The sequence below is a fragment of the Methanobacterium subterraneum genome (assembly GCF_002813695.1).
Taxonomy (GTDB): Archaea; Methanobacteriota; Methanobacteria; order Methanobacteriales; family Methanobacteriaceae; genus Methanobacterium; species Methanobacterium subterraneum.
Map to the genome: position 1 here is coordinate 1,850,172 of NZ_CP017768.1, position 57,671 is coordinate 1,907,842.

The 57,671-nt window shown below is 41.7% G+C and carries 50 protein-coding genes (1 of these 50 only partly in view); 24 read left to right on the forward strand and 26 right to left on the reverse strand.

All coding sequences use genetic code 11. The annotated features are described in order from the left end of the window. From mmp11 to BK009_RS09100, 7 genes are all read right to left on the reverse strand, one after another. On the reverse strand, nt 1–933 hold the full coding sequence (gene mmp11, locus BK009_RS09070) for a methanogenesis marker protein 11 (protein WP_100907173.1): 933 nt from the start codon (nt 931–933) through the stop codon (nt 1–3). A gap of 91 nt (nt 934–1,024) precedes the next feature. Continuing rightward, entirely contained in the window at nt 1,025–1,435 is a 411-nt protein-coding gene (ribH, locus tag BK009_RS09075) for a 6,7-dimethyl-8-ribityllumazine synthase (protein ID WP_100905336.1), read from the reverse strand. 318 nt (nt 1,436–1,753) lie between these two features. Continuing rightward, entirely contained in the window at nt 1,754–2,023 is a 270-nt protein-coding gene (locus tag BK009_RS12510) for a hypothetical protein (RefSeq protein WP_169923164.1), read from the reverse strand. A 363-nt stretch (nt 2,024–2,386) separates the two neighbouring features. After that, nucleotides 2,387–3,379, reverse strand: coding sequence for an isocitrate/isopropylmalate family dehydrogenase (locus BK009_RS09085; RefSeq protein ID WP_100905334.1), 993 nt, complete (start codon nt 3,377–3,379; stop codon nt 2,387–2,389). A gap of 101 nt (nt 3,380–3,480) precedes the next feature. Next, nucleotides 3,481–3,990, reverse strand: a complete 510-nt coding sequence (locus BK009_RS09090) for a 3-isopropylmalate dehydratase small subunit (RefSeq protein WP_100905333.1) — start codon at nt 3,988–3,990, stop codon at nt 3,481–3,483. Between the two features lie 82 nt (nt 3,991–4,072). Beyond that, nucleotides 4,073–5,326, reverse strand: coding sequence for a homoaconitase large subunit (gene hacA / locus BK009_RS09095; RefSeq protein ID WP_100909427.1), 1,254 nt, complete (start codon nt 5,324–5,326; stop codon nt 4,073–4,075). 137 nt (nt 5,327–5,463) lie between these two features. Further along, nucleotides 5,464–5,889 (reverse strand): MarR family winged helix-turn-helix transcriptional regulator, encoded by a 426-nt coding sequence (locus BK009_RS09100; RefSeq protein ID WP_100905331.1) that lies wholly within the window; start codon nt 5,887–5,889, stop codon nt 5,464–5,466. Nucleotides 5,890–6,164: 275 nt separating this feature from the next. Here BK009_RS09100 and BK009_RS09105 point away from each other — a divergent pair, with 275 nt between their 5' ends. From BK009_RS09105 to BK009_RS09140, 8 genes are all read left to right on the forward strand, one after another. Beyond that, a complete protein-coding gene (locus BK009_RS09105) occupies nt 6,165–8,540 on the forward strand; it encodes an OB-fold nucleic acid binding domain-containing protein (RefSeq protein ID WP_100905330.1) in 2,376 nt (791 codons plus the stop codon). Nucleotides 8,541–8,644: 104 nt separating this feature from the next. Beyond that, nucleotides 8,645–9,580 (forward strand): DNA repair and recombination protein RadA, encoded by a 936-nt coding sequence (gene radA / locus BK009_RS09110; protein ID WP_100905329.1) that lies wholly within the window; start codon nt 8,645–8,647, stop codon nt 9,578–9,580. Between the two features lie 217 nt (nt 9,581–9,797). Further along, complete coding sequence (locus tag BK009_RS09115) at nt 9,798–11,774, forward strand: CoB--CoM heterodisulfide reductase iron-sulfur subunit A family protein (protein WP_100909428.1); 1,977 nt, start codon at nt 9,798–9,800, stop codon at nt 11,772–11,774. Between the two features lie 218 nt (nt 11,775–11,992). After that, nucleotides 11,993–12,700, forward strand: a complete 708-nt coding sequence (locus tag BK009_RS09120; protein WP_100909429.1) for a DUF169 domain-containing protein — start codon at nt 11,993–11,995, stop codon at nt 12,698–12,700. Nucleotides 12,701–12,831: 131 nt separating this feature from the next. Next, the gene (gene glyA, locus BK009_RS09125) at nt 12,832–14,100 is read left to right on the forward strand and encodes a serine hydroxymethyltransferase (RefSeq protein ID WP_100909430.1); all 1,269 of its coding nucleotides are present in this window, start codon (nt 12,832–12,834) and stop codon (nt 14,098–14,100) included. A gap of 117 nt (nt 14,101–14,217) precedes the next feature. Beyond that, complete coding sequence (locus BK009_RS09130) at nt 14,218–14,910, forward strand: dihydromethanopterin reductase (acceptor) (protein WP_100909431.1); 693 nt, start codon at nt 14,218–14,220, stop codon at nt 14,908–14,910. Nucleotides 14,911–15,155: 245 nt separating this feature from the next. After that, nucleotides 15,156–15,548 carry a HEAT repeat domain-containing protein gene (locus BK009_RS09135; protein ID WP_100909432.1) on the forward strand — a complete coding sequence of 131 codons (393 nt, stop codon included), beginning with the start codon at nt 15,156–15,158 and terminating at the stop codon, nt 15,546–15,548. Between the two features lie 38 nt (nt 15,549–15,586). Beyond that, nucleotides 15,587–16,018 carry a nuclear transport factor 2 family protein gene (locus BK009_RS09140; protein ID WP_100909433.1) on the forward strand — a complete coding sequence of 144 codons (432 nt, stop codon included), beginning with the start codon at nt 15,587–15,589 and terminating at the stop codon, nt 16,016–16,018. Between the two features lie 56 nt (nt 16,019–16,074). On the opposite strand, the gene BK009_RS09145 is transcribed toward BK009_RS09140, so the two are convergent. Further along, a complete protein-coding gene (locus BK009_RS09145) occupies nt 16,075–16,362 on the reverse strand; it encodes a DUF5750 family protein (RefSeq protein WP_100909743.1) in 288 nt (95 codons plus the stop codon). Nucleotides 16,363–16,462: 100 nt separating this feature from the next. Next, complete coding sequence (locus BK009_RS09150) at nt 16,463–16,858, reverse strand: DUF192 domain-containing protein (RefSeq protein ID WP_335645295.1); 396 nt, start codon at nt 16,856–16,858, stop codon at nt 16,463–16,465. A gap of 35 nt (nt 16,859–16,893) precedes the next feature. Between BK009_RS09150 and BK009_RS09155 the strand changes: the two genes are divergently transcribed. From BK009_RS09155 to BK009_RS09170, 4 genes are all read left to right on the forward strand, one after another. Continuing rightward, nucleotides 16,894–18,099 (forward strand): methionine adenosyltransferase, encoded by a 1,206-nt coding sequence (locus BK009_RS09155; protein WP_100909435.1) that lies wholly within the window; start codon nt 16,894–16,896, stop codon nt 18,097–18,099. Nucleotides 18,100–18,371: 272 nt separating this feature from the next. Next, entirely contained in the window at nt 18,372–21,551 is a 3,180-nt protein-coding gene (ileS, locus tag BK009_RS09160) for an isoleucine--tRNA ligase (protein WP_100909436.1), read from the forward strand. Nucleotides 21,552–21,632: 81 nt separating this feature from the next. Continuing rightward, entirely contained in the window at nt 21,633–23,798 is a 2,166-nt protein-coding gene (gene purL, locus BK009_RS09165) for a phosphoribosylformylglycinamidine synthase subunit PurL (RefSeq protein WP_257790632.1), read from the forward strand. Between the two features lie 92 nt (nt 23,799–23,890). Further along, complete coding sequence (locus tag BK009_RS09170; RefSeq protein ID WP_100909438.1) at nt 23,891–24,454, forward strand: diacylglycerol/polyprenol kinase family protein; 564 nt, start codon at nt 23,891–23,893, stop codon at nt 24,452–24,454. Nucleotides 24,455–24,570: 116 nt separating this feature from the next. Here BK009_RS09170 and BK009_RS09175 read toward each other — a convergent pair whose 3' ends face one another. From BK009_RS09175 to BK009_RS09185, 3 genes are read right to left on the reverse strand one after another with little or no spacing between them, the layout of a single operon-like run. After that, on the reverse strand, nt 24,571–25,725 hold the full coding sequence (locus tag BK009_RS09175) for an ABC transporter permease (protein ID WP_100909439.1): 1,155 nt from the start codon (nt 25,723–25,725) through the stop codon (nt 24,571–24,573). Nucleotides 25,726–25,770: 45 nt separating this feature from the next. After that, entirely contained in the window at nt 25,771–26,424 is a 654-nt protein-coding gene (locus BK009_RS09180; RefSeq protein WP_100905316.1) for an ABC transporter ATP-binding protein, read from the reverse strand. Further along, on the reverse strand, nt 26,417–27,508 hold the full coding sequence (locus BK009_RS09185) for an ABC transporter permease (protein ID WP_232728083.1): 1,092 nt from the start codon (nt 27,506–27,508) through the stop codon (nt 26,417–26,419). The genes BK009_RS09180 and BK009_RS09185 overlap by 8 nt, the downstream gene beginning before the upstream one ends. 199 nt (nt 27,509–27,707) lie before the next feature. On the opposite strand from BK009_RS09185, the gene BK009_RS09190 reads away from it, so the two are divergent. From BK009_RS09190 to BK009_RS09205, 5 genes are all read left to right on the forward strand, one after another. Continuing rightward, nucleotides 27,708–28,148 carry a MarR family winged helix-turn-helix transcriptional regulator gene (locus BK009_RS09190; protein ID WP_100909440.1) on the forward strand — a complete coding sequence of 147 codons (441 nt, stop codon included), beginning with the start codon at nt 27,708–27,710 and terminating at the stop codon, nt 28,146–28,148. Between the two features lie 126 nt (nt 28,149–28,274). Continuing rightward, complete coding sequence (locus BK009_RS12820) at nt 28,275–28,400, forward strand: hypothetical protein (protein WP_255553807.1); 126 nt, start codon at nt 28,275–28,277, stop codon at nt 28,398–28,400. A gap of 64 nt (nt 28,401–28,464) precedes the next feature. Further along, complete coding sequence (locus BK009_RS09195) at nt 28,465–29,805, forward strand: radical SAM/SPASM domain-containing protein (protein WP_100909441.1); 1,341 nt, start codon at nt 28,465–28,467, stop codon at nt 29,803–29,805. After that, nucleotides 29,798–30,721 (forward strand): ABC transporter ATP-binding protein, encoded by a 924-nt coding sequence (locus tag BK009_RS09200; RefSeq protein WP_100905313.1) that lies wholly within the window; start codon nt 29,798–29,800, stop codon nt 30,719–30,721. Before BK009_RS09195 ends, BK009_RS09200 begins: the two co-directional genes overlap by 8 nt. Beyond that, a complete protein-coding gene (locus tag BK009_RS09205) occupies nt 30,718–31,440 on the forward strand; it encodes a hypothetical protein (RefSeq protein ID WP_100905312.1) in 723 nt (240 codons plus the stop codon). Before BK009_RS09200 ends, BK009_RS09205 begins: the two co-directional genes overlap by 4 nt. A gap of 13 nt (nt 31,441–31,453) precedes the next feature. Here the strand turns inward: BK009_RS09205 and BK009_RS09210 are convergent, their stop codons facing one another. The 3 genes from BK009_RS09210 to BK009_RS09220 all read right to left on the reverse strand — a co-directional run bounded on the left by BK009_RS09210 (nt 31,454) and on the right by BK009_RS09220 (nt 34,371). Beyond that, complete coding sequence (locus tag BK009_RS09210) at nt 31,454–32,635, reverse strand: ABC transporter permease (protein ID WP_232728084.1); 1,182 nt, start codon at nt 32,633–32,635, stop codon at nt 31,454–31,456. A 121-nt stretch (nt 32,636–32,756) separates the two neighbouring features. Continuing rightward, a complete protein-coding gene (locus BK009_RS09215) occupies nt 32,757–33,674 on the reverse strand; it encodes an ABC transporter ATP-binding protein (RefSeq protein WP_394340071.1) in 918 nt (305 codons plus the stop codon). 115 nt (nt 33,675–33,789) lie between these two features. Then, complete coding sequence (locus BK009_RS09220) at nt 33,790–34,371, reverse strand: cadmium resistance transporter (protein WP_100909442.1); 582 nt, start codon at nt 34,369–34,371, stop codon at nt 33,790–33,792. Between the two features lie 260 nt (nt 34,372–34,631). Between BK009_RS09220 and BK009_RS09225 the strand changes: the two genes are divergently transcribed. Both BK009_RS09225 and BK009_RS09230 read left to right on the forward strand, forming a co-directional pair. Then, complete coding sequence (locus BK009_RS09225; RefSeq protein WP_100909443.1) at nt 34,632–35,846, forward strand: molybdopterin molybdotransferase MoeA; 1,215 nt, start codon at nt 34,632–34,634, stop codon at nt 35,844–35,846. Nucleotides 35,847–35,885: 39 nt separating this feature from the next. Then, entirely contained in the window at nt 35,886–37,046 is a 1,161-nt protein-coding gene (locus tag BK009_RS09230; RefSeq protein ID WP_100909444.1) for a site-2 protease family protein, read from the forward strand. A 125-nt stretch (nt 37,047–37,171) separates the two neighbouring features. Here BK009_RS09230 and BK009_RS09235 read toward each other — a convergent pair whose 3' ends face one another. Then, nucleotides 37,172–37,360 carry a hypothetical protein gene (locus BK009_RS09235; RefSeq protein WP_100905307.1) on the reverse strand — a complete coding sequence of 63 codons (189 nt, stop codon included), beginning with the start codon at nt 37,358–37,360 and terminating at the stop codon, nt 37,172–37,174. A 190-nt stretch (nt 37,361–37,550) separates the two neighbouring features. On the opposite strand from BK009_RS09235, the gene BK009_RS09240 reads away from it, so the two are divergent. Further along, the gene (locus BK009_RS09240) at nt 37,551–38,903 is read left to right on the forward strand and encodes an NAD(P)/FAD-dependent oxidoreductase (RefSeq protein ID WP_100909445.1); all 1,353 of its coding nucleotides are present in this window, start codon (nt 37,551–37,553) and stop codon (nt 38,901–38,903) included. A gap of 178 nt (nt 38,904–39,081) precedes the next feature. Here BK009_RS09240 and BK009_RS09245 read toward each other — a convergent pair whose 3' ends face one another. Then, entirely contained in the window at nt 39,082–39,498 is a 417-nt protein-coding gene (locus BK009_RS09245; RefSeq protein ID WP_100905305.1) for a ferritin-like domain-containing protein, read from the reverse strand. 100 nt (nt 39,499–39,598) lie between these two features. Next, nucleotides 39,599–40,822, reverse strand: coding sequence for an FprA family A-type flavoprotein (locus BK009_RS09250; RefSeq protein ID WP_100909446.1), 1,224 nt, complete (start codon nt 40,820–40,822; stop codon nt 39,599–39,601). 331 nt (nt 40,823–41,153) lie between these two features. Here BK009_RS09250 and BK009_RS09255 point away from each other — a divergent pair, with 331 nt between their 5' ends. Next, a complete protein-coding gene (locus BK009_RS09255) occupies nt 41,154–41,924 on the forward strand; it encodes a V4R domain-containing protein (protein WP_100905303.1) in 771 nt (256 codons plus the stop codon). Nucleotides 41,925–42,101: 177 nt separating this feature from the next. Here BK009_RS09255 and BK009_RS09260 read toward each other — a convergent pair whose 3' ends face one another. Both BK009_RS09260 and cobI read right to left on the reverse strand, forming a co-directional pair. Continuing rightward, a complete protein-coding gene (locus BK009_RS09260) occupies nt 42,102–43,076 on the reverse strand; it encodes an alpha/beta fold hydrolase (protein WP_100909447.1) in 975 nt (324 codons plus the stop codon). Nucleotides 43,077–43,207: 131 nt separating this feature from the next. Next, on the reverse strand, nt 43,208–43,921 hold the full coding sequence (gene cobI / locus BK009_RS09265) for a precorrin-2 C(20)-methyltransferase (RefSeq protein WP_100905302.1): 714 nt from the start codon (nt 43,919–43,921) through the stop codon (nt 43,208–43,210). A gap of 363 nt (nt 43,922–44,284) precedes the next feature. Between cobI and BK009_RS09270 the strand changes: the two genes are divergently transcribed. Both BK009_RS09270 and BK009_RS09275 read left to right on the forward strand, forming a co-directional pair. Then, nucleotides 44,285–46,033 (forward strand): helicase C-terminal domain-containing protein, encoded by a 1,749-nt coding sequence (locus BK009_RS09270; protein ID WP_100909448.1) that lies wholly within the window; start codon nt 44,285–44,287, stop codon nt 46,031–46,033. Nucleotides 46,034–46,154: 121 nt separating this feature from the next. Further along, the gene (locus BK009_RS09275; protein WP_100909744.1) at nt 46,155–51,410 is read left to right on the forward strand and encodes a DUF3320 domain-containing protein; all 5,256 of its coding nucleotides are present in this window, start codon (nt 46,155–46,157) and stop codon (nt 51,408–51,410) included. A gap of 37 nt (nt 51,411–51,447) precedes the next feature. On the opposite strand, the gene BK009_RS09280 is transcribed toward BK009_RS09275, so the two are convergent. The 6 genes from BK009_RS09280 to BK009_RS09305 form a co-directional block, all read right to left on the reverse strand. Continuing rightward, nucleotides 51,448–51,813, reverse strand: coding sequence for a rhodanese-like domain-containing protein (locus BK009_RS09280; protein WP_100909449.1), 366 nt, complete (start codon nt 51,811–51,813; stop codon nt 51,448–51,450). A 127-nt stretch (nt 51,814–51,940) separates the two neighbouring features. Beyond that, nucleotides 51,941–52,699: an ABC transporter ATP-binding protein gene (locus BK009_RS09285; protein ID WP_100905299.1), complete on the reverse strand. Its 759-nt coding sequence runs from the start codon at nt 52,697–52,699 to the stop codon at nt 51,941–51,943. A 2-nt stretch (nt 52,700–52,701) separates the two neighbouring features. Further along, nucleotides 52,702–53,760: a FecCD family ABC transporter permease gene (locus BK009_RS09290; RefSeq protein WP_198517204.1), complete on the reverse strand. Its 1,059-nt coding sequence runs from the start codon at nt 53,758–53,760 to the stop codon at nt 52,702–52,704. Further along, nucleotides 53,761–54,810: a methyltransferase family protein gene (locus tag BK009_RS09295; RefSeq protein WP_100905298.1), complete on the reverse strand. Its 1,050-nt coding sequence runs from the start codon at nt 54,808–54,810 to the stop codon at nt 53,761–53,763. A 40-nt stretch (nt 54,811–54,850) separates the two neighbouring features. Next, a complete protein-coding gene (locus tag BK009_RS09300) occupies nt 54,851–55,906 on the reverse strand; it encodes an iron ABC transporter substrate-binding protein (RefSeq protein ID WP_157809448.1) in 1,056 nt (351 codons plus the stop codon). Between the two features lie 333 nt (nt 55,907–56,239). Continuing rightward, complete coding sequence (locus BK009_RS09305; protein WP_100905296.1) at nt 56,240–56,851, reverse strand: FmdE family protein; 612 nt, start codon at nt 56,849–56,851, stop codon at nt 56,240–56,242. 413 nt (nt 56,852–57,264) lie between these two features. Here BK009_RS09305 and BK009_RS09310 point away from each other — a divergent pair, with 413 nt between their 5' ends. After that, a protein-coding gene (locus tag BK009_RS09310) for a carboxymuconolactone decarboxylase family protein (RefSeq protein WP_100909450.1) crosses the window boundary here: on the forward strand, nt 57,265–57,671 show its 5' portion. The gene runs 34 nt beyond the window's last position; only the first 407 of its 441 coding nucleotides appear in the window; its start codon is at nt 57,265–57,267; its stop codon lies beyond the right edge, outside the window.

Genomic DNA, 57,671 nt, shown 5'->3' on the forward strand with positions numbered 1-57,671 from the left:
TCAATAATAAACCTTCACTGCCTCTTCAATATCATTGTACATACCCAGTGCAGCTAAAGCACCTATTTTCCCCTGGGAACCGGTAACTTCCACTAGTTCTACACCCACTTCTTCCGCCACTTTTTCTGCTTCTTCCACCGTTAACATGGATTTTTTGGCAGCTTCCCCATAAGATCTGAGCTTTTCAGGGACATTAATACCTTCAAGAACAGCAATTGCGGTTTTATCAGATAATGTTCCTTTTTTAAGAAGTTCAACTACCTTCTGAATCACTTCATCTTTTTCTCCTGGTTTCACTGCGAATACCAGGGCGATGCCCACACAGTTCTGGGTTTTGTTGGGATTGTGAGGATATAACTGGACGGTGATATGATCCAGATACTCATATCCCTGTCTGGCCAGTTCCGCACCTACATTATGAGCCAGTGTCCAGGTGGCTCCTTCGTCTTTGGTGTCAGTGTCATCAATACCTATAACCAATTTCTCCATTCGTGGAGTGACCACTGTAGCTCTTCCCACTTTGGATCCTCCACCTACATCGTGAAGTTCTACTCTTTTGACTCCTTCAGCCATTCCCCTACACATGGCTGCGCCTACACCTGCTCCAGCCAGTCCAGCGTGGACTACTTTAACTTCATCATCACCAACAGAGACTTCTTCTATCCCTGCAGCGTGCAGGCTGGGTTTGAGACTTAAATTGGATTTTTCGGCCTTAACCAGAAAGGTATGTCGGTTGCCGTCTCTTTTAGCCCCCAGTACTATGTCACTGCTGTTCTGGTACTGGTAGATCATCCACTGGGATCCACTGATGCAAGGGTGGTATTCCACGATCTCCACCAGGTCGTTATCCACCATGGTGAGGACCTTCTGGTATGGTGCAACCCATGGGTCCTGGAATTTATCCTTTAAGTCACGAGGGGTGAGTATTTCCATGAAGTCTCTCCAAAATATTTGATCCTTTATTTATTACTTCAATTAGTACATGAAAAATAATAGATAATAATTGGATATAACTTTAATCCAACTATTTGAGCCGTTCGGTCATTTTAACTACGGCTTCAACGGCACGTTTAGCATATTCAACCCTCTGATGGGCTTCCAAACGGGTCATGCCAGGGCCAGTGATTCCCAGTCCCACTGGTTTATCGTATTCCAGTGCCAGGTCTGCAATTTTACGGGAGGCATGCTGGACCACGATTTCATCATGGGATGTGGCTCCTTCAATTACCGCTCCCAGGGTTACCACTGCATCAATATCATCCTGTTCTAAGAGTTTTTTGATGGCCAATGGCATGTCAAAGACTCCTGGGACAGTTATTACTTCTGTTATTTCTGATTCTAGAAATTTAGCGTGTTCTTTAGCTAATTCTAACATCATATGGGTGATGTCGTAATTAAATTCTGCTACTACGGCTCCAATTCGAACTTTTACCATATTATTACCTTCCAAAATCTGTTAGGTCATGTATTTTATTAGTTAACTATTCTACAAAGTTAATTATTATTTTTTTTATGAATTGGATAAACATTAATTCAAATCATCAGGAAAAATCCGGCCACTGAACTTAAAGCCATGATAAAGATGATGAAAATAACTACCCATTGAGTTTTGGTCATTCTTTTATCTCCATTATTAGTCATATCAGGAATTTAGAAACTTCTTTTAGAATTTCAACCAATATATCTATTTTTCCTACGTATTGTAGTATTGATGCTCTAACGGTTCCACATAAGTCATAAGCTCCCATATGATTCATTGATAGTATTGCAGAGTGAAAACCGCTCCTGACACAGATGGATCAAGTTTCTTGAAGTACCTTGGCCAGGTCATGGGTTTTATATTATTTATATTGAAGGAAACAATGCCATAAATATTTTCTGGACTGCCATAGATTGTGACTTTTCCAGGCCCTGAATCTCCAGGTACATGTCCGGGTAAGTTTCTTACTATGTCTTTGTATATTGGGCATTCCAATTCTTTTTTAGATAATCTATGGCTGCTCCCAGCGTATGAATCCGGCAATCTTTTTAATTCTCCTTTCAAAGAAGGCTGGAGCTTCAGTGAGGTTGAAATCATCATCAGTGCCATCGTCCACAGTGCCACCACCAAGTTAAGGGATTTCAGTTCTTCCTGTGCATTTCTGCACCGAAGAGGAGACCCAGTAATCCATGTATATCACCTCTTCCACTAGGGGAATGTCCCTCCTAACTTGGGCTGTTTTCATGATATAACCTAATATCTCCTTTAAATTTAGTTATAATTATGATCGGATAGTATATAAAAATTTTAAAAAATAATAAATGATAAACTCAATTTTCCAGTGTGATTAAAGAGAAAATGAAATTAAGAAATATGGGTTGAGTGTGAAAAGGTTCACACTTGGAGTTAGTTATACTCTTCCAGTTTACTTCTGACTTCTGCAGCCATTTCCATGGTGGATGAGCTGCCACCCAGATCTCCAGTAACCACTTTGCCTTCTGCCAGGACTTCCACCAGAGCATTCTCCAGTTTACGGGCTGCATTATTTTCATCCAGGTAATCCAGCATCATAACTGCAGATAGGATCATTGCAGAGGGATTTGCAACTCCTTTACCTGCTAGTCTTGGGGCTGAACCATGAACTGGCTCGAATAATCCCTGATTTTCTCCAATATTGGCTGATGGGATCAATCCTAAGCCTCCCACTAATCCTGCTCCTTCATCAGATAGGATGTCTCCGAAGAGGTTGGTGGTTACAATTACATCGAACATTTCTGGTTTGGTGATGAAAAACATGGCAGTGGCGTCCACGTAACGGTCATCCAGTTCCATGTCCGGATAGTCTTCAGCTACCTTGTAAAATGTTTCTTTAAAGAGGCCGTCGGTTTTTTTAAGTACATTAGCCTTGTGAACTGCAGTAACTTTCTTCCTACCTGTTTTTTTAGTGTATTCAAAGGCGAATTTGCATATTCTCTCGGAAGCTTTTCTGGTGACCACTCTGGTGGCAGTGGCTCCTTCTTCAGTTTCTTCTTCCAGGCCTATGTATAGTCCTTCAGTGTTTTCACGGACTATGACAAAATCCAGGTTGTCAAAGATGCATTTGGTTCCGGGATATGATTTCACTGGTCGTAGGTTCACGTACAGGTCCAGTTCCTGCCTCATTTTAACGATCACATCTGCTGCTGATTCTCCTGCCGCCCCGAATAAACAGGCTTGTGATGCTTTAACTATGTCCACTGTTTCCCGTGGTAGGGCCACCCCTGTTTTTTCCATGTACTCATCTCCTGCATCAGCGAATGTGTAATCAAAAACTACATCTATTGCCTCTAAAACATGCAGGGTTGCTTCCATAACTTCTTTTCCAATCCCGTCTCCGGGTATAACTGCTATTTTATACATATTAACACCTATACTCTTTTTATTGATTTAATCCTAATCGAAAAGATTGAATCAATGACCTTGATAATTCACATTGATTCCAATCTGATTCATATGACTTTTTAATCCTTTATCTCAGCCAGATGGTTTTTCAGGTAGCTAATTAGCCCTCCTTCGTTCATGATTCCCATCATGAATTCAGGGAGAGGTTTTATTTCAAATTCTTTAGACCTGTTCACATCTTTTATAACACCTAGGTCAATGTCTATCTCTATTTCATCCCCTTCCCCTATGTGTTTGGAGATTCCTTTGGCTTCTATGAGGAGTAAACCGATGTTTATAGAGTTCCGGTAGAATATTCTGGCGAATGATTCTGCTACCACAGCCGATATTCCTGCTCCTTTTATAGCTATTGGTGCATGTTCCCGGGATGACCCGCAACCGAAGTTTTTCCCGGCCACAATGATGTCACCTTTTCCTACTTTTTTAGCAAAATCAGGATCATGGCCTTCCATAACACAAGCTGCAAGTTCTTCTTCTCCAGTTAAAACCAGATATCGGCCAGGGACGATCATATCCGTGTCCACGTCATCAGGGAACTTCCAAACTTTTCCTTTGAGTACTTTATCCATAATTACCACCTTTAAAATATTTTTTTTTAAGTGATTAAATTTGTTTAATTGCTTTTTAACTTTCTACATGGGTAAGAGTATTTTACTCCCTTGGATCTGTTATTTTACCCTTGATTGCTGATGCAGCGGCCACCGCAGCTGAACTAAGGTAGACTTCGGCTTCGGGACTTCCCTGTCTGCCCTTGAAGTTTCGGTTGGAGGTGGAGAGACTCGTTTCTCCAGGTCCCAGAAGTCCTACATGGCCACCCAGGCAGGGCCCGCAACAGGGGTTGCATACCAGTGCCCCGGCATCTACGAATATGCTCATGAGCCCCTCATCCAGTGCCTGACGGTAGATTTCACGGGAGGCGGGTATTACCAGCATCCTTACATCATGGGAGACTTGTTTTCCCTTCAGGATTTCTGCTGCTACCTGCAGGTCATCCAGGCGTCCGTTGGTACATGATCCCAGGAATACTTGGTCTATTGGTGTTCCATCCACCTCGGTGACTGGTTTTACATTGTCCACGTTGTGGGGGCAGGCAATCTGCGGTTCCAGATCATTTACATCCACGTACATGGTGGTGAGTGAGTCTGCATCTTCATCAGTTTTGAAAGCATCATAAGATTTGGTTGTGCGTCCTTTGAGGTAATTTTTGGTTTTTTCATCCACTTCCACCATTCCAGTTTTACCACCCATTTCTATGGCCATGTTACACAGAGCCATACGCTGGGATATTGACATGTTACTGGTGGTTTGGCCTCCAAATTCACAGGCCTGGTAGGTTGCACCGTCGGCCCCTATCTGTCCGATGATGTTGAGGACCACATCCTTGGAGTATACATGTTGTCCTAATTTGCCTTCTATTTCAAATTTTATGGTTTCAGGCACTTTGAACCATAGTTTTCCGGTTGCAAATACCATTGCCATGTCGGTTGAGCCAATTCCAGTTGCAAATGCACCTAATGACCCGTGAGTGCAGGTGTGAGAGTCTGTTCCCACAATTACTTCTCCTGGAATTACGTGTCCTTTTTCAGGGAGTACCTGGTGACATACTCCTTCTCTAACATCGTAGAAATTGGCTATTTCCTGTTTTTCCACGAATTCTCTCATAAACATATGGTTTTGTGCGGCTTCCAGGGAATCTGCTGGTACCTGGTGGTCAAAAAGAACCACGATCTTCTCTGGATCCCATACCTTTTCCACCCCGATCTTCTGGAATGATTTCACTGATAATGGCCCGGTTAGATCATGGGTCATGGCCACGTCGATATTAGCCATAACAATTTTTCCTGCACTTGTTTCCTCTAGTCCTGCTGATTTTGCCAGTATTTTTTCTGCCATGGTCATTGACATGTGCTTTTCCTCCATTTAATATAATAACATCCATTGAACTTATTTACCAAGAAAATTGTTTCCATCCAATGGTTTTAACTACAATTATGATTTTATTCGGATAATAATCTGTTAACGTGTGATTAATCCCTTTAGAGCTATAATTTGGAAACTGTGATTTTATTTACAATTTTCACGAAATTTTCTACTTCTTCCGGGTTTAATATCTTTAGAACCTTTTTTATCGTATTTTTATGGACTTGTTTGTGCATTTCCATTATTTGGTTACCTTTAGGGGTTAATTGCAGGGAATAGAAACGTTTGTCCTCGTTGGATTGGATTTTGTTTATAATCCCCAGATCAATCAGCTGGTTGATGGCTATAGATACCGTTGATTTTTTCACTTCCAGTTTCTTGGCCAGTTCCGAAACGCTTATTCCCTGGTTTTTATCGATTAATTCTATGTAGTAAAGTTGTCTAAGAGTGTATTCTTTTAAATCTCCACTTCGAAGTTGTGTTTGGAATTTTCTCATTAGATCGCTAAGTTTATCCATTGATTCTACCAGTTCAAGCTCCTTATTCATAGGTGATCACCTGTCAAGTAAATAGTTTTATCTAACTAACTATTATTTATAGTATTCCCCCATAACTTTTCATAACCAAGGAAATAACACTCCAGAATCAGCACTATTACTTCTCAAAAGCTCGGACTAAACACATCATATATATTTACATACTATCAATAGAAGGAAGAAATTAAGTAATAAAATATATATATAATGTAATACTAACTTGTATATTGAATATGATAGATGATTTAATAATATGACCGGAGAGAGATATTGGTGAGGGAAATAAAATGAGGGAAATGAGCCAAGAGATAAAGGATGAATATGAGAAAATTAAGGATAAAATCTCATACGAAGAATTCTTAAAAAAGATGGAAGAATATAAGAAAGAAAACGCTGATGTAAGCTTTATTGACGATATTAGCATAGCCCATATGGTAGTAGGGGACTATATTACTGAAAAAAATGAACCCACAGAAGAAGTGAAAGATTTCTGGAAAATAAAAGATTTGGAAAGTGGTACCCAGCACATAAATCTTGTGGGGCGGGTAATGAGTATTTCCAATGTTAAGAAATTCACCAGTAAAAAAGGTAGAGAGGGAAAACTAGCAAATCTGATTCTCGCAGATGAAACTGGCAGAATAAGGGTTGTTTTTTGGACTGAAAATATCAAACTAATGGATAAATTCCAGGAAGGCGATGTGGTTCGGATCAATGATGTTGAAGTGAAACAGGGTTTCCGGGAGGATGAAACCCACCTGAACATCCAATCATCCTTGGAAAAATTGGATCCTAAGGATTACCCTAATTTACCCCCATATAACGATAAAATAACTCCTTTAAGTGAGGTTAAAGGAGATGCGGAGGTAAATGTTATTGCCCGTATCATCCGGATCCCCCGAGTAAGATCCTTCGATCGTAATGGGAGAGATGGTAAAGTAGTCTCCCTGGAACTGCAGGACAAGAGTGGTAGCATGCAGTTCACCCTCTGGAACAAAGACACCAACCTCATTGATGATCTGGATCTAAAGGAAGGAGATGCCATCCAGATAATGGGAGCCCAAAGCAGAGTCCGCAATGGAGAAATATCCCTAAGTCACTCCTGGATTGGGAGAATAATAAAAGGAAACTTTGACGTTCCAGAATACCATGAAGATATTCTCAAAATCGGAGACGCCCATGAAATGCGAAATGTTACCCTCGTCGGCCTGGTTAGTAAGGTCTACGATACCATAACCTTCGAACGAGACGATGGAAGCACTGGTAAAGTGAAATCAATGGAATTAGAGGATGAAACTGGAGCCATTAGGGTTACCCTGTGGAACGAGGACACTGAAATCGATGTTAAAAAGGGAGATATCCTGAAAATCATTGGAGGTAACATTGAATTCGATGATTATTCCGGCACCAACTATAGGTTAAACACCAACTGGAACACTAAATTCATCATCAACCCAGTAATAGACCAGGAAATGAAAGATGCACTGAAAGAGGTTGGCAAATATCTTAAACCAATGAAAATCGGTGATCTTAATAAGATTGAGGATGATGGTGAAGAAGTGGATATCATTGGACGTGTGGTTAACCTCTACGAGCCTAACGAATTTCAGCGTGACGATGGCACCGCTGGTCAGGTGAGAACTGCAGAAATTGCCGATGACTCGGGAATGGTGAGGGTTTCCCTATGGGACACTAAAGCCGAACATCCACTTAAAGAGGGAGATGCCCTGAAAATTGAGAACGCACGCACCCGTCTGGGAGATTACCAGGTGGATCTCAGTGTTGGTAGAACTTCCCGACTAATTGAACCCACTGAAGATGAGATAAAAGACTTACCCTCCCTAAAAGATGTGGAATCAATGATCTACCAGAGTAAAAAGATCACCGAGTTGGCAGAAGGAGACAGGGATGTTAGCATTTTCGGCCGAATTCTAAGTATGGGAGAACCAACCCAGTTCACCAAAAGTGACGGCAGCTCCGGCGTGGTTCGTTCCATGGAGATTGCCGACGACACTGGAGTGGTAAGAGCTTCCCTCTGGGATGATCAGGCCAATACAGCCTTTAAAGAAGGTGAAGCTGTTAAAATCGAAAACCCCCGAGTTAGTCTGAGAAATGACCGTATAGAACTCAGTGTAGGTAGAACCACCCTCATTAGTAAACCCAATGAAGAAGAAGCATCTGTTCCCAGTTTGGACGCGATAGAAGGAAAACTCTACCCTCCCAAAAATATTGGAGACATTGAGGAGGGAGATCAGAGCATCAAGGTGACTGGAGAAGTGGTGGATATCCGGGGTAACAAGATACTCTTTGAAATGTGCCCCAACTGTAACAAAAGAGTTAACTGGGTTGACGATGCTTATATCTGCGATATTTGTGGTGAAGAAATCAAAAAACCAAATATGCTGATGATCATCAGTCTCATGTTAGAGGATGACACCGGAACCATAAGTATCACCTTCTTCCGTAAAGCCGCCGAGGAAGTTCTGGGCATCACCACTGCCCAAGCTGAGGAAATCATAGCTGCAACAGGCGATGAAGGATCCCTGGAAGAAAAAGTTGGTGATCTGGTTGGTAGGCAGATCACGGTGATCGCCGATGCCAGCTTCGACGAATACAATGAGGAAGTGCGTTTAAACACCAGGAAAATGGTGGATGTTAAACTTTAATTACTGGTAATAGCAAAATTAGAGTATTAAACCTGGTTTAAGAGCATCCATTATGAAAAATATAATCCAAATAATTAATTTAAACAATTCAAAGGGAGATTAAGATGGTGGAACTGGAAGATTTACCTAATGTAGGAGAAAAAACCGCTCAAAAATTAAGAGATGCTGGTTTTGCAGATATGATGCGACTGGCCACCGCCACCGCCAAGGAACTCAGTGTTAAAGCTGAAATTGGTGAAGGAGTTGCGGAAAAGGTCATCGAAGCTGCTCGGAAGGCAGAGCAGATCGACTTTGAAACAGCCCTAGATGTGATGGAACGCAGGAAAGATGTGGGCCACATCATCACCGGGAGTACTGGTTTAGACGAGTTGATTGGTGGAGGAATAGAAACTCAGGCCATAACCGAGGTTTTCGGAGAATTCGGATCCGGTAAAAGTCAAATATCCCATGAAATCGCAGTTACGGTTCAGTTACCCCCTGAAAAGGGAGGTTTATGTGGAGAATGCGTTTTCATTGACACTGAAAACACCTTCCGGCCCGAAAGGATAAAACAAATAGCAGAAGGATTCACCTTGGATGTAGAGGAAGTTCTGGGCAAGATTCACATTGCCCGGGCATTTAACTCCAGCCACCAGATACTAATGGCTGATAAAGTCAACGAACTCATACAAAAAGGAGTGAATATTCGTCTGGTGATTGTTGATTCCCTTACTTCTCATTTCCGTGCAGAATATGTGGGAAGGGAATCCCTGGCTACACGGCAACAAAAACTGAATCAACACTTGCACACCCTGCAGAACATAGCTAACACTTACAATGTGGCTGTTTTTGTAACCAATCAGGTGCAAGCCCGCCCGGATGCCTTTTTCGGAAGTCCAACCAAGGCTATTGGAGGGCACGTGCTGGGACACGCATCTACATACAGAATATGGCTTAAAAAAGGACTTGCAGGTAAACGTATCGCCCGTTTAGTGGACAGCCCTCACTTACCCGAAGGTGAATCTGTATTCAAAGTAGTTACTGAAGGGATTGTTGATTAATCAAACTCAGGAGACTTTTCCTTCTTTTTCTCATTTTTTTTATTTTAGATAATTTTTCAGTATGTTGATTTGATAATTACGGAACCCATACAAAATTGTTCTGGTATATAAACCTTGTTTAAAAAATTTAATAGAAAACTTTATATTTAGATCTGATTACACCCTAATTCATAAGATTAGATTAATAATCACATTGATGGAAAAATAGGTGATCTAATTGGCAGATGAAAATAAGCAAGAAACAACTGAAGAACCAAAAATCGGAGTCTACACATGTCACTGTGGTATCAACATCGGTGGTGTCGTTGATATCGATGCAGTAAAAGAATATGCAGCAACCCTGCCCAACGTAGTAATATCCGAAGAATACAAATACTTCTGTTCAGACCCTGGACAGGACATGATCCAGAAGGACATTAAAGAAAAAGGCATTAACCGAGTAGTAGTGGCAGCATGTTCACCTCGACTTCACGAACCAACCTTCCGAAGATGTGTTCAGGAAGCAGGACTAAACCAGTTCCTATTCGAATTTGCAAACCTGAGAGAACACGATTCATGGGTTCACATGGGCGAACCTGAAAAAGCAACTGAAAAAGCCAAAGACTTAGTCAGAATGGCTGTTGCCAAAGCCAGGCTATTAGAACCCCTGGAAGCATCCGTTGTTTCCGTGGACAAAAGATCCCTGGTTATAGGTGGAGGAGTAGCTGGTATCCAGTCCGCACTCGACCTGGCTGACATGGGATTCAAAACCTACCTGGTAGAAAAACAACCAACCATAGGTGGACGAATGGCCCAGCTGGACAAAACATTCCCTACCCTGGACTGTTCCATGTGTATTCTAGCTCCAAAAACTGTGGACGCTGCAAAACACGAAAACATCGAACTCATCTCCTTTGCTGAAGTTAAAGAAGTTCACGGTTACATTGGTAACTTCCAAGTAGTAATTGAGAAGAAACCCCGATATGTTAAAGAAGAGGAGTGTACCGGTTGCGGAAGCTGCTCCGAAGTATGTCCAATTGAAATGCCCAACTACTTCGACGAAGGAATGGGTATGGTCAAAGCAGTGTACATCCCATTCCCACAAGCAGTACCACTATGTGCAACCATAGACAAAGATTACTGTATTGATTGTAAACTCTGTGACCAGATCTGTGAACGTGGAGCAATTGACCACGACCAGAAAGCAGAACGTATCGAAATCGATGTGGGTACCATCATCGTAGCCACTGGTTACGACCCATACGACCCAACCGAGAAGAAAGAATGGAGCTATGCTGACGCTGAAAACGTTATCACTGGTATGGAACTGGAAAGACTGATCAACGCATCCGGTCCTACCATGGGTAAAGTTCTAAAACCATCCGACGGTGAAAAACCTAAGAGCGTGGCCTTCATCCAGTGTGTGGGTAGTAGGGATGCTCAAATCGACAAACCATACTGTTCCCGTGTTTGCTGTATGTACGCCATGAAAAACGCACAACTCATCAAGGACAAAATGCCTGACACCGATGTGGCCATCTACTACATGGATATCCGAGCATTCGGTAAAGGATTTGAAGAGTTCTACCAGAGATCCCAGGAAAAATACGGAATCAAATTCATCCGCGGACGACCAGCCAATGTCCTGGTTAACCCAGACGACACCCTGTCCATCCGTGCAGAAGACAGCTTACTGGGTAAAGTCACTGAATACGATTACGACATGGTTGTTCTCTCTGTGGGTCTACAGCCTCCAGAAGGAGCTGAAGAACTCCGACAGACCATCGGTCTATCCAAATCTGCTGACGGATTCCTCATGGAAGCTCACCCCAAACTCCGACCTGTGGACACCCTCACTGACGGTGTTTACCTTGCTGGTGTATCTCAGGGTCCTAAGGATATTCCTGACGCTGTGGCCCAGGCTTCTGGTGCCGCTGCCCGAGCAGCAATACCAATGGTCAAAGGTGAAGTGGAAATCGAACCAATCGTTGCAGTGGTTAACTCCGATGTTTGTGGTGGATGCGAAGTGTGTCTAGAACTATGTCCATTCGGAGCCATTGAAAGGAAGGACGAAAAAGCAACCATCAATGTTGCACTGTGTAAAGGATGCGGAACCTGTGTAGGTGCCTGCCCATCCGGTGCAATGGACCAGCAGCACTTCCGAACTGGCCAGATATTCGCCCAGATCGAAGCTGCCCTGGATTCAGGTAAATAAGGGCAAACACCCTTTTTAACCTTTTTTTATTTAAATCCTTTTTTTTTAAATTAGATTTTTTTTGAGATTATATTTTACCACAACCTAATTATCCGAATTATTACCATTAGGCTATTTTAACTTGACAAAAACTCATGGAATCCACAATATTAATTATGCGAAATCAACCCATACCTTAAATGTGGAATTAATTTTTTAAAAAAAGAGAGGGATGGGTAATGAAGTACCAGGAACTGGGTAAAAAATTCAAAAACATTCTTAAACTGGAAAGGGAACCCGTGGCTATGAAATGGGTTTCCCACGAACCGCGAAATATTCCCAAAGAAGAAGAAAAATCAAGATTCTGCACCAAACTGGACAAATCCATGAAGGGGGAGATTTTCTATTCAACTGCAGAAGAAGAAGAGTGTATGGGCGGTCTTAAATACACTGGAATGAAAGATCCAAAAGAATTTCCTAAAAACATGCGCAGTGGTTCATTTTTAGTCCCAGCAGGAGTTTATAAGAGCATACCCGCAGTGCAACGATCCTGGAAGGATAACCTGGCTATTGAACCCCATATATTCAGTGCCATAATCTTCGCACCACTTATAGAGGCCGATTTTGAACCAGATGTGATATTCGTAGTGGCCAATGCCCGCCAGGGAATGGAAATCCTCCACGCCAACGCCTACGACTCCGGATCACATGGATTAGGGGCTGATTCAGGCCCTATCTGCAGTTCAATGGCTTCTATACCTTACCTTACCAGTAAAGTCACCTATGGTTTTGGTGATATTGGATCCCGAAACCATATGGATCTCCATGATGAGGAGATTATGGTCAGCATTCCGGCCTCTGATCTGGAAAGGATAATCCAAAACTTGGAAGAAATGAAAACAAAAACTTTCTTCCGGAGGGATGAAACCAAAACAAATGGAGACTAGAATTTCTTAAAAAATACGCTTCCAACCAGTTTAACTGATAAGTTGGAAAGTATTTATATTCCCTTAATTTTATAGTTCCCTATACCAAACCCGCTAATACAATGATATCATGATTTGGCCGGAGGAAAATAATGTCAGATAATGAAAAATACGCTCAGGAAATAAAGGATATTACCAAAAAGCATCATGAATGGATGAAAAACAGTGTGAATCTCATTGCCAGTGAGAACATCACCAGTATCAGTGTCAGAGAGGCACTGGCCACTGATCTGTCCCACCGGTATGCAGAAGGACTGCCCTGTCACCGACTGTACGAGGGATGCCAGTACATCGATGAGATTGAGAACATCACCATTGACCTATCCAAAAAACTCTATAATGCTGAACACGCTAATGTACAACCCATATCCGGAGTAGTTGCCAATATGGGATCATTCTTTGCTTTGGCCAACCATGGAGATGGAATGATGGCCCTGGAAGTTCCCGTAGGCGGCCATATTAGCCATGCCAATGTGAGTGCTGCTGGTATCAGGGGTCTAAAAGTATCACCCCACCCTTTCGATGAAGAAAAAATGAACATCGACGCTGACGCCATGAAAAAGGAAATACTCACCCTTAAACCAAAAATAGTCCTTTTAGGGGGTAGTTTATTCCTCTTCCCCCACCCAGTGGAGGAAGCCCGAGAAGCAGCTGATGAAGTGGGTGCCAAGGTAATGTATGATGGTGCACACGTTCTGGGACTCATTGCCGGAGGACAGTTCCAGGATCCACTACGGGAAGGAGCAGATTTACTGGTAGGAAGTACCCACAAAACATTCCCCGGCCCCCAGGGCGGTATTATCCTCTGTAAAGGAGAATTAAAACAAAAAATTGATGATGCAGTGTTTCCTGGTGTGGTTAGTAACCATCATCTCCACCATCTGGCAGCCCTGGGCATAGCCACTGCAGAAATGGCTGAATTTGGAGAAGCCTACGCCAAACAGATCATTGCCAATGCCCAGGCACTGGCACAGAATTTCCATGAACTGGGTTTCAAAGTACTGTGTGAAGATATGGGCTTCACTGAATCCCACCAGGTGGCCATGGACATGTCCAACATCGGAAAAGCATCCAAGATGGCCAAAGACCTGGAAGCCAATAACATCATTCTCAACAAGAACCTCCTCCCATGGGATGATGTTAACCGCTCTGATGATCCATCAGGTATACGAGTGGGAACTCAGGAGCTAACTCGCCGCGGACTGAAGGAATCACACATGGCAGAAGTGGCCGAACTCATAAAAAAGGTAGTTGTTGACGGTAAAACAGTTAAAGATGAAGCATCTGAATTCATATCCTCATTTGATACTGTACACTACGCTTTCCGTGAGGACCGGGCCTACGACTACATAGAATTTTAAATGAATAGTGGGATTTATCCCAGTAATGGAATCATCAATTTGCTGCTGCCAATAAATCCTATTTAGTTAGAGCGGGATTCATATTTAGTTAATAGATGGTAAAAACGAGGATGGTTTATGAAAATTGCCTGGGCCTTCACCGGAGCAGGTCATCTGCTCAGAGAAAGCGTGGAAACACTGGAAAAACTTGCAACAGAACATAAGGTAACTGTACTGCTTTCTGGTGCTGGTGAAGAAGTTTTAAAAATGTACGGACTCTTCGACCGTGTTAAATCAGTTACCGGAGGATATTATCAGGAGCTGATTTTGGAAAAGGACCAAATGTGGAGTTATCCCATATCTGGTCGTTTTTCCCTGGGGAGATACGATTTATTAATTGTTTCCCCCACCACCTCCAACACCATTGCCAAACTGGTTCATGGAATTGCTGACAGCCTGGTGACCAATGCCGTGGCCCAATCCGGTAAAGGGAAAGTAAAAACCCTGCTGGTCCCAGTTGACCTTGAATCTGGAGATTTAGATACGGTTCTCCCCTCTAAACTCGAACTGGACCTATGCCAGAACTGTACTACTTGTGAGGCTGCAGCAGTATGCCCTCCCGATGCCATCACCCCTGGAGTGGAGATCAACCTCCTTAAATGCCAGGGATGTGCTGCCTGCCAAACGGCATGCCCCTACGGTGCAGTGAGCGGAGGTAGCATTATCACCATCCACATGCGGGAAATTGACATTAAAAACAGCAGGAAACTTCATCATCTGGAGGGAGTGGAAGTTTTAAAGGACCCATTAGAAATATTAAGCCATCTATAAATCCAATTATTATTATTCTTAATAATTTAACCTTTATTTACTTTTAATTCTACCTTTGAGTCTAATCCTGAGTATTTCAAAAACATATAATGATAATGATATATTAAATTAAATTTAAGAAATTTCTTATTTTTTCCAATCATTTGAATAATATTTAATTAAGGATTACCAACAGATCATATCAATGAATTCACTCCGTATGGAAGTACAGATTAAGGTCATAACCAGATGAGGGGGTATTAGATTTGGCTGAAGAACATAAAAGAATAGGTTTCCTTCTGGAAGAACTTAAAAGTAATGATTGGAAGGTTCGTGAAGATGCTGCCGAACTTTTAGGAGAAGTTGGGGAGCCGAACGCAGTTGAACATTTAATAGAAGCCCTTGAAGATAATGATTGGCATGTCAGGGAGGCTGCCGCCCTTTCACTGGCAATATTTGAAGATGAAAGAACTATTGAACCTTTGATAAGGCTCATGGATGATAAAAAAGCCAATGTAAGATACGGAGCAGCCATAGGTTTATCCATGGTAGGAGACCAGCGTGCAGTGGATGTGCTGGAGAAGGCCACTGCTGATGAAAATTCTGTGGTTCGTAAAGTGGCCAAATTGGCCCTCAAAGAGGTTAAAAACCGGTTATAATCGTTTTTATATACTAATGTTTAGTCAGAGGTGGGAAAATGGTAGATGATAAAATACAAAAAGCAGTACACCGCCTTTTAGAAGAATATTCCCAAGCATACCAAAACAAAGACGTTGAAGGGATATTGGAACTATTCGTAGACAGTGATGACCTGGTAGTGATTGGTACTGGGGATGACGAGTGGGTTAATGGTATAAATGAGCTTAAATCCGGATTTGAAAGGGATATGGGCCAGGCAGATACTATAAATGTTAAGTTCAGAGATATTTCCATCTCCTCTTCAAGTAATGTGGCCTGGTTATCCAGCCACATGAACATGGAAGCCACAGTAGAGGGTCAAGAAATATACCTTCCGGGTCGTTTAACTGCAGTTGTTCTGGAAAAAAATGGAAAATGGCTTTTTGCCAACCTTCACTATTCTTTACCTAGTGATCTCCAGGAAGAAGGTAAAGCCTGGCCAGAGATATAAAAATAGTTTAAAAAAGATTCGTATATTAAAAAGATTCAATAAGAGCAATAAAACTATCAATGGTCTTGCAGGAGAGCCAGGAGGTATGCAGTCATCTCTATCTCCTCCCTGGCCTGATAGTCTTCCAATCGGGTTTTAGAATCCTCAGTGCCAAAGGGATAATATTCCTTCTCAAAATAAACATTTAGATATAATTCATCATCCTTAACCGTGACCGGATCCTCCAAAAGAACCTCCAACTGACTTAATTCTTCCCCATTAAGTCCAGTTATCCTGTAAGTTACGTAGTAACTTTTCAAACTATCTGAAAACCCGTAATCAATGATCTTCACATTTAACTGCAACTTATCATCCCCCCAGTTGGTTTGTGGATTCATATTTTTTTAAAATATATTGTTTATAGCCCCCGAATCCCTAATTTTCCATATATGCCCCATAAACTATTCATGCACTCTCACAGGCGAAGTCCAGTTCATCACCAATTTCCGTGTTCGATTCGGCGATTTTACCTATTTCCAGTTCAATAACATATCGGGCTGGTGCTACTGGCGTGTAGGTGGTCCAGGGATCAAGGGTGACTGTGTCCACCACTTTTTTATCAGAATCTGCGAATACCACATCGAGGGGTATGCGCATGAAGAACATATGAATACCCGAAGCTCTTCGACTCCTATCAGAAGGTAATTTTAAGATAAGTCCCATCTCTAATTTTTTTACCATCATTAACCCCTTGAAACGGGAGAAAAAACTGTTGGCAACATCGGCATTTCCCAGGTTGGTGCCCTTAGTTTTATTTACTATAAACACATAACTCATAAAGATAGTTTTTAACCTAATCATTATAATAGGTTTTTATAAGGTTTGAGGGATCTTGTATGAGAAATATTATTGTTGAAGAGCTAATTCAAAAACCCATTGAGGAACAAGAGATAGAAATCGTTGAAAGGAAAGGTATCGGGCATCCGGACAGTATAAGTGACGGAATAGCTGAATCAGTTAGCCGTGGCCTATGCAATGCTTATCTTGATCATTTTGGTGGTGTATTGCACCATAACACTGATGAAGTCCAGATAACTGCAGGGGAATCCTACCCTGAATTCGGGGGAGGAGATATAATAAAACCCATGGATATCCTCCTCACTGGAAGGGGAGTTCCAGAATACGAAGGAAGGAAAATTGGTATCGACAGGATAGCAATCAAAGCAGCCAAAAATTACCTTAAAGAAACCCTGATCAACCTGGATGTGGAAACCTGTACCGTGGTTGAGTGCAAAATCGGGCATGGTTCCGGAGACCTGGTGGATGTTTTCGGAAGAGAAGGAACCCCTAAATCCAACGATACATCATTCGGAGTTGGTTTCGCACCATTCTCAGAAACGGAAAGGATGGTTATGGCCATTGAAGAACTTTTGAATTCAAAAGAGTTCAAAAAGAAATATCCACAAGTAGGAGAGGATATTAAGGTAATGGGACTCCGTGATCATGATCAAATCACCCTTACCGTGGCTGTGGCCATGATATCCAAGTATGTGGACGGTGTGGAAACTTACTTGGACACCAAGGAAGAGCTTAATGAGATCATCACCAACCTGGCCAAGGAACACACCGCCCGAGATGTAACCACCTTCATAAACACTGCAGACAATCCTAACTGCGAATCTGAGGAAGGTTACTACCTAACTGTAACCGGTACCTCCGCGGAGATGGGAGACGATGGTTCCGTAGGTCGGGGAAACCGTGCCAACGGACTTATAACTCCCAACCGGCCAATGTCCATGGAAGCCACCTCTGGTAAAAACCCCATAAATCATGTGGGTAAAATATACAATCTTCTATCGAACCAAATGGCCAATGACATCGTGAAAGAAGTGGAGGGAGTTAACCAAGCCTATATGATGATTCTAAGCCAGATTGGATCCCATATTGACCAGCCTAGAGCTGCCAGTGCCCAGCTCATCCTGGAGAAAGGTTACCAAATGAGTGAAGTTCGCAGCGAAGTTCAGGGAGTTATGGACACCTGGCTGGCAGAAATCAACAAAATAACTGAGATGTTAATAAAGGGAAAACTTCGAACCTTCTAAAAACCTCTTATTCCCTTTATTTTCCCCAAATTTTTTCCAATTATTATTTTATTTTGAATCCCCTTTTTTACCGGCCATTACAATGCTGATTTCAATGATCAACGCCCATGTTACAATTATATAAAAGGATATAAAAGGCCGGTAACAAAGTTTGTTATGAGTAGATGATCATGATTGAATGATCACCATGTTTGAATAAAGGAATTTAAGTAGATTTAACCAGTTAAGAGTAGATTTATCAATATAATGAGCAATTTAAGGAGAATATTCAGATGGCAATCAAGGAAGCCCCACGATCATACCAGTCCAGCACCATAGAGGAGAAGGTACAGAAATTCTGGGATGATAAACAAATATACCAACATACTAAGGATTTAAGGAAGGATCAGCCTAATTTTTCATTTTTAGATGGACCACCATACTGCAGTGGCAGGATACACCTTGGAACCGCCTGGAATAAAACTATAAAAGATAGTTTCCTCCGCTTCAAATCCATGTCCGGGTTCAATGTACGCAGGCAGGCCGGATGGGACACCCATGGACTGCCCATTGAACATAAAGTGGAAGGACTCCTGGGACTCAAGAGTAAAAAGGAAATTGAAAGCAGGATCGGTATTGAAAACTTTGTGAATAAGTGTAAGGAGTTTGCGGTGGAAAACCAGGGCTTGATGACCAAACAGTTCGAAAAAATGGGTGTTTGGATGGATTGGGATAATCCTTACGTGACATATGATACCCAATACATGGAAAGCTGCTGGTGGACCCTTAAAAAAGCCCATGAAAAGGAACTTCTGGTTAACGATCTGCGGGTTATCACCTGGTGCCCCCGCTGTGAAACTGCACTGGCCCTGGCTGAGATCGACTATGAAAACAAGGAAGACCCCTCCATCTACGTTAAATTCCCCCTAAAAGAAGAGGAAAATACCTACGTCCTGGTGTGGACCACCACACCCTGGACCCTACCTGCTAACCTGGCAGTTTGTGTGCATCCAGATTATGATTATGCCTACGTAAAGGTTGAAAATGAAGGCAGAGACGAAGTTTATCTGATGGCCGAAGCCCTGGTGGAAGCCACCTTCCCAGAACAGGATTATGAAATAATTAAAGTGGTTAAAGGAAGCGATCTAGAAGGAATTGAATATTTACACCCACTTACAGGTTTAATAACTCCAAATTATGCCCAAACCACCATTTCGAGTGATTCAAATGCGAAAATTGATTTCAATTATCGCATCCTCCCCGGAAACCATGTTACCCTCACCGAAGGAACCGGTTGTGTGCACACTGCCCCAGGACACGGTCCTGATGATTTTGAAATTGGAAAAGAATTCGGATTGCCCATATTCTGTCCAGTGGATGAGGCAGGATTATTCACCCCAGATGCAGGTAAATACGAAGGTCAGTTCGTTAAAGATGCTGATCCTTACATAATCGCCGATCTGGATGCCCATAACCTTTTATTCAAAGAAGGGATCATAGATCACCGTTACGGGTTCTGCTGGAGGTGTAAAACTCCCATCATCTACCTGGCCACCAAACAGTGGTTTTTGAAGATCACCGCAGTGAAGGATCAGATGCTCCATGAACTGGACAAGGTGGAATGGGTGCCGTCCTGGGCTGGTGAAAGCAGGTTCCGGAACTGGGTTGAGAATGCCAGGGACTGGACCATATCCCGGCAGCGTTACTGGGGTATACCCATACCCATATGGCTCTGTGAGGACTGTGGGAAGATGGAAGTGGTAGGATCCATCAGTGAACTTAGGGAAAAAATTGTGGAAGGAGAATTAGAGGGAGATTTCATCCACCGACCACACGTGGATGAGATCAAACTGGGCTGTTCCTGTGGTGGGAAAATGCAACGCACACCGGATGTTCTGGATGTTTGGATCGATTCCGGAGTAGCAGGATGGGCTGCTCTCCACTACCCCCAGGAGAAGGAGATGTTTGAGGAATGGTATCCTTACCAATTCATCACTGAAGGCCATGACCAGACCAGAGGATGGTTTTACTCCCAGATGGGGTGTGGAGTAATCGCCCTGGACACAGTACCATATCAGAAGGTATTAATGCATGGTTTCACCCTTGACGAGGAGGGGAAAAAGATGAGCAAGTCCCTGGGGAACGTGGTGGAACCTGATGAAGTTATTGAAAAGTACGGGGCAGATGTTCTTCGTTTCTACCTACTGTGGGGTAACAAACCATGGGATGACTTGAAGTTCAACTGGGATGAACTGGGAACTGTGAACAAGATGTTCAACATTCTCTGGAATGTTTACGTCTTCAGCACCACCTACATGGCCCTGGACGAATTCAACCCCACCCTCCATAGCAAGGATGATCTGATATTCCGTGATGAGGACCGCTGGATCACCTCAAGGGTGCATTCGGTGGCTCTTGAGGTTACCGAAGCCATGGACAGCTTGCACCTTCACAAGGCCACCCGTAGCCTCAACCATTTCATACTGGAGGATCTGAGCCGCTGGTACGTTCGCCTCATCAGGGGAAGGACTTGGGTGGAAAAAGAAGATCCTGATAAACTGGGAGCCTACTACACCCTTTACCATGTGCTTAAAGATATGATAACCATCATGGCACCCCTAGCACCACACATCACCGAAGAGATTTACCAGAACCTGGTGCGCAGCGTGGAAGAGGATGCACCGGAAAGTGTTCATATGCGGGACTGGTGTCTTAACGAGGAACTCATTGACCAAAAACTGGAAAACAATATGGATATATTGCGGGAGATTATAGAGGCCTGTGCCCGTGCCCGTGATGTGGCCCGTTACAAACTACGCTGGCCCGTAAGGGAGATCATGATCGTCACTGAAGATGAGAAGGTCGTCCAGGCTGCAGAGGCCCTCTCGGATGTGCTCACCGAACAGGCCAACACCAAAAGCGTGCAGACTTCAGAGGAGTTTGAAGGTCTTAAAGTCCTGGCCACTCCCAACATGAAAACATTAGGACCTAAACTCCGTGGAGATGTTCCAAAAGTAGCTGCCAAACTGGCTTCAGCCGATGGTGCGGAGATTGTCAATGCCCTCGAGTCCAGTGGGGAGTACCTGGTGGAACTGGAGGATAAGACCATCACCCTGGAGAACGGGGATGTGGTCTTTGAAACTGAACTCCCGGATAACGTGGTTAGTGCTGAATTTACTGGCGGAAGTGTTTTTGTGGACACTAAACTCACCCCGGAGATATTATCGGAGGCCATGTCCCGCGAACTTATCAGAAGAGTGCAGGATATGCGTAAAGATCTGGATCTGGATGTGGAAGCCAATATCAGTGTAAGCGTAAACTGCAGTCTAAAGTTCCAGGAACTGGTGGAACCGCACCTTGACTTCATCTCCCATGAAGTGAGAGCAAAAAGTCTTGTGTTCGGATCTGATAAGGGAGATTACACTAAGAAATGGAATATTGAAGAGCACGAATTAGTTATAAGCATTAAATAGTCAGGATAAAAGATTTAATTAATTTAAATCCTGATGAAATGTTTTAAATGTGAATGAAGTCCTGAGGCAAAAAAAAGAGGGATAAACATGACTTTAACCAATGATGAAATGGAATACATCAAAGAGGAACTGGGAAGGGAACCCAACCCCCTGGAATACGGTATGCTGGACATAATGTTCTCTGAACATTGTTCCTACAAAAGCAGCCGCCCCATACTGAAATTGTTCCCCACCGAGGGGGAAAAGGTCATAATGGGTCCGGGGGACGATGCTGGAATTGTGGAGTTGACCGATGACTTGGCCCTGGTTATGGGTATGGAAAGCCACAACCACCCCTCAGCAGTGGAACCCTACGGAGGAGCAGGAACCGGTATTGGTGGAATAATTCGGGATATCATCTCTATGGGTGCCATGCCAGTGGCCCTCCTGGATTCTCTGCGCTTTGGACCAATGAACGACCAGCGCTCACGTTACATCTTCGAATACGTGGTTAAAGGAATTTCAGACTATGGTAACCGGGTAGGAATACCCACCGTTGGCGGAGAAGTGGAATTTGAGGATAACTTCAAATTCAACCCTCTGGTAAATGTGGTCTGCGCAGGTATTGTGCGTAAAGATGAAATTGTAAAAGGAATTGCTCCCAATGTGGGTGATGTTTTCGTGCTGATGGGTGGTCGCACTGGAAGGGATGGTATACACGGTGTTACCTTTGCATCTGAAGAACTCACATCCTCCTCTGAACTGGAAAGTAGGCCGGCAGTGCAGGTAGGTGATCCCTTCACTAAGAAACAGGTTATGGAAGCTACATTTGAAGCCCTGGAGAAAGTTAACGTTCAGGGATTGAAGGATCTGGGTGGTGGAGGCCTCACTTGCTGTATTTCTGAGATGGCTGATAAAAGTGGTAACGGTGCTCTGATGGAGTTGACCAAGGTACCACTAAGGGAGGAAGGAATGACTCCCTATGAAATTATGCTCTCCGAGTCCCAGGAAAGGATGGTCTTTGTGGTACACCGTCAGGATGTGGATGGCTTGCTGCAAGTATTCAACAAGCATGAACTGCCCTATGCAGTGATTGGCCAGGTAACCAGCACCGGGCGCATGGTGGTAACCCAGGAAGGAGAAGTAGTGGCCGATCTACCAACCGAATTACTGGCTGACCCACCCCTAGTGGAACGTGAAGCCATAAAACCCGAGAAAGACGAGAAATATGTGGAAGTAGAAGATGGACCCATAGATGAGGCTCTTTTGAACCTGCTTTCCAGTCCCAACTTAGCCAGTAAAAAGTGGGTGTACCGGCAGTACGATCACGAGGTGCAGATCCGTACCGTGGTTAAACCTGGAGATGATGCCGCCGTTTTAAGGGTGGATGATGAGAAGGCCTTCACCCTAACCAGTGACTGTAACAGCATCCACTGCTATCTGGACCCGTATCATGGCGGATCCGGAGCAGTGGCTGAGGCCATACGTAACGTGGTGGCCATGGGATCAAAACCATTATGTATGGTGGACTGTCTTAACTTCGGGAATCCCGAAAAGCCAGAAGTGTTCTGGCAATTTAAGGAGTGTGTGCAGGGAATGTCTGACCTGGCCAACCGATTCCAGTTACCAGTCACCAGTGGAAACGTGAGCTTCTACAATGAAACCGAAGGAGTCACAGTTAACCCCTCACCAGTGGTGAGCGTAGCGGGAGTTATGAACCTTAAGGACATTCGAACCATGGAATTCAAAAACAAAGGAGATAAAATCCTGATTATCGGAACCACCCGTCCAGAAATGGATGGATCTGAATATCATAAGACTATCCATGGGTTGGTGCAGGGTGAAGCTCCACAGGTCAATATGGAATATGAATACGCATCGGCACAGGCCATTCTGGAATTAATCCAAAATGATGAAAATGGACATGTCACTGCAGTTCACGACCTATCTGCAGGAGGATTGGGTGTTGCTCTGGCAGAAATGATAATCAAGGGAGATATGGGTGCCAGTGTAGACCTATCCCGTGTTCCTGGAACTGAAGGACTATCTGTTCCTGAAATATTGTTCTCAGAATCCCATGCTCGTTACCTGGTCACTGTGACTGAGGAGGCCCCAGATAATGTTACCAGCACCCTAAAAGAAATGAACGTACCGTTTGCAATTATCGGTACTGTTGGTGGAGATTCTCTCCAGATAGATAATACCAATATCAACGTGGCTGAGCTTAAAAATGCTTACCAGGGAGTTATAGAAAATTTTATGGCCTGATGAATAAGTTAAGAAAATCAACAATAAAGCCATTGATAGAAATGAGGTAACCAGTCCGGTTACCAAATAAAAAAAGATAAAAGTCTGATCCCATGAAGAAAGAACTCTGGAGGCAACTGATACATGCTTCCGGAGTCTTCATTGTTGTCTTGAGCTATTTCATACCCCCACAACTCCTGATTTTCCTCTGTGTGGCCATCCTGATCTTTGTGGTTATGGTATTCCGATTGGACCATAACCATAACATACCATTGTTTTCCACAATTTTAAGGGTTGCCAAGCGGGACCATGATGAAAGGGGATTTGTTTACTTTTTTATAGGAATTATCATCACCCTTTACTTCTTCCAGTTTAATATGGGCATTGCCAATGCTGCTATTCTAATCCTGCTTTTTGGAGACTCAGCATCCACCCTCATTGGTAAAAGATTTGGAAAAATAAAACTACCATTCCAGTCACATAAAACCATGGAAGGGAGTTTAGCATTCTTAGTAGTAGGTTTTCTGGTTTCCATCACCCAAGTATCAATTTTGACTGCATTTATCGGGACCCTGGCCGGGACTCTTACTGAGGCCTACAGTCCCATTGATGATAATGTACCCATACCACTGGTTTCGGCACTGTTTATGAGTATAGTGGTATATTTAATCGGCTAAAAAAAAGAATGCCCCTTAACACTAAAAATATTGGATTATCACTGACCTATCCAATTCAACAATCCAAAGATATTATTCTCATTTTTTATTCCCTAAACATGCATTTAAAAATGTTTTTATAACCGGATAGCCCTTTCATGACGGAAGGATCTTACAGTACCCACAAATATCAGGAATGATAGGATCAATGTGGGCAGTAGGTATAGCATGATTTCTGGTTGAATTCTTGGAGACACTGCTAGTTTCACCATTAACACCGTGGGTATGAAGTTGAAACCCCCCTGGAATATTTCCGATTTCACAAAGAGGGGTATGAATAGTATGAAGGTTGCAAATACCAGTACCAGTGTTATTGCTGAGTTAGCCTCCTTGGTACTGTCCACCAGCATGGATATGAGTATTCCCACCCCAATAAAAGCCAATCCCATGAAAAACAACACCACAATTAAAAGAACAGGATTGTATATGGGCACCCTTAATAGATTGAGCACTAGAATCCAAGCCAAACTCTGAATAAGGGAAAATAATAGGATAGGGATTATTTTACCAATTATCACCATGTAACTGGATAATGGAGTCATGAGCAGTACTTCAAAGGTTTTTCTCTCCTTCTCCCCTACCACGCTATCGGTTACTATATTGCTGGCCAAAAAGAAGGGTAAAAGGAGGATGAATGGGACTATAAATCCGTAGATCACTTCCACAAAGTAGGGACTGTCCAGGGCTAAAGGCACCTGTTTATCCTGATTAACTTTAACTATTTCAAAGTTAACCGGGTTTAAAATGGTGTTTACCTGGGTTTCATTTAGTCCAGCATCCTTAAGGGATTTGTTGTTATTGTATTTGTCCGCTGCCTCGTTGATCTTGGTGGAAACCACTGAATAGAAAACATTGGAGGTATCCACGTTCAATAGCACATCCCCAGTGGGAGAAAGATCAACTACCGCCACTAACTTCTCCCCAAGCTCAGTTTTAGCCTGATCAGTGCTGTTGTAATAGTTTAAAGTTAGTTTTTGTTCTTCCAAATACTGGGAGAGACTGGATCCATTCAAACTCTGCGGTAAACCTATATTAATAGCCGAGGTCACCCCAATCTCATCCAGAAGGGCAGGGTCACTGGCCACGGAGGCTACTGCTACCAGACCCACCGCCCCCATTATTATGAAGACCTGGACTAAGACTACCAGTATGTATATCCTGTTCTGGAGGATGTCCCTGGATTCTTTCCTGGCCAGGGCCAGTATTTTACGGATGGTGGTGGGGATTTTCATATTTCCTGTTTTTATTTTTTAGATTAGGGAGTATCTAATCAAATATCACCCATATATATTTCCATCCCTCATTTCAACAGTTTTATGTGCGTATTCCGCAGCCATAGGGTCGTGGGTGACTATGATAATACTCATCCCATCCTGGTTAAGATTGGTTAGAAGATCCATGATCATCCTACTATTGGCAGTGTCCAGTTCCCCGGTGGGCTCGTCTGCCAGAATTAACAGGGGATCGTTGGCCAGGGCGCGTGCTATGGCCACTCTTTGCTCTTCACCACCGGATAACTGAGTTGGTAGGCGGTCGTATTTACCTTCCAATCCAACACGATCCAGGATCTTGCGTGCCTTCTCTTTATCCGGTTTGATCATGGGTAACATTACATTTTCTTCTGCAGTTAGCTGGGAGAGGAGGTTGAAGCGCTGGAAAACAAAACCAATCTTGGTTCTCCTGAGTTTGGCCTGTTCTTTCCCGGATAGTTCTTTTACATTTTTGCCCTGGAGAACCACTTCCCCCCGGGTGGGAAGATCCAGTATGCCTGCCATGTGGAGTAGGGTGGATTTACCTGAGCCAGAGGGACCCATAACTGCCAGGAATGACTTTTCTTCCAGTTTGAAGTTTACACCCTGCAGGGCGTTTATTTCCTCAGCACCCATTTTATATGTTTTCCATGCTTCTTTTATTTCAATTATATCAGTCATAGCGCAACGCCTCCACAACATTGAGTCTGGATGCCCTCCAGGCAGGGTAAAACCCTGCTAGAATACTTAGTAAGGTGGCGCCACCAACTACTGCCAGAACCAGCCATATAGGCAGCATCTGAGCAAGGGTAGCATCTTCCATCCCTAATACTGGGCCTAAAAATATTATGGCCAGTTGCAGGAGAATTGCTGCCAGTATAAGGCCGATTAATGCTCCGATAAATCCCAGTAGTCCTGCTTCCATGAGTATACTGCCCAGAACTTCCTGGTTTGTGAATCCTATTGCCTTTAAAACTCCTATTTCACGGGTTCTTTCGGTGACATTCACCAGCATGATGTTCACAATACTTATAACTCCTACAATGAGGCCTATGCTGGCAATAGCCCCTATGAAGAGCATTATTCCGTTCATCATTTCATCGATCTGTTTGGTAAAATCAGACTGAGTCATGGCCATGGTTCCCGGTACTTCACTTTCCACATCTTTTTTAGCAGATTCAGGGTCTCCCCGGGCACTGGCAGTTAAACTGGAAACTTTATTCTCGTTTAGGGGCAGGGCTTTGTCCACATCTAAAAACACGATTCCCATTCCCATCCCTGTGCTCTGCTGAGTTATTCCAGTTACAGTGAAGTCCTGATCTTTGATGGTGATTTTACTACCTATTTTATAACCAAATTTATCAACCAGGGACTGGTCAATTACCACACCAGGAGTGCCGTTTAGCTTCACCTGATCCCAGTTGGATATTCCCAGTACAAATAGTGGAGTCCTGTTCATGTCGGTGGTGAACTGGGTTTCCTCTTTCACGTCGTAGATCTGGGACATGTTTTTAATTTTGGACACAGTTTCCGGGTTTAGATATGAATCACCACTGGATCCCATGAATGCTCCTCCTGAGCTGTTGTAGATTGACAGGTCCCCCATCATGGTTTCGGTCTGTTCTTTCATGTACGATGTCATCCCGGTACCAGCACCCATTAAAAGCACCAGAGTGGCCACACCAATTATTATACCCAACATGGTCAGCGCACTTCTGAGCTTTCTTCTTTTAAGGTTTTTAAAGGAAAGTTTGTAAATACTCATGTTCTTTACTCCATTTAATCTTTAACAATTCCTCCATATGAGTTATTGCATTGCAAAATAATAGATTTGCAAAGATTAGTAATATATTTTTTGCATGAGGTAACAACTGACCAATATACAAGTACGATTTTATTACAATAGAATATTATTAATATGAGTTTTTAAAATAAATTCCACAGTATAGTGGAGGAGTGGAAATATGGATGATGCAAAATTGATTGAACTTATTGATGCAATTTTTCTGTTTCATTATCCACATTTAGTGAAAAAACTTTTTGATAATCCAATTATAACAACCGAAATACCATTTTCTCATTGTCAAACATTAATACTTTTAAGAAAATTTGAGATTTTATCTATTTCTGAAATAAGGAATGCAATGAATATAAAAAAACAAAATATGACCTATATAATTAATCAATTGGAAAAAAAAGGCTTAATTCAGAGATTACCCGATATAAAAGATCGTAGATTAGTTAAAATAAAAATTACAAATGAAGGTGAAGAGTATATCAATCGATGGCAAATAGAAGCAATCAATAATATTAAAAAAAATTTATCAACATTGTGTAAAGAAGATTTAGAACTACTATTACAATCCATTAAAACAATAAAACTCGTTCTCCTTAAATTATCTTAAGATATTTTCTTTTAAATTATACCCTAATTAGTCCAAAAATTCAATAATAAAATTTTAATACTAAAGAAATATTTATTAATAAATTATTAAATATCCATTAGCACCGGAATAAAGGAGGTGAATTCCATGAATCCTGCGACATTAGGTGGAACTCCAGTATGTGGTGGCTGTTTAGCTTGTATAGGGTGCGCTACTACACCTTTGTTAGCCTTTATAGGAGCTCTTTCAGCACTTGCCAAAAGCCAATATTAATAAGTTGAAATAAGGGTGCCCAGGGAACAAAATCCCTGGGTGATTTTTATAAGGTGGTGGTTAATTGTCTAACAAAATATTTCCCGCGTTAAAAAAAGGTTATAATTTACATAAAGGTCCCAAATATGGTTATGTTTATCCATTTTCTTTAGGAAGTAATGATACTGGCCATGTTGTAAATAAAGATGCTGCTAGAATTCTAGATAAATGCGATGGTAAAACAAGTTTAGAAGACATCACCCGAAGACTTGCTATTCAAAATCAAGAAGATTATAATACTTTATTAAAGATTATAAAAACTTATCTGGAAAAATCTAAAACATTTATTGAAATATTTGATAAGAAAATGGACTTAAATTCTCAAAGTACTGGAAATTGGGATTTTCAAACTCCAACTCATGCATCTATAGAACTCACATATAAATGTAATTTTTCGTGCAGGCATTGTTATATTAACAGCAGTCCCCAAAATGATGATTTTTGGAACAAAAATAAATTATTTGAAATATTATGTGATTTAAAAAAAATTGGAATTCTAATAGTCGAATTAACAGGAGGTGAACCTTTAGTTCATCCCGATTTTCCGCAGATTATTGAGCGTTGTTTGCAACTATTTCCTGTAATTGGGGTTGATACTAATGGTTATTTGCTTAAAAAACCTCTTCTAAAACTTATGAACAAATATAACAATAGAGTTTTTTTCCAAGTGGATATGCACGGTGATAATCCCAAATACGTTGATTGGTTTTGTAACCATGAAGGAGCATTTGAAAATGCTAAAAATGCAATAAAGATGTTAAGTAAAGAAAATTTTATAGTTCGAGCCGCAATGACACTAACACCAATGAACATTGACCAGATCTTTTCCACAATATCATTAGTAAAAAATCTAGGCGCTACAAATATGATACTATCGACAGTAGTTCCAACAGGCCGAGGTGTCTCTTCAGAACTTATTTTTTCCCCTGCAGATATGAAAGAGGTAATGAAGCAAGTGGAAAAGGCAAAAAAAAGATTTGGAGACTTTTTATTTGAAGATCCTGAATACATACCAATTACAGAAAAAATGAAAAATAATAATCTCAACTGTGGAGCTGCAAGTAGATCTATATCTTTTACTCCCCATGGAGAAATAAAAATGTGCCCAATGTCTAATCCAAATGAGTTTTCTTTAGGAAATGTTTATAATGAAAATCTTCATACCATATTATCAAAAAATATATCTTCATTACTGATTGAATTAAAGGATCCTAGATTAGAAATATGTGGTGAATGTGACCATTTATGGTATTGTCAAGGCTGTATAGCTCGCGGGATGCAGAAATATCATGAAAATAAGGAATGCGTTTGGGGAAGAACCCCTCAATTATTATCAATTTTAGAGGAGGTTAAGAAATTTGGCTGAAGTATTAATTGATCTTAAAGAAATTCATCGCTTTTACGGAGATTTTGAAGCACTGAAAGGGATTTCTTTAAAAGTAGAAAAAGGGCAAATATTTGGATTTTTAGGACCTAATGGCTCAGGAAAGACTACTACCATAAAATTAATACTGGGACTAATCAAACCATCATTTGGAACCGTTAGAGTAAGTGGAGGAGATCCTTACCCTAATAACCACCGGAATGTGCGGAAAAATATAGGTTCCATGTTGGAGCTTGATGGTTTATATGAAAAACTAACTGGGTTAGAGAATGTTATTTTTTGGGCTGAATTATTTGGCATAAATGGATTAAAGGCCGTTAAACGGGCTAAAAAGGTTATTAAATTAGTCGAAATGTCAGAATGGGACAATATCCTAGTTTCCAAATATTCCTTTGGAATGCGTAAGCGATTGGCTCTTGCCAGAGCGCTGATTTCTGATCCAGATATAATCATACTAGATGAACCCACAGTAGGTGTTGACCCTGAAACGAGATACATCATCCGGAAAATGATGAAAAACTTAGCATCTCAAGGAAAAACCGTTTTTTTCTCTTCACATGATCTCGAAGAAATACAGAAAACCTGTACACATGTTGCGATTATAAAAAAAGGAAAAATAATTTCTAATGGTGCTTTAAATGATGTTTTAGCTCAATTTGGAAAGCCTAAACTATTCATTCGCTTTGAATCAGATTTTGACACAGATTCTCTTGGCAAAAAATTGGAAAAAATGGGCTACCAAATTCACGTAGAAGGACCATTAATTTCCTTGTATCCGAAAAATGATTTAAATATTGATGATTTCTCTAAATATGGAATTATAGATAGTTGGAAAGTTGAATCTTCACTTGAAGAGGTTTATCTCAATTTGGTTACGGATAAAAAGGCGAAAACATGAATAATCCAATTACTGCAGTTGTGTCAAAAGAGGTTAAAGAGGTATGGTTACGTAAAGATTATCTATTAACGCTCCTTTTAAACACGGTTATTTTTTTAGGAGTGGGTTATATTTTTATCACCCAACCAACCCAAAATGAAACCATAAAAAAATTATTTATGGAACTAACTTTCGTGATCATCCCACCATTTGCCATGTGGATACTTAGCTTTCCGTTTATTCAAGAAAAATTTGGGGATGAAAAACTTCTACGAAGATTTGAATCTTTATTAACCACCCCAATTTCTCTTCCAAAATTATGGGGTGGTAAGATAATTTCCGTATTCTTTTTAAGTTATCCCATAATCATCCTCGTTGTTATGGTATTTTCATTTATTTGGTATTTTTTAGCTGGTTTAAACCCACTTGTTATTTTATCAATTCCAGTCTGGATAATGGCATTGATAATAACCCCGATGATCCCTATGATCTATGCCGCATTTTCATCATGGTCCATTTTAAGATTTAGTCACCCTCGATTAATGGAAGCCCTGAATTTCTTTGCAATTGGCCTTAGTGTGTTGGTATTCCTATCTTCTGGGAAAATTGTGGAATCTATTGCAAGTGGACATATTGTAAACTGGTTAATCATAATTTACAGCATCATAGGGATTTTTTTGGCCGCATCTCTAGTTCTATTACTAATATACAAATTAGATAAAGAAAATGTGACATTATAAAGATTCCCCAAAATTATCTTTTTTTAATACGAAGTAGTTGAAGTGTAAGTTTTAAGGGCCCAGGCCTTGGCCCGAACATTACATCATCCCTACCAAATAACCAGGCCGCAACTGTGAAGAATAATATGCTCAAAATAACCACACCACTTATGGATATGAGAATTTCGGGTATGGTGATGGTTTCACCGGCAAATAACCGCATGGCTGTGGTCATAGGGGAAATGTTGGCTGAATAACTTTTCCGGGAGATATATGCCAGAGCAGGGACTATCAGAAATCCTACCACCACTATATATGCGAAGGTGATTCCGATTCCTGCTTCTTTGTAGTTCTTAGCGTAGGCGGCAATGATGGAAGTCAGGCCCACAATGGGCACCGCGGTGAGCACCACCAATAGGTAAACCAGTATCGCATTTTGTATGGTAAACCCTGCAGCAATAAGCACTACCATCCACATAAGCACTTGTAATGCCGATATAATCACCACAGCCAAGCCCTTACCCAGGAGTATCTCCCAGGGGCGGATGGGCATGGCCACCAGAATTTCCCCGGTTTTGCGTTCCTTTTCACCCACCACACTATCAATGAGTATATTGCCAAACAGGAAGAGGGGTAGGAACAGGAGTACCACCAGCATCACCTTCCTGATAATCTGCATGGGAAGTGATTCCCCGGTTTTTTCTTCCTTTAATCCAGTTTGAGATGTGTTTTGAGGATTCGCATCCCTTAGGTAGGATTGGGTTAAAGCTGTGGAAACTGATTTGGTGGTGGTGTTGATCTCATCCTTGATCACACTCCGCCGGGGATCAGCATAATCCAGATAGAGTACGGTGTCCACAATTTCCCCCTTCTGTATTCGTTCAATCGAATCAGGTGAAACTGTGTAAAAACCGTTGGTTTCACCAGTTCCAATTCGACCGAGGGAACTGTTGCCATTAGTGGGGTGTATTTTTATTATCTCCGGGTTTATGCCCTTTTTAAACAATCCTCCCGGGTCATCCACGTCCAGGGTGGCAAAGTCAACCAGAGAAGGAGTTATGGAGAGCCCCTCTTCTGATTCTATGTTGGCGGCAAATGAGTTGAACATGAAGATCATCATGGCCAGGACTGATAACTGCATGAAGAAGATTAAAATGAATTTCTTACTCTTGAGGGTGTTTTTAAGCTCCCATCGAGTGATTACGCCGAAATTCATGTTGAGTCTCATATTATTCCCTTTCTCATATAGACATATCCCCTATTGAGGAATACTCCGTATAATCCATATTTATTATAGTAATCATCGAATTCGGGGTTATTTAGGCATCTGGATAAATTCACTGGGTGGTCTGAATGAAAACATCTTCCAGAGTGGGTTCCTTGGTGTTCACCGAAATAGCCTCTGCACCGAAAAGATCGATTATGTGTGAAATATCCTCCCGGGAACGCAGGGATATCAGGAACTGGTTACCCTCAAGATTCACACTCTCAACTGAATTAACAGCCATTAACTGGCCATCATCAATCTTTTGAGGATCATGAACCCTGACTTGGAGTATTATATCTCCGTGTATCTTTTCCTTCAAATATTCAGGGGTGCCCATGTCGTGGATCTTCCCCTGATTCAGGATGGCCACCCGGTCACATAAGAGATCAGCCTCATCCATGTAGTGGGTGCAGAGAATAACTGTTTTATCTCCTTTAAGCTCCTTGATGAAGTTGCGTATGGCTCTGGAAGTGGTAGGGTCCAGTCCCATGGTTGGTTCGTCAAATATGATAACCTCCGGGTCATGGATCAACGCCCGGGCAATTCCAATTCTCTGGCGTAGACCCTTGGAGAAGGTGTTAATACGGTCATCTGCACGGTGGCTCATTCCCACCAGTTCCAGGAGCTCATCTATCCTCCCATCAATACTGTTTTTTGGAACTCCGTAGAGTTCTCCAAAGTATTTTAGAAGATCTCGTGCCTTGAACCGTTCGTAAAGATTGGGTTCCTCTGGTAAGTATCCAATCATGGATTTGATTTTGATCTGATCGTGGTGGATGCTGTATCCCCCCACAGTCACTTCTCCAGAGTTTGGTTGTAGTATGCAACAGATGATCCTGATGGCAGTGGTTTTACCTGCACCGTTGGGCCCAATGAGCCCCAGTAGTTCTCCTTTTTTTATCTCCAGATTGAGATTTTCCAGTGCCCTGATGCGTCCAAAAGACTTGTTTAAAGAGTCTATTTTAATCATTACATTGTCTGAGTTCAAGTCCACATCTCCACGCGGGATTTTAAAATAATAATTCCTTATTATTTACTTGTATTCCATCTTCTTTATTTATTTAACCAAAACCCAAGATTTGGCCTCTTTTACTAGGATAATTTTAAACCCATCCCTTCAAAATAATCACCAACCCAATGATTATCATCACAAATGGAAGAATTTGATGACCATAATCTTTAATTTTACCCCCTAACACTTGGTTGTTTACCAGTTTAAACCCGAATAAGCACCATGCACCTACCATGATCAAAAAGATGCTGGCAGTTAAAAAAAGACCCATTGAATTCATGCTAGCAAAAAGGGGCATGTAAACTCCTAAATTATCCCCACCATTGGCAATGGTAACCAAAGCCACCACCAATATCCTCTGACCATCCTTATAATAACCGAATTCTCCTTTTTCCCCATCTGATGTCCCTGAATTAAGGTTTATTAGACCTCTGACCCCAATCATGATGGGAATAACACCCAGAAGGCTAATCCATTGAGATGGAACGATGAACTGTAGAAAATAAGTCAGAGAACTGAGAATTAAAAGGATAATGAATCCCAGATACTGACCTAACAATACATCTTTCGCCTTGAATTCCGGATTTGCAAAGAAAGCAGCCAGAAGAAAGAGATCATCCAGGTTGGTGGATATAAAAGCAGATACAGCAGTTATTATTATTGCAGTTTCCATTTAAATCCTTAGACCTTTAGGGGATAATATTTTTAAGAACTATGGAATGGTAAACCCTTTGAATTGAATCGATCATTTAACATTCAACATATATAAAGAAGTATATATCAATCTTTAAATACATCTAATGTTCCTTAACTAACTTGGAAAAACTTCCATACTTCAAGGATCACTATAAAAAGCAACTAAAAAAATAACGATTACTAAAAAAATTTTATCATAAACTCTATTCACCATAATAAATAACCCGGATGATGAAAATGTTTCTATCCCAGTTTACAACCCCGGATGATGCTAAGAAGATCATCACTGATTCCCTTAAAACCAGTGCAGTGGAAGAAATTCCATTAGAAAAAGCTTACCAAAGAGTTATAGCCCAAGAAGTAATCAGTACTTTAAATTCACCCCCATTCGACCGTTCTGCCATGGACGGGTATGCCATACTAGCTGAAGATAGTTTCAGTCACTCGGAAACCAATCCATTCCATTTAAAAGTTGTAGATCGTATTGGGGCCGGTGAAAAGTCAAATTTAAAACTGAAATCTGGCGAAGCAATTAAAATTGCCACTGGAGCCCCAATCCCAGCTGGTGCCAATGCAGTGGTCATGGAAGAATACACCCATGAAGAAGATGACACCCTAGAGGTGTTAACCTCAGTGGTGCCGGGTGAGAATGTTTCACCCGCAGGAGAAGACTTTAATAAGGGGGACCTTGTTCTAAAGAAGGGAAAACTCCTGGGACCGGCAGAACTGGCCATCATAGCCTCAGCAGGCTTCAGCAAGGTGAAAATATTTAAAAAGCCCAAAATAGCCGTTCTTATCACCGGTAGTGAACTGGTGATGCCTAAAAATATCCTTGAAGGGGCAGAAGTTATAAATTCCAACCATTTCACCATTAAATCCATGGTGGAAAGTTGTCTGGCCATTCCAAAAATGTTACACTCCATTGACAGCGCAGAACTGGTGGAAGAAATCTTTGAAAAACTTTTAGACGAGTATGATGCATTGATAACCACGGGTGGTACTGCCATCAGCAAAGGAGATGTGGTGGTGGATGTGGCTGAAAAACTGGGAGACGTCCCCATCCATGGGGTGTCTTTAAGGCCAGGAAAACCATTTGGTTTTGCACAAATCCATGGTAAACCTGTTTTTATGTTGTCTGGTTTTCCAGTGGCAGCCATGGTTCAGTTCGATGTTTTCGTAAGGCAAGCTCTCTTTAAAATGCAGGGTCTAACTTTTAAACCGCTTTTAGTGCAAAAAAAGGCAACAAGAAAGATACCCTCCACACTGGGTAGAACTGATTATATACGGGCCAAAATAGAAGGACAAATGGTTCGTCCTCTTAAGATCAAAGGTTCGGGTATCATAAAATCAATGGTGGAATCTGATTCTTACATTATAATCCCGGAAAACCTGGAAGGAATTGAAAAAGGGGCTGAATGTGAAGTTCTTCCTTATCATTCTCTAAAAGCTTAAAGCATGGGAGTAACTTAGTAATTATAAAGGTGATCTGGTTTGGAAGTTTTATTGTACTACGCTATTTTCTTTGTTTCCATATACATACTAGCTATTGTATTTAGAGATAAATTGAAAGTAGATGTTTATGGACCCCTTCTCATGAGAAGAACTAAAAAAATGAGGGGATGGATAGATTACATTGCTAATCTAAGTCCCAAATTCTGGCGATGGAGCATGAACATTGGTATTCCCATCGCGGTCTTCGGTATGGCTTTCATGGTATATACTATAATAATATCCCTGGAAGTCATGTTTCAGAAACCCACTACTGCTCTGCTTTTACCCGGAGTGGATATACCTGGATCTCCCATATTCGTCCCTATTTTCGCCGGAATCATAGCATTGATCCTGTTGATGGTGGTCCACGAATTTGGGCACGGAATCCTAGCCCGGGCCCAGGGAGTGGGAATCAAATCAATTGGTGTTATTTTATTGGCCATACTACCCGGGGCATTCGTGGAACTAGAGGAAGAAGATGTTGAAAAAGCCAAAAGAGCAGTAAAACTCCGAATATATGCTGCAGGATCCATGTTCAACCTGGGATTGGCCGCAATTGCATGGGTGGTGGTAATTGTACTTACATCATCATTTATACCCTATGCATTCCAGTCTGACGGACTGAAAATCATCAGCGTGACCCCCAACGGCCCTTCTGAAGGAATCCTTCAGGAAGGCATGGTTGTATCCAGTATTAACGGGTATCCGGTTAATAATCGAACTTCTTACACTGAATTAATCGTGAATAAAACAAAACCCGGGGATCAAATGACCTATGTCACTGATAAGGGCACATATACAATCACGGCAACTGGTCAACCTTCCAATCAATCAATAGCTTATCCAGGGACGCGCAGCGAAACGCATCTCGTGGTTAAACCAGATGTGGCCCAAACCTATGGTGAAATAATTCCCTGGTTCCTGTATGACCTAGCTGATGTCTGTTACTGGATTTACGCCTTGAACCTAATGGTGGGACTGTTTAACCTTCTGCCCATGAAGCCCCTTGATGGAGGGTATATATTTGAGGAACTGCTCCGATACAAAGTACCGGAAAACATTACTGGAAGAATAGTTTCCAGTGTTTCTTGGGTCATGATCGCGATCGTGGCACTCTTAATTATCTATGGAACTGTTCCAGGCATATTGCAGATGTTTTAACCCAATTTATCATTTTTTTGATAATATAATATTTTTTTTTATTGCCGAATAAAAGCCTAACTATATAGTTATCCAATTTAAAATTAGCCTGAAGAATTCATGCCAAAATGGCTATTAAAAAAACTTTATCGTCTGCTTCGGCAGTTTAAACAGATATCAGAATCTTTATGTTCATCATCACGATTGGTGGTGAAAAACATCCCACATTTTTTACACTGCACCTTCCGGAGACGTGAGGGTGGGCGGGCCACTGCGGGGTCCTTACACTGGCATTTAACCCCTACCTTTATTTTGCTCTTCCTTTTATCAGACATAATACCTCACTTAATCTAAATTCTCTTGTATCCGGAGCCCATGACAAAAAACATTTCCTTTAAATTGAAATTTCATTCCAGATCTAATCAAAAACTGATATCCAAACAAACATTATTCATGGATAAATTATAAATTTATTACTGTAAATTTTTTAGTGTAAAATTTAGTGTAGAAAGGTGAACAAGTTAAATGAAAATCGTCATCATTGGGGGAGGGGCCGGTGGACTGTCCACTGCCTCCAACATAAGAAAACTCGATAAAGAAGCTAAAATAACCGTTATTACACGGGATGAGAACATAGCCTACTCTCCCTGTGCCATTCCCTACGTTCTCTCTGGTCAGGTGGACCAGTTCCAGGACATCATCATGCATCAACCTGAAGATTACTTGGAAAGGGATATCAAGATCATAACCCGTGCAGAGGTATTTGAAGTTTCCAATACTGAAAATACCTTGAAATACAGATTATTAGAATCTGATTCTGACTCTTCCCAGGAGTTAGACTATGATTATCTGGTTATAGCTACTGGTGGGGCACCATTTACTCCACCCATAGAAGGAACCGGTTTAGAGGGAGTTTTCAAGATCAGGACCATTGGTGACGGTGAAACCATTAAGAAATGGGCCAAGAGAAGTCAGAAAGTGGTGGTGGTTGGAGCCGGGCTCATTGGATTAGAAATGGCCTATGGTCTTAAAAAAATGGGTTTAGATGTGACTGTGAATGAAATGTTACCCCAAATCGTTCCCAGATCCCTGGACCCCAGCATGGCTCGTATTGTTCAGAAGTATCTGGAATCCCTTGGAATAAAGGTGATCCTGGGAAGGGCCATGGAAAAGATCACCGGCCAAACACAGGTTGAAGGGGTTGTCTACGAAGATGAAGTTCTCTCTGCCAATATGATCATCATGGCCACAGGTGTTCGACCTGAAACCAAACTGGCTAAAATGGCCGGCTGTGAACTTGGAAGGTGGGCAGTTAAGGTCAATGAACAAATGCAAACCTCAGTTCCCAACATATATGCAGTTGGGGATTGTGTGGAAGTAACCGATGCAATCACTGGCCAACCCACCCAGTCACCCCTTGGTTCTACTGCAGTGCGACAGGCTAAGATTGCCGCCAGAAATATTGTGGGCAAGACTTCAAATTTTAAACCAGTTTTAAATGCCATGGTATCTAAGATTGGTGAGCTTGAATTCGGTTCAGTGGGATTAACCGAATCCACAGCAGTTCACAATGGATTGGAAGTTATATGTGGTAAAAGCCGGGCTTTAACCAAGGCACGTTACTATCCGGGGGCTAAACGGATAGACGTTCTGATGGTGTGTGATCTCAAAGGCCGAATTGTCGGTTGTCAGATAATTGCCAAAGAAAGGGTAGCCGAACGTGTTGACACCATGGCACTGGCCATTGCCAAGAATGTTACCTGTCAGGAGTTGGCCAGCACGGAATTTTCCTATGCACCACCAGTTTCCATGGTAATTGACCCCATAATCCTGGCTGCAGAAAATGCCTGTGAAAAATTAAAGAATTCCCAGCACTAAAAACATTTCCCTGACCTGAATTTTTTTTTAAATTGTAAATGGATGACATGAAACAGGACAACATAGCTAAAAAAAGTATAGCTAAAAGAGTGAAGAATAGTTTAAAGGGTAAGGAGGATGGGCGGCTCCATCCCCCTTGAGGCGGTAAAATTAAATTGAAAAAAGAGTTTGGAGAGGTTTAGAAGTACCTCTCCAGTAGTCCTTTTAACATTCGGGCGTGGCGGGCCTCATCCCGGGAGCTTTCATCGAAGAAATCATGGGCCGGGTCAACATCACATTCCTTAGCCTTTTTAGCTGCTGCTTTTTTCTCCTTGTTGGCCATGGTTTCTCCCTCTAACATCATTTCCAAGTTTTCTTTGAGGGTGGGTTTGATCACAGCATTCATTTCTGCAAAATGGGATGCGTGTTCTGCTTCTTCCCAGGCAATGGTTTTTAAAACTTCCCCTACTTCTGGGAATCCTTCCCTCTGCGCCATTCTAGCCATGGCCAGGTACATTCCCACTTCCTGACATTCCCCACTGAAATTAGCCGCTACCAATTTCTCAAGATCAGTTCCTTTACAAACTCCTATTTCATGTTCGTTTATCAAATCCATTGTTAATTCCTCCATTATAATAGTTTAAGCTTTAAACAACTATTGAATACTAATTTTTTATTTATTTTACGTTAATGCTCATCTTAATAGTTTTAAACCGTTATACGGTTTTTATTTCCCGGGCCAGTTTTTTACCGGCTTCGAAACATTTTTCCAGTTCATCGGCATCTGGAACATAGTAAACTTCGTATTCATTGATTACTTTGAATCCACATTCAGATAGGTCGCGGGCGAGGGTTTCTGGAGCTCCACCACGACCCCCCATGGATCCAAAAGTAAGGGCCAGTCTTTCTCTTCCAGTTCGGTTGAATTTTAATCCGCGGAGGTAGTATATTAGGTCTCCCAAACTGGGGTATGGTTCATCATAGATGGTGGGGGCACCCAGGGCTATGGCCTTACTGTCCAGTATGTCCTTTACTATTTCACTTCGCTCGTCTTCATGGAGGAAGTACATTTTAACATCTACTACTTCACTCATGACACCCTCGGCAACTGCATGGGCCATTTTCTGAGTGGACTGGTGCATGGTGTCGTAGATTATGGTGATCTTATCTGGACATTCCCCAGTGGCCCAGGCACTGTAGGCTCCGATGATTTTCATGGGATCGGTCCATATCTGACCATGGGATGGTGCGATCATCTTGATCTGCTCCAGCAGGCCTAAATCAGTGACTTCCTGGAATTTCTTCAACACCAGTTTGGATAAGGGGGTTATGAGGTTGGCGTAGAATTTCTGTGCTGCGTCCATGAGGATGTTTTCCGGTATTTCATGGTCGTATCTCTGGGGGTAGCAAAGGTGCTGTCCAAAGGCATCGTTTGGGAATAAGATTCCTTCCTCCATCAGCAGGGTGAACATACTGTCTGGCCAGTGCAGGAGGAATGCATCTAAAAAGGCTAGAGTTTTCCCTCCCAGTTCCAGTGTGTCCCCGGTTCCCACTTCAATAAATTCCGCACCTTCCAGTGCTGGGAAATGTTTTAATAATCCTTTAACTGCTATTTCTGTACAGTAAATTGGTGTTTCTGGGAATTTCCGGTGCAATTCTGTTAAGATTCCACTGTGGTCTTTTTCCACATGGTTCTGGACTATCACGTCAATATTGACATCTTTACCTTCTTTTTCGAATGCATCTTCCACCCGGGCCATGAGCTCCTGGAAATTTCCATGATATGCATTGTCAATTAATGCAACCTTTTCATCTCCGAATACCAGGTAAGCGTTGTAGGTGGTTCCATTCAAGGTGTATCCATGGTATTTTCTTATATCCCAATCCAATACTCCTACCCAGTATACGCCTTCACCAATTTTCTCTGACTCTGCCTTCATAATTTCACTTCCAATTTGAATGAAGAATTTCACTCCACAATTTATTGTATTAACTTATTCTAACAAACTATGCGATTTTAGTTCGTGTGTTCCCGAACGTACCGTAGTATACGAACCAACCTTAATAAATTTTACTGTTCGGGCCAAAACGAACGTACTTATATACCCGAACTATTTATATAGTAAGTGAGTAGATCACAATAACAGAAGAATATCCTTCACTGATTCAGAGCCCTAAAAAAACTGATTATTAATAAGAATTAACAATTAAAAGAATAAACCAATAGCCTAATCTTGTTTAGAGGATCAGAAGTTATAGAGGTACCATTTAATGGTTAAAGCCAACAACCCCATTCGGATCAAAATATTTTCCACTAAATCAGGAGTGAATATTGTTCAAAGCCCAATAAAGGCCCAAATTCTCTCCATCCTTAAAGAAGGAGGCCTGAGTGGATCCCAGATCGTTTCTGCCACCAAAAGATCCAAATCCACCATCTCCGCCCATTTGCAGGACCTGGAAGATGCCGGGATAATTGACTGGGTGATAGACCCTGAAGACCGTCGCCGAAAGATTTACTTTATTAATTCCAGATTCCTGGGAGACCTATCATCACCACAAGAAATAGAAGATGATGTTAATGAATTCCTGGAGGAATACGTTACCCAATCAGATGACCCATTTAAATTCTTCCGTTACATGTTCAGAACCATCCGAGTAGCACTCCTGGATGAAGGAATAAATATCGACCCCATACTTCATAATGCAGGCTTTAAAGTGGGCCAGACATTCTACAATAAATTGAAAGGCCAGGACATTAATGAACTCACCCAAAATCTCATCATATTCTGGGAAACCAACAACTTGGGAAATATTAAAATTCAAAGCATTAAACCCCTGATAATACAATCCTACAACTGTTTTGAATGTGAAGACTTGCCCCAACTGGGGAAACCTGCCTGTGCCTTTGATTCCGGGTTACTGGAAGGCATTTTCTCCAATTATTATGGTCAGGAAGTGGAAGCAGAGGAAACCAAGTGTTATGCACAGGGAGATAACCTCTGCCAGTTCGTGATCAAACCAGTACCAACCGACACGCATTAGATCTCCTTTGCTTTTCGCATTTCTCCAAACCAGCATCAACCGTTAATTTTATTTTACCGACTAACTGATTATGCAAAGAAAAATTGGATGAAATTATAGAATTATTAAAAAATTTAATAGATTCTTATAAAAATTAAATTTGAGGAAACTACTTTTTCCCATTGAAAAAGGAGTCTGTTAAATCAATTCTATGAATTTTTTAATTGCATCTTCTGATTTTTGAATGTCCCTAACACAACCATAATGGCCCCAAATGGAATCATACTGGAAAAGTTGTGAATCTGTTAGTGCTTCATACATAGGCAACACACAGAAATTGAAATCAACGATCTGATCCTGATTTATGGCAATCACCAGAGAAGGAACACTGATTTTAGAAATCTTATCACCCAAATCATGGTCTAAAAGAGCTTTATTTCTCCATACAATGTCATTAGCGTCCCATTGGTGAGCATCTTTCTCCCGTTCTCCCACCCCAACTAAAAATTCATTCCGGGATTGGAAACACTGCTCATAATTTTCAGGGGCAAGACTCCAAAGGAAACCAAGGTGAGATGATTTTTCCATGACCCTAACCGGGTTCTCAGTGTAATGACCATCATCGTATCCCGAATCCTCTGTGATTATCTGATTCATGAGATGGTACATTCCGTACATCCGGTTTGAAATCCGATGGCTGGTCCCATTCAGCACCAGGAAGTCCATAAAATCAGCATACCAAATTCCCCAGTGAAGTGCCTGGAAACCCCCCATGGATGTTCCCATAATTCCTTTAACATGTTTTATTCCCAACCCACTGGTTAAAAACTGATAATGGGCATTCACCATGTCTTTGATGGTGTAACTGGGAAATTCAGTTTTTAAAGGTGAGGTAGATGGACTGGATGATCCTGGTGCTCCCAGAGCAGTGGGGCTGATAACATAATACTGATTGGTGTCTATGGCTTTACCCGGGCCGATGACACTGGATAGGTTTTCCACAGAAGTGTAATCTCCACTCCAACCATGTAGATAGATGAAGGCATTGGTTATGTTACCCTCATTGTCTAGTTTTTTAATTCCCTGTGTGGCGTATTCCAGTTTTAATTCAGGGATTATTTCACCGGATTCGAACTGGAAATCTTTTACCGTGTAATATTCTGGTTCTAACATGAAATCATCCTTAAAATCATTATAAATCCATCATTTTTATTTAATGATGTTTTATCATTCCATTCTTTTCAAGATTAAATTCCGTTCTATTAACATTGAATTATCCTAATTAAATCCTTATTCATGAAAAATTACTTGTTTTCTAACTTTTTGAATTTGATTATGGTGGTGGAAAGGTACTTTCCATTTCGGGCGAAGCCATCGAATATCTCTTCATCTTCCATACCACAATTCTGTACAGACAGGATCTCCTTATCCCGAGGGTCCTGTTTTACTATTTCCTCCAGCATATGGGAGTGACGGGAGGTTTTCATGACCACTGCAGTGTCGGCGTGCTCCAGGATCTCACCCAGTCTCTGGTCCACCTTGGGCACCACCAGAATGATCTCATCCTTCTCCCCCAGGGTGATACCCGCACTGGCTGCACAACCAGTGAATGAATTAATTCCCGGTATCATCTCCACCAGGTAGCCCCGGTCTCCAATTATCCGGGCAACGTAGGAAAATGTGCTGTAAATTGCAGGGTCTCCCAGGGTTATGAATGAAACATTCTGGCCTTCATCTAATTCACTGATAATCAGCTCGGCTGCCCCGGCCCAGTAGCTTTCCAGAGCATTTTTATCCTCTATCATGGGGAATAGTGGTTCGATAACATTATATTCATCACTGCGCCCATCCAGTATTCCTTGAACTATGGACAGTGCCACGCTTGGTTTTTTAGGGGATGATTTAGGTGAGCAAATCACTGGGACACTTTCTAGCGTTTTTACTGCCTTAACTGTGAGTAATTCAGGGTCTCCAGGACCCACACCGATACCAATGAGTTTTCCTTTATTCATATTCATGATTACACCGAATTAGAGTAACTTTAGTAAAGCTAGTCATCTATTTTATAATCCTAATTAATGGTATTTATTTAGATTATTATCAAAGAGATTTAGATATTTTTAATTATCTCATTTCCATAATTAAAATAATAATATTAATAAATGAATCTAAAAAGTTATTATAATTATCTGGTTTATAACCACCATCAAAAAAAGGTATTATCCCCATCACATTTAGATCAAAGCCTTTTAAAGGTTTTATCCAGATTAAATTTAAATAAACTCTTTAAAAGTTTATATGAGAAACTGTTTTTAAAAGAATACTACTCATACGCTGGGAAACTTTATGTATTTATACCATTACCCAAAATATAATTCTCTATGGATATCGGCTTTTTCTGTGACAAGTGCGGAATGATAAAAGACCGCTGCATATGTTCCTCTGGAGACAATAGAGATAATATTCGAGTTGAAACACCTAAAATTTCAACATCAAGACTCAACGCTATCAAAAAACAGTACCCCCACATTGATGATGATATAATTGAAAAATTCCCCTTTGCTTCACCCCGTGAAGGTCAGCTGGAGATAATATCCGAAATAAGGGATGCTATAGACGAGGGTTACTCTAACATAATCCTGGAAGCAGGGACTGGAACTGGTAAGTCCGTGGTGGCCACCACTCTGGCCCGCTTGTACCATCCGGCCTACATACTAACCATGACAAAGCAGTTGCAGTCCCAGTACGCTGCAGAATTCGGTTACCCCATGGTAAAGGGCCGTGGGAACTTCCTGTGTCAGAATGAGAATCTGGAGTTCAGCTGTGACCAGGGAACCTGTCAGACCATTCCCAGCACCCAGAAATTTGCCTGTGATTATGGTATCAGCAAATCCCCATTTGGTGGGGAGATGCACGCCTTTCAGGACGCCTTCGGATCACCCCTTTATTTCCGTTCCAACCAGAGATGCAGTTACTGGGATCAAAAAGCCCATGCAGCAGAAAGCTCCATAACATTAATGAACTATGATTACGCACTCCTGGAACTGAATTACGTGAAACACTTCGGGAAACGGGATTTAATGGTTCTTGATGAGGCACATAACATTGAAAACAAGCTCATGCAACGCTTGGAGGTTAACCTCTACAACAGGAGGTTGCAACGTGAGATTAAAAAGACCATACCACCAAGCATGATGCAGCACAATGAGCCCGATGAATGGATATTATTTGTGGAATCACTCTACGAGGACTATCAGGATATAAACCTGAAACAGATCCCCAAAAACCAGGCTGACCGGGTTAACCGGATGAAAATGAACCTGAGTGAGCTTACAAGGAACCTGGAGAACAATCCAGATAACTGGGTGGTGGACACCAGCCCAGGGGGAGTTTCCTTTAAACCATTACGGGTGGACACCTACGCCAATGACCGGCTCCTTAACCACGCCGATATTAGGCTGTTCATGAGTGCCACCATACTGGATCAGGATCTGTTCTGTCAGTGGCTGGGCATTGACCCCGAAGAAACCTATCACCTGGAAATAAAGAGTATTTTCCCACCATCCTCCCGTCCAGTTCACCTGAAACTGGTGGGGAACATGTCCCACCGTCTAATTAAACGCACCGCCCCCAAAACCATTCCAGTGCTGGAGAAGATCATTGAACACCATAAATATGAAAGGGGCTTGATTCACACCCATAACTACAAATGTCAGCAGTACATCATCAAACATCTTCAAAATCCCCGTTTAATGGGCCATAACTCCAAAAACAGGGAGCATGTTCTGAACCGATTTGAACACAGTGCTGATCCCAGGGTACTGGTTAGTCCCTCCATGAGTGAAGGAGTGGACTTACCCTACGAGAAGTGCCAGTTCCAGGTCATCTATAAGATACCTTTCCCATATCTGGGAGATCCCCAGATTAACCAGCGGAAACAGCAGGACCCCTCCTGGTATGCTTATAAAACTATTATGACTCTCCTCCAGGCCTATGGTCGTGGCATGCGTGCTGAGGATGATTACTGTGAGACTTACATATTGGATGGGAACTTCCGCATGTTACTCCGGAACAAGCTCTACCGGGAACTGGTGCCAGGCTTCTTCAAAGATGCCATTCAGAGAGAATAACTAAAATGTTCATAGAATGGTAGGATAGTTTTAATATAGAGTTTAAATAAACCATTACCTAGTATATTAATAATTATTGTTAGTTCCCGGGCCAATCCAAGTAATGAGAGGTATAATGAAAATGTCCGAACTTTCCAAGGTGGACATATACAGTCAGATCGATGTTCTAAGGCAGAGCTTGCTGGACCTTACCATGCGTAACCAGCTTTTAAACTTCCGACCCCGTAGCATGACTGTGGAGGTTAAAGAAGGAGAACTGGCCGAGATATACGACCGATTAGTTCTGAAAAAAAGCAAAAGGAAACTTTTACAGTTCATTCCTAGGGGAGAATCAGAAGGAACTTCACAGTCCACTGATTCTCGTTACAAAACTACTTATTTTAATAAAGATGAGGCTGAAGAAAGCCCCACCCTAACTGTAAGAGACCAACCAAATGGTAGAGAATCATCAAGTACGGTTGATAAAGGGATTAAAATTGGGGATGGAAAATCATTATCATCTTCTACTGTTTCTGATGAATTGATAGGTAATGGATCTCTAGAAGTGGATGTTCAAGATGATATATCAGATGCAGGTACTGAGATTTCCAATGATTTTCCAGATGCCAATGGAACCCTTGAAGGTTTGGGCCCTGAAGAATCATTACTATGGGAATCACCTTCATTAGACCAGGAAACCCTGGAGAAGAATAAAGAAATATTTCTGTCCACAGATTTAACTCCATCTGAACTTCAGCGACGTTTGTTCTATATTAACCAGCGTGCCAGGTCAATGATGGAAGAACAGGGATACAACATCCTGTACCTGGCTATGGGATTCCTTAAATGGCAGGAAAACAATGGAACACCAGGAGACCGTGAAGCACCATTGATACTCATACCAGTGGAACTGGAACGCAGACGGGTGAAGGGTTCATTTAAGCTCCGCTGGACTGGTGAGGATATAATCTCCAACATCTCCCTCCAGGCTAAACTACTGGATTATGGGGTGGAGTTACCTGATTTTGAAATGCCCCGCACCCCGGAAGGTGTTGATGAATATCTGGATCAGGTATCTGAATCCATTTCCCATGAAAAAAATTGGGCTGTGCGAGAAAAGGTTTACCTCGGATTTTTCAGTTTCACCAAATTCGTTATGTACAAGGACCTTGACCCGGATAGCTGGCCTGAAGACATGCCCCTAGAAGAAAATCCCCTAATAAAGACCATATTTGATCCCACAGAAGAAGAATTAGGTCCCGGATTCCAAGAAAACCAGGTGGACGTGAAACTTTCATCTGAAGATGTTTACCATGTGATGGATGCGGATTCGTCACAGATCGCAGTTATTGAGGATGTAAAGCATGGCCGTGACCTGGTAGTGGAGGGACCCCCGGGAACTGGTAAATCCCAGACCATAGTGAACCTCATAGCCGAACTCCTTGCACGGGGCAACACTGTACTCTTTGTAAGTGAGAAGATGGCAGCACTGGAAGTGGTTAAAGGCCGTTTAGACAGTGTTGGTCTGGGAGAATTCTGTTTAGAGCTGCACAGTAAGAAATCCCAAAAAAAAGATGTTCTGGAGAAACTGGAAAGCGTTCTCCGCAACCCAAAACCAGTAGATCTGTCACTGGATGATGATCTAAGCACCATTGAAGAGTTAAAGTCAGATATCAACGAATATGTTACTTTACTACATTCCCCCTACGCTGAAATTAAATGGACGCCCTACCAGCTTTTCGGTGTTAAAGAGAAATCATTGCATCACTTTGAGAAAAACAAGACTAAAATGCCTCGTTTCTCCATGGATAACAGTGAAAGTTGCACTTTAAGACAGTGGCAGAGGACCATCAATAAGTTCAAGGAACTGGGGGAACTGTACAAACTGGTGAAACCAGTAGCAGACAATCCCTGGAAATCCACCCGACCAGACCCCATACTTCCTGCAGAAGAAGAGGAAATTGAAGCCCTCCTCGGGAAAACCATTGAAACACTGAATGATCTCAATCTAAAGGCTGAAACTCTTTCCAAAATATCCGGAGTGAAGATCCCTGCAACACTGGAGGAAATGGAACACCTCATAGCCGCGGTGGAGATAATCTCCTCCTTCCCCTCACTGGAAAGGGAACTCATCCTTAACACCAAATGGGATTATGACAAACTGCAAGTCTACAATCTGATTAAAAGCCTGGAAGAATTCAAATCCAAGGCTAAAGGTCTGAGGAGATTTAAAAAAGAGGTGCTGGATGAGGATATTTCTTCATTACTACTATCTTTCCAGGAACAAAAACCCAAACTACTGAAGTTCCTCAGTGGAGATTTTAAAAATGCCAAAAAACGTATTGGTAAACTTTACCAGGGAAAACCCCCTGAAAGTGATGAAATAATACTCCAGGATCTGGAGGAACTTATCCGATGCCAGGAACTACGGTTGAAGATAAGAAATCAGGATGAGCTGGCCCGATCTCTCTTTGGATCTCACTGGAAGGCTGAGGAAAGTGAAGCTGAAAACCTTCAGGAAATATCGGAATGGATACTCAAATTCAGGAAAGCTCTGGATGAGGGCCGTATCACGGAGAAAATTCTTATAATCCTTGATTCTGTAGAACAGTATGAGATTAAACAGATCACCCAGGAAATGCACCAGGAATATGACCTGATCCTCCAGCAAATTAGCCAGCTGGACAGTTTCCTTCACTTTGATCAGGATTCTGCTTTAGGGGTGTCTCTGACCCGGAGTCCCCTTGATTTTTTAATCTCCCAGATTTCACTCTTGAAGGTGGGACTTTCCGCTCTGCAGAACTGGTCCCGTTTCAGCTCATCCCGGATGGAATGCTTGGAAACAGTGGGCAAAAATCTGGTGGAACTGGTGGATAGGGATGAAATTGAGGCAACAGATATCATACCTTGCCTGGAAGGGAACTTCGCAGATTCACTTCTGCGCAGTCTCTTCTTAGAGCAGCCTTCTCTTTCCCGTTTCGTGGGCGATGTTCATGAGAAGAAGATCTCTGAATTCAGGGAACTGGATCGTAGAATCATCACCCTAAACCGTTTCCGCATAGCCCAAGAATTGCACCAGAACCGTCCCTCCCTTTCCAGCACCGCATCACCTCGCTCAGAGCTGGGAGTGCTTAAAAGTGAGTTTTCACGTAAACGGGGACACATGCCCATCAGGAAACTGTTGTCAATTTGTGGAGGGATAATACAGACTATTAAACCCTGTTTTATGATGAGTCCCCTTTCCATTGCCCAGTACCTGGACCCTTACAGTGTAAAGAATCTGCGCTTTGATTACGTTATCTTTGATGAAGCCAGTCAGGTGAAACCAGAAGATGCCCTGGGTGCGCTTTTAAGGGCCCGATGTGCGGTTATTATGGGTGACACCAGACAGTTACCACCCACCAGCTTTTTCGATATCCTGATTGATGTGGAAAGTGATGATTATGACCTGGCAGTCTTAGCAGATATGGAGAGCATTCTTCATCTCTGCAAACGCAGCTTCCCCTCGAAGATGTTACGCTGGCACTACCGCAGCCGGCATGAATCACTGATCGCAGTCAGTAATCAGGAATTTTATGACAACCACCTCCTTATTTATCCTTCACCAAGCCAGGACTCTGAGGAGCTGGGATTGAAACTGGTACACCTTCCGGAAACTGTTTATGACAGGGGTAAAACTGCCACTAACCGGGAAGAGGCCAAGGCAGTTATCAAAGCTGTGTTCGATCATTATAAGCAGTACGGTGATGAGAAGAGTCTTGGTGTGGGTACCTTCAACGTGCGTCAGCAGCAAGCCATCCTGGAGGAACTGGAACTGCAACTCAAACTCAACCCTAGCATGGAGAAGTACTTTAAATCAAACCAAGAGGAGCATTTCTTCGTGAAAAACCTGGAAACAATCCAGGGAGATGAAAGGGACGTTATAATGGTTAGTGTGGGTTACGGGTTTGATTCTGAAGGCAATTTGAGCCATAACTTCGGACCAGTGAACCAAGATGGAGGAGAAAGACGTTTGAACGTTCTCCTGACACGTGCCCGTGAGAAATGTCTGATATTCTCCAACTTCCGAGGCCGTGATTTGCAATTAAGTTCAAATGCACCCTTTGGTCTTCGCGCCCTTAAGGAATTCCTGGAATACGCTGAGAAGAAAACACTGCGTCAACAAGATAGGGTACAGACCACTGCTGATGATGCCTTTGAAGAAGCTATCTATGAATTTTTAACTGAACACAGATATGAAATTCACCGTAGGGTGGGTTGTGCTGGTTTCAGAGTGGACCTAGCCGTGGTCGACCCTGGATACCCTGGGCGTTACCTTCTGGGCATTGCCTGTGACGGGCCAATGTATCAGACCAGCAGGGTAGCCCGGGATCGGGACCGGCTCCGCCAACAAATTCTGAAGGGATTGGGATGGCAGTTCTATAGTTTATGGTCCACAGACTGGTACCGGAATCGTGCCGAAGTACAGAAACGGCTGCTGGCAGTAATAGAAGAACTTCTGAATGAAGAACGTCCAGACAAAGTTATTCCTCCCGTGGAAGAGGGAGAGATTGTTTCCCCTGTAGAAGAGGGAGAAAAAGAACTTAGCTCTAATGTAGAAGAAATTGCCGATGATAAACATTATGATATTCCCCCTGTAGAAAACACTATTCACGATGAAGAACGTGAAACCAGTTCCCCAATGGAAGAAACTGATGATATGACTCAATTGATAGAAGAAGCTGATGATATCTCTAAACTGATTGGAAAACCTGCAGAAATAAGTTCCACAGCCGAAGGATTAGAAGATATCCCTCAGGAAATCGTGGAATTTCCACCAGAAAATTCTGAAGTTAAAAAAGAAGCTAAGGATGAATTATCCGATTACATGGTTTGTGAAGATACTGGTGTTCCTGTTTCCGGAGAATTCCACAGCCAACCAGTGGGAGACATTGCCCGGGCAGCAATGAAAGTAGTGGAGATGGAAGGACCCATCCATTACGACGAGGTTGTAAAACGTATAAGGGCCTACTGGGGACTCAGTCGAGCAGGGCGACGTGTTCAGGAAGTTATGAAAGAAGCCATAAGCCTGGGAGTGATGGATGGTCAGATAATTCAGAAAGGTGACTTTTTATACTTCAAAGATGCCCCAGTAGTTGTTCGAAGGAGAACTGGTAATCCCCCTGCCAAGATGGATCTCATTAGTCCCGAAGAAATTGCAGCTGCAGTGAGGATCATCCTGGAGTCACAGTACGCTACCCAGGCGGATGAATTGGTCCGGGAAGTTTCGCGGCTCTTTGGTGCCAAAGTTACCCGTGGTCCTGCTATAAGTAGAATAAAAGAAGTTATATATGACTTGATCCAGAAGGGTGAAATTGAAGAACGGCCGGATGGAATGGTTGATTTTGTCAGGAGTTAATGGAAAATTCCAGTAAGGAGAAATTCCGTAAAAAAATTTATTCTTCAGTTAAAGGATATCCACTTCTCTTCCACATCCGGATACCACCCAAGATATTGTAAACTTCCATATAACCCAATTCCTGCATTATTATCATGGCTTTAGATGCCCTAACACCAGATCCACAGCAGATCAGGTATTTTGTTTCTTTTTCCAGCTTCTCCAGTTCTTCTATGAAGTTTTGACCATGGTAGTCTATGTTCACCGCACCCTCGATATGGCCGTTGATGAATTCTTTAGGAGTTCGGACATCCAGTATAACAAAATCAGGAACAGCCTGTACCTTTCCAATTAATTCATACGCTTCTTCAGGACTTATATTCCTAAAAATCAGTTCTTTTTCATTTTCAGAGGACTCTGCCATGTTATCATAACCTGCCTATTTTACTTTTTCTGTCAGGTATATGTATATGGTAATGATTTCAAATAAATTAACCCTATTGAAACTACTTGAGATTGGGAGACAATAAAATCTCCTAATGATTTTTAAACTATTGAAATTTAGGGATTACCACTGGGATGCCCTCAAAATGGGTGACATACACATCAACCCCATAGGTTTCCTTTATTATCTCTGGAGTGATTACTTCCTTTCCACCGGTGGTGAACACCTGACCATCCTTCAGTATTATGAACTTATCTGAAAACCGCAGGGCCAGGTTAATGTCGTGCATTACCACCACTGAAGCTATCTTCTGGGTAGCGGATACTTCCTTTATAATCTTCATTACTTCCAGCTGATTTTTCAAATCAAGATCACTGGTTGGCTCATCTAAAAGTAACAGTTGGGGTTCCTGAACTAATGCTCTAGCTATAACAACCTTTTGGAGCTCCCCACCACTTAATTCATTAATGTATCGCAGGGAATAGTCTTCAAGACCCATTACCCCCAATACTTTTTCAGTTAGTTCCAAATCTTTACTGGAAACATCCCATTTGATGTAAGGTTTCCTACCTAATAAAACAGCATCGAAAACAGTTACATATCCTGTTTCTGAATTTTGGGGGACGTATCCAATTTTCTGGGCGATTTCAATGTTTTTCATCTTTTTTAGATCCCGGTCCTCCACGAATATTATTCCCTCTTTGAAGGCCAGTATTCGATTGATGCATTTCATTAGGGTGGATTTACCCGATCCATTTACACCCAGTATGGATATGAAATCGCCTTTTTCAACTTCGAAATTCACATCGCGTAACACCGGTACGCTACCATAAGAAAATTCGACCTTATTCACAGACAGAACCATTATTATCGCCTCATTTTGATTATAATGTATAGAAACATTGGAGCACCCAGGAATGCAGTTATAATACCCACTGGTAGTACTATTGGTGATAAAATCGATCGAGCAATTGTGTCAGATGCCAGTAGGACCAATGCACCTAAAATGGCAGAAGTTGGGATTAAAAACCGGTGGTCATGGCCAATTATCCGTCTCATGATATGGGGTGCTATAAGTCCCACAAATCCAATCACTCCCAGAAAAGCCACGGTCACTGCTGCTGTGAATGAAGATATCAACATCCCCTGTATCCGTATACGGTCAGTGTTAACTCCCAATCCCTTGGCTGTTTCTTCACCACTTTCCAGGCTGTTATAATCCCAGGCATGATACATGAAATAGATGAAGGCCGGTATCATGAGTATCAACATGATCCAGACATCATTCCATACTGCTCGACCCACGTCACCAAAGGTCCAGAATATGGTGGCTGCAACCTGGGCATCGGTGGCAAAGTACTGTAAGAACATGGTCCCCGCAGCAAACAGGGCAGTCATGGCCACTCCAGCCAGTATCATTACCTCTGGTGTTACACTGCGAACCCTGGCAATTAGCAGGATGGCAACTACCCCCAACAATGCTCCAATAAAGGCTGCTAAAACTGTGAGATAAGGATTGTTTACAATAACGGCATCAGCATGGGTGCTGTGTAACGTTCCTGCCCCGAGAACTATTATTGCAAATGCAGCCCCGAATGCAGCCCCCTGAGATATCCCCATGGTATAAGGGCTTGCCAGGGGGTTTCTGAGAACACATTGCATTATGGCACCCTCGATACCCATGAAAATCCCGGCTATTATAGCAGCAAGTATTCTGGGAATCCTTATGTTCCATATAATAGAAGCCCCAGGTGCTTCACGGTTAAAAAGGGCATTAATTATATCATAAAATGATAAATTAGCGGCACCGACTTTAATGGAAAGAATTATTAATAGAACCAGGGCCAAAGCTAAACCTAATACAATTAATAATTTATTTCGAGTATAAGCCCTGTAACGACTTATTGTACTATTTTCAAATGACAATTAACTCACTTTTTTGGATATTATAAGTTTGTTTCTGGATTTAGTGCCAAAAGACGGATTTAAATGATCTACATAATGGACATCCATTATTTCAAAGCCCAAATCCTCTAAAAATTCTGAATATTCATCAAAGGACAGATCACCCTTAAAACTATATCGGGTACTGGCCTTCAAGGATTTTTCGAAGTTTGCAAAGTTCCATTCCAGGTTATCCAGAACATCAGCCAGGGTTTGGTTTTCATTTTCAGGGAAATATTGTTTATTTATAAATAATCCTCCCAAATTCAGGGAATTGTAAACTTTTTGAGCTATTTCAGGGTTTTTGCCACCAGGATTATAGGAAGAAAAAATAACATCGTAGGGACCCTTCAGGTCGTCTTGGTAAAAATTACCAGGGATAGTTTTAACATTGGCACCATATTTTCTAATGTACTTCTCGGTTTCCTGAGTTACAGGGGGCAGATCAAAGACACAACAATCAAGATCAGGGTTGATTTTACTAAGGGCTATTGAGTACATGCCATGCCCTCCAGCCAGGTCAAGTAAAGTCTTTGAATCTTTAAATTCATCATATGAATTAATTATTTCCACGGTGTCCTGCAGTTCTCCGGATATGCAGTCTTCAGCCATTACCTGGATAATGAAGGGGAAAAATGATTCTTCTTTTTTGGAGAGATTTCCTTTCAGGGTGTCATTTAGATTATTCCATTGATCTGCATTTTCTTTTAAAGATAATATGCAATTAGTTCTATCATATTTAGATTTAGAGTCCAGATATAACTTTGATAACTCTGAGTTCTGGTAAAGCTCATTTTCCTTCGTTATTAGGCCAATCTTTTCCAGGGCCTCTAAAATATAATGGGAAAATATTGGTTCAATTTCTAATCTCTGGGAAAGTTCTTCGTAATTTACTGGTTCATTTAAATTGTCAAAAACTCCAATTTCTATGGAAGATTTTATTATATTGAATGTTTTCAGGCCGTTGAAGGCATTTTCAACTACCTGTTGTAATTTTTCATGTGTGACATCTGGCCGTTCTAGAATGTTCATATTACCACTTGAATTCCATTAAAAAGTAGAAAAAAGAAAATCAGATTTCGATTTTCTTGAATCCACCCTGTACTGCTTTCATCTGGTTGTACACTGGTTTACCCACAAATTTTACAAAGATTTCATCAGCCTTCTTCTCTGGATCCACATCACTGAATTGCTCCGGATAGAGAACTTTTCCTACGTAGTAGGCATCGGCAAGTAATATGTCCTTATTATAACTGTAAAGGCAGTAGGACATTAATCCATAAACCTGATCATTCTTTACAGCTTTTAAATCTTTATATTCAGGATATTTTGTGGTATCATTAACTACCGATGCTAAACTGGATTCTTCAATGAAAATCACATCCGGATTCCAGTTTATCAATTGTTCTTTATCTATCTGGACTGCTATGGACGTGTCATTGGTACTAACAGAACTAGCAACGTTTTTGGCATTTACCATCCTAAATGGAGGGTAGAATGCATTGGTTGAGGTGATGCCATGTGATCCCCGGTAGGCATGGCCCCCCACATATGCCGTGGTGTTTTTACTGGCCGCAGCGTCCTTGGTTCTTTTGTTAAGGTCTTCTTCGCAGGAATTGATGTAACTTACCAGTTCATCTGCCCTTTCAGTTTTACCCAGCACTTTACCCATTATTTTCAGGGAATCTTTATACTTGGCCATCTGTTCGGTTGTTCCCACACCCATAGTGTAAACAACTACAGTTGGAATACCTGTTTTGGACTCTATATCCGCAGCTTGAGTGGCATCGGCGGCAAAAACAACATCGGGTTTTAGGTTAGCTATTGCTTCGTAATTGATTACGGTTTTCCGGGCATCCCCCACAATGGGAAGACTCATTAATTCGGGGTGGGCTATCATGTAGGGTAATTGGTTTCCCCATCCCCCGGTGGAATTGGTCTCAGTCTGCTCAATTCCCACAATTTTATCACTGGCATTCAAATAAACAATTTCTCGGGCTGAACATCCAGTTCCCACCACTTTATTGACCTGGGCCGGCACATTTACTGTTCTACCGGCAACATCAGTTATGGTAACTGTCCCATTACTGTTTGAAGCTGATCCACCTATTCCAAAGGCATAGATCAAGGCTCCCCCCACCACTGCTATGACAACAAGAATAACTGCTATTAACTTTTGATTGATAAAACCACCTCCGATTTTATATAAATGTAACAGAAATAATTTATAATACTTTCGATTGAAGTAATAATACACTTATAAATGAATATTAGAATAGTAATACTTTAAAATTAGTTAATACTAACTTTATAAATAGCCAGGTTAAAAATAATACCCAAAACAATATCCCTAAATCTTGATGGCAAGGATTATGTATGGATTAGTAATTCCATTAACAATTCATAGCAGAAAAAAAGAATAAAGAAAATCTCTTAAAAAAAATTAATTAAAAATAAAAAATTAATTTCTTGAATAATCATCAAAACAGGGTATGCAAACGAAATCATTATTTTCTACCCTAGCCCGGTGTTCGGCAACCAGTTCACCACATTTTGAACATTTAACTGACCCAAATATCCTGGCTTTTTCCGGAATCTCAACATCCACAAACTCTATATTGAACAGTTCATCCGCAGGCATGTTCATGATTTTTTCTGAAATTGCATCCTTTCTCTTCTCAAACTCCATTTCATCTTCAGGCTTTGCTTCTCCAGAAAATGCTTTCGTTCTCACCATAGCAAATTCAGGATCAATTTCATCAATGGCTATATTTAAAGACAGACGTAGAGATTTACCCGTGCCACGGTTTATGAATGTGTATACGTTTTTCCCATAATCTTTAAATATTAAATTACCCTTTCCAAATGTACATCCAGTGATCACTTGAATAGCATCCACACTGCAGCTGTCATTTTCCACAATGGCCAATAACTCCTCATCAATGGCCCTATTAGAAATTAATTTATCCGTAGCTATCTCGGCAGCTTGAATTCCTATGGCCACACCAGGACATGAATGTCCGTGAAACTCTATAACCTTTGAATATATATCATTTTCGTTATCCATAACCATCACCAACTCCGTTAAGACATTTTACTGGCTTTTAACTCTAAAGTAAACCACTTGAAATATCCATAATAACTTATTAACCTTTTTATAAGCAATTTTTTTTAAAACTAGTTAGCAGTGATCCTTTATAAATCTTATCTAACCTAAAAGAAGTAATACTTTTTTAGGGATCCACCCCAAATAGTAATACTCGGAGGAATAGGGAGCCAAACAATTACAGGCCTCCCCCACGTCAATATCAATATAAACTGCTGCTCCAGAAACTTATTAATTTCGGGAGTGATTTATAGGACAAGATGGTGAATGTTATGTAAGTAATGATTACTGAATTGAAGATTAGAATAAAAAATAGATATTCCCTATGAGAAATATTCAAAACCCGATAATTGAATCTAGAAATCAAGGAGATACCTAAAATGGAAGAAAAAAGTCGACCAAACCGTTTTACAGAGGTTCTTGGTGAAGATGTGGATATGGCATTCAAAAAACTGGCATCCGAATTGTTAAAAGATGGTGCTCTGACCCTTAAAGATAAGAGTATCATAGGACTGGCGTGTGCAGTGGCAGTGAAATGTGATTCCTGTGTTAGGGCACATAAAAAACAGGCCCTGAAGGCAGGGGCCAGTGAAAAAGAAATTCTGGAAGCAGCAGCAGTGGCAGGGTTGGTGCGTATGGGTTCTGGTTTTAACACCGCCTACGCACTTCTAGATGACCAAGAGCCCAGTAGAAAAATACACTTTAAAACAAAAAATAATGATGAAAAGAAGCAAAATAACAGATCAGAAGAAGATAAAACAATTTCAAGGAAACCTGATGGATATCT

What these genes read in the sequence shown, in the direction of transcription:
- mmp11 (WP_100907173.1), bottom strand. Translation starts at nt 933, where the DNA reads ATGGAAATACTCACCCCTCGTGACTTAAAGGATAAATTCCAGGACCCA.
- ribH (WP_100905336.1), bottom strand. Translation starts at nt 1,435, where the DNA reads ATGGTAAAAGTTCGAATTGGAGCCGTAGTAGCAGAATTTAATTACGAC.
- BK009_RS09085 (WP_100905334.1), bottom strand. Translation starts at nt 3,379, where the DNA reads ATGTATAAAATAGCAGTTATACCCGGAGACGGGATTGGAAAAGAAGTT.
- BK009_RS09090 (WP_100905333.1), bottom strand. Translation starts at nt 3,990, where the DNA reads ATGGATAAAGTACTCAAAGGAAAAGTTTGGAAGTTCCCTGATGACGTG.
- hacA (WP_100909427.1), bottom strand. Translation starts at nt 5,326, where the DNA reads ATGTCAATGACCATGGCAGAAAAAATACTGGCAAAATCAGCAGGACTA.
- BK009_RS09100 (WP_100905331.1), bottom strand. Translation starts at nt 5,889, where the DNA reads ATGAATAAGGAGCTTGAACTGGTAGAATCAATGGATAAACTTAGCGAT.
- BK009_RS09105 (WP_100905330.1), top strand. Translation starts at nt 6,165, where the DNA reads ATGAGGGAAATGAGCCAAGAGATAAAGGATGAATATGAGAAAATTAAG.
- radA (WP_100905329.1), top strand. Translation starts at nt 8,645, where the DNA reads ATGGTGGAACTGGAAGATTTACCTAATGTAGGAGAAAAAACCGCTCAA.
- BK009_RS09120 (WP_100909429.1), top strand. Translation starts at nt 11,993, where the DNA reads ATGAAGTACCAGGAACTGGGTAAAAAATTCAAAAACATTCTTAAACTG.
- glyA (WP_100909430.1), top strand. Translation starts at nt 12,832, where the DNA reads ATGTCAGATAATGAAAAATACGCTCAGGAAATAAAGGATATTACCAAA.
- BK009_RS09130 (WP_100909431.1), top strand. Translation starts at nt 14,218, where the DNA reads ATGAAAATTGCCTGGGCCTTCACCGGAGCAGGTCATCTGCTCAGAGAA.
- BK009_RS09140 (WP_100909433.1), top strand. Translation starts at nt 15,587, where the DNA reads ATGGTAGATGATAAAATACAAAAAGCAGTACACCGCCTTTTAGAAGAA.
- BK009_RS09150 (WP_335645295.1), bottom strand. Translation starts at nt 16,858, where the DNA reads ATGATTAGGTTAAAAACTATCTTTATGAGTTATGTGTTTATAGTAAAT.
- BK009_RS09155 (WP_100909435.1), top strand. Translation starts at nt 16,894, where the DNA reads ATGAGAAATATTATTGTTGAAGAGCTAATTCAAAAACCCATTGAGGAA.
- ileS (WP_100909436.1), top strand. Translation starts at nt 18,372, where the DNA reads ATGGCAATCAAGGAAGCCCCACGATCATACCAGTCCAGCACCATAGAG.
- BK009_RS09170 (WP_100909438.1), top strand. Translation starts at nt 23,891, where the DNA reads ATGAAGAAAGAACTCTGGAGGCAACTGATACATGCTTCCGGAGTCTTC.
- BK009_RS09175 (WP_100909439.1), bottom strand. Translation starts at nt 25,725, where the DNA reads ATGAAAATCCCCACCACCATCCGTAAAATACTGGCCCTGGCCAGGAAA.
- BK009_RS09180 (WP_100905316.1), bottom strand. Translation starts at nt 26,424, where the DNA reads ATGACTGATATAATTGAAATAAAAGAAGCATGGAAAACATATAAAATG.
- BK009_RS09185 (WP_232728083.1), bottom strand. Translation starts at nt 27,508, where the DNA reads ATGAGTATTTACAAACTTTCCTTTAAAAACCTTAAAAGAAGAAAGCTC.
- BK009_RS09190 (WP_100909440.1), top strand. Translation starts at nt 27,708, where the DNA reads ATGGATGATGCAAAATTGATTGAACTTATTGATGCAATTTTTCTGTTT.
- BK009_RS12820 (WP_255553807.1), top strand. Translation starts at nt 28,275, where the DNA reads ATGAATCCTGCGACATTAGGTGGAACTCCAGTATGTGGTGGCTGTTTA.
- BK009_RS09205 (WP_100905312.1), top strand. Translation starts at nt 30,718, where the DNA reads ATGAATAATCCAATTACTGCAGTTGTGTCAAAAGAGGTTAAAGAGGTA.
- BK009_RS09210 (WP_232728084.1), bottom strand. Translation starts at nt 32,635, where the DNA reads ATGAATTTCGGCGTAATCACTCGATGGGAGCTTAAAAACACCCTCAAG.
- BK009_RS09220 (WP_100909442.1), bottom strand. Translation starts at nt 34,371, where the DNA reads ATGGAAACTGCAATAATAATAACTGCTGTATCTGCTTTTATATCCACC.
- BK009_RS09225 (WP_100909443.1), top strand. Translation starts at nt 34,632, where the DNA reads ATGTTTCTATCCCAGTTTACAACCCCGGATGATGCTAAGAAGATCATC.
- BK009_RS09235 (WP_100905307.1), bottom strand. Translation starts at nt 37,360, where the DNA reads ATGTCTGATAAAAGGAAGAGCAAAATAAAGGTAGGGGTTAAATGCCAG.
- BK009_RS09240 (WP_100909445.1), top strand. Translation starts at nt 37,551, where the DNA reads ATGAAAATCGTCATCATTGGGGGAGGGGCCGGTGGACTGTCCACTGCC.
- BK009_RS09245 (WP_100905305.1), bottom strand. Translation starts at nt 39,498, where the DNA reads ATGGATTTGATAAACGAACATGAAATAGGAGTTTGTAAAGGAACTGAT.
- BK009_RS09250 (WP_100909446.1), bottom strand. Translation starts at nt 40,822, where the DNA reads ATGAAGGCAGAGTCAGAGAAAATTGGTGAAGGCGTATACTGGGTAGGA.
- BK009_RS09255 (WP_100905303.1), top strand. Translation starts at nt 41,154, where the DNA reads ATGGTTAAAGCCAACAACCCCATTCGGATCAAAATATTTTCCACTAAA.
- BK009_RS09260 (WP_100909447.1), bottom strand. Translation starts at nt 43,076, where the DNA reads ATGTTAGAACCAGAATATTACACGGTAAAAGATTTCCAGTTCGAATCC.
- cobI (WP_100905302.1), bottom strand. Translation starts at nt 43,921, where the DNA reads ATGAATATGAATAAAGGAAAACTCATTGGTATCGGTGTGGGTCCTGGA.
- BK009_RS09270 (WP_100909448.1), top strand. Translation starts at nt 44,285, where the DNA reads ATGGATATCGGCTTTTTCTGTGACAAGTGCGGAATGATAAAAGACCGC.
- BK009_RS09275 (WP_100909744.1), top strand. Translation starts at nt 46,155, where the DNA reads ATGTCCGAACTTTCCAAGGTGGACATATACAGTCAGATCGATGTTCTA.
- BK009_RS09280 (WP_100909449.1), bottom strand. Translation starts at nt 51,813, where the DNA reads ATGGCAGAGTCCTCTGAAAATGAAAAAGAACTGATTTTTAGGAATATA.
- BK009_RS09285 (WP_100905299.1), bottom strand. Translation starts at nt 52,699, where the DNA reads ATGGTTCTGTCTGTGAATAAGGTCGAATTTTCTTATGGTAGCGTACCG.
- BK009_RS09295 (WP_100905298.1), bottom strand. Translation starts at nt 54,810, where the DNA reads ATGAACATTCTAGAACGGCCAGATGTCACACATGAAAAATTACAACAG.
- BK009_RS09305 (WP_100905296.1), bottom strand. Translation starts at nt 56,851, where the DNA reads ATGGTTATGGATAACGAAAATGATATATATTCAAAGGTTATAGAGTTT.